55 protein-coding genes (1 of these 55 only partly in view) are annotated in these 57,135 nt (G+C 70.1%); 17 read left to right on the top strand and 38 right to left on the bottom strand.

The genetic code is table 11. The annotated features are described in order from the left end of the window. A partial coding sequence (locus tag ABZV34_RS27800; RefSeq protein ID WP_356282195.1) for an ISAs1 family transposase occupies nucleotides 1-811 on the top strand: 811 nt, incomplete at its 5' end. A 17-nt stretch (nucleotides 812-828) separates the two neighbouring features. Here ABZV34_RS27800 and ABZV34_RS27805 read toward each other — a convergent pair. From ABZV34_RS27805 to ABZV34_RS27915, 23 genes are all read right to left on the bottom strand, one after another. After that, nucleotides 829-2,262: a DUF2637 domain-containing protein gene (locus ABZV34_RS27805; protein WP_356282198.1), complete on the bottom strand. Its 1,434-nt coding sequence runs from the start codon at nucleotides 2,260-2,262 to the stop codon at nucleotides 829-831. Between the two features lie 111 nt (nucleotides 2,263-2,373). Beyond that, on the bottom strand, nucleotides 2,374-5,880 hold the full coding sequence (locus ABZV34_RS27810; protein WP_356282201.1) for a hypothetical protein: 3,507 nt from the start codon (nucleotides 5,878-5,880) through the stop codon (nucleotides 2,374-2,376). Further along, entirely contained in the window at nucleotides 5,880-6,335 is a 456-nt protein-coding gene (locus ABZV34_RS27815; RefSeq protein WP_356282204.1) for a pilus assembly protein TadG-related protein, read from the bottom strand. Before ABZV34_RS27815 ends, ABZV34_RS27810 begins: the two co-directional genes overlap by 1 nt. Beyond that, nucleotides 6,335-6,787: a TadE family protein gene (locus ABZV34_RS27820; protein ID WP_356282207.1), complete on the bottom strand. Its 453-nt coding sequence runs from the start codon at nucleotides 6,785-6,787 to the stop codon at nucleotides 6,335-6,337. The genes ABZV34_RS27815 and ABZV34_RS27820 overlap by 1 nt, the downstream gene beginning before the upstream one ends. Before the next feature lie 5 nt (nucleotides 6,788-6,792). Beyond that, nucleotides 6,793-7,221: a TadE family protein gene (locus ABZV34_RS27825; protein WP_356282210.1), complete on the bottom strand. Its 429-nt coding sequence runs from the start codon at nucleotides 7,219-7,221 to the stop codon at nucleotides 6,793-6,795. Further along, nucleotides 7,221-7,436 carry a hypothetical protein gene (locus ABZV34_RS27830; protein WP_356282213.1) on the bottom strand — a complete coding sequence of 72 codons (216 nt, stop codon included), beginning with the start codon at nucleotides 7,434-7,436 and terminating at the stop codon, nucleotides 7,221-7,223. Before ABZV34_RS27830 ends, ABZV34_RS27825 begins: the two co-directional genes overlap by 1 nt. A 41-nt stretch (nucleotides 7,437-7,477) precedes the next feature. Then, nucleotides 7,478-8,362, bottom strand: coding sequence for a type II secretion system F family protein (locus ABZV34_RS27835; RefSeq protein WP_356282215.1), 885 nt, complete (start codon nucleotides 8,360-8,362; stop codon nucleotides 7,478-7,480). Next, a complete protein-coding gene (locus tag ABZV34_RS27840; RefSeq protein ID WP_356282218.1) occupies nucleotides 8,359-9,309 on the bottom strand; it encodes a type II secretion system F family protein in 951 nt (316 codons plus the stop codon). Before ABZV34_RS27840 ends, ABZV34_RS27835 begins: the two co-directional genes overlap by 4 nt. Then, nucleotides 9,306-10,805, bottom strand: a complete 1,500-nt coding sequence (locus ABZV34_RS27845) for a CpaF/VirB11 family protein (protein ID WP_356282221.1) — start codon at nucleotides 10,803-10,805, stop codon at nucleotides 9,306-9,308. The genes ABZV34_RS27840 and ABZV34_RS27845 overlap by 4 nt, the downstream gene beginning before the upstream one ends. Further along, a complete protein-coding gene (locus ABZV34_RS27850) occupies nucleotides 10,795-11,622 on the bottom strand; it encodes a hypothetical protein (RefSeq protein ID WP_356282224.1) in 828 nt (275 codons plus the stop codon). The genes ABZV34_RS27845 and ABZV34_RS27850 overlap by 11 nt, the downstream gene beginning before the upstream one ends. Then, nucleotides 11,622-12,266 carry an SAF domain-containing protein gene (locus tag ABZV34_RS27855; RefSeq protein ID WP_356282357.1) on the bottom strand — a complete coding sequence of 215 codons (645 nt, stop codon included), beginning with the start codon at nucleotides 12,264-12,266 and terminating at the stop codon, nucleotides 11,622-11,624. Before ABZV34_RS27855 ends, ABZV34_RS27850 begins: the two co-directional genes overlap by 1 nt. Before the next feature lie 84 nt (nucleotides 12,267-12,350). Then, complete coding sequence (locus ABZV34_RS27860) at nucleotides 12,351-13,031, bottom strand: ATP/GTP-binding protein (protein ID WP_356282227.1); 681 nt, start codon at nucleotides 13,029-13,031, stop codon at nucleotides 12,351-12,353. Between the two features lie 245 nt (nucleotides 13,032-13,276). Further along, nucleotides 13,277-13,789, bottom strand: a complete 513-nt coding sequence (locus ABZV34_RS27865; RefSeq protein WP_356282230.1) for a hypothetical protein — start codon at nucleotides 13,787-13,789, stop codon at nucleotides 13,277-13,279. 481 nt (nucleotides 13,790-14,270) lie between these two features. Continuing rightward, nucleotides 14,271-15,185, bottom strand: a complete 915-nt coding sequence (locus ABZV34_RS27870; protein WP_356282233.1) for a replication-relaxation family protein — start codon at nucleotides 15,183-15,185, stop codon at nucleotides 14,271-14,273. Beyond that, nucleotides 15,182-17,806 carry an ATP/GTP-binding protein gene (locus tag ABZV34_RS27875; protein ID WP_356282236.1) on the bottom strand — a complete coding sequence of 875 codons (2,625 nt, stop codon included), beginning with the start codon at nucleotides 17,804-17,806 and terminating at the stop codon, nucleotides 15,182-15,184. Before ABZV34_RS27875 ends, ABZV34_RS27870 begins: the two co-directional genes overlap by 4 nt. Continuing rightward, on the bottom strand, nucleotides 17,782-18,429 hold the full coding sequence (locus ABZV34_RS27880) for a hypothetical protein (protein WP_356282239.1): 648 nt from the start codon (nucleotides 18,427-18,429) through the stop codon (nucleotides 17,782-17,784). Before ABZV34_RS27880 ends, ABZV34_RS27875 begins: the two co-directional genes overlap by 25 nt. Beyond that, the gene (locus ABZV34_RS27885; RefSeq protein WP_356282242.1) at nucleotides 18,426-19,538 is read right to left on the bottom strand and encodes an NlpC/P60 family protein; all 1,113 of its coding nucleotides are present in this window, start codon (nucleotides 19,536-19,538) and stop codon (nucleotides 18,426-18,428) included. The genes ABZV34_RS27880 and ABZV34_RS27885 overlap by 4 nt, the downstream gene beginning before the upstream one ends. A gap of 35 nt (nucleotides 19,539-19,573) precedes the next feature. After that, nucleotides 19,574-22,318 (bottom strand): hypothetical protein, encoded by a 2,745-nt coding sequence (locus tag ABZV34_RS27890; protein WP_356282245.1) that lies wholly within the window; start codon nucleotides 22,316-22,318, stop codon nucleotides 19,574-19,576. Between the two features lies 1 nt (nucleotide 22,319). Beyond that, nucleotides 22,320-22,670, bottom strand: coding sequence for a hypothetical protein (locus ABZV34_RS27895; protein ID WP_356282248.1), 351 nt, complete (start codon nucleotides 22,668-22,670; stop codon nucleotides 22,320-22,322). Continuing rightward, a complete protein-coding gene (locus tag ABZV34_RS27900; protein WP_356282251.1) occupies nucleotides 22,670-25,357 on the bottom strand; it encodes an ATP-binding protein in 2,688 nt (895 codons plus the stop codon). The genes ABZV34_RS27895 and ABZV34_RS27900 overlap by 1 nt, the downstream gene beginning before the upstream one ends. Beyond that, the gene (locus tag ABZV34_RS27905; RefSeq protein ID WP_356282254.1) at nucleotides 25,354-25,917 is read right to left on the bottom strand and encodes a hypothetical protein; all 564 of its coding nucleotides are present in this window, start codon (nucleotides 25,915-25,917) and stop codon (nucleotides 25,354-25,356) included. Before ABZV34_RS27905 ends, ABZV34_RS27900 begins: the two co-directional genes overlap by 4 nt. Continuing rightward, nucleotides 25,914-26,255, bottom strand: coding sequence for a hypothetical protein (locus tag ABZV34_RS27910; RefSeq protein ID WP_356282257.1), 342 nt, complete (start codon nucleotides 26,253-26,255; stop codon nucleotides 25,914-25,916). Before ABZV34_RS27910 ends, ABZV34_RS27905 begins: the two co-directional genes overlap by 4 nt. Further along, nucleotides 26,252-27,187: a conjugal transfer protein gene (locus ABZV34_RS27915; protein WP_356282259.1), complete on the bottom strand. Its 936-nt coding sequence runs from the start codon at nucleotides 27,185-27,187 to the stop codon at nucleotides 26,252-26,254. The genes ABZV34_RS27910 and ABZV34_RS27915 overlap by 4 nt, the downstream gene beginning before the upstream one ends. A 718-nt stretch (nucleotides 27,188-27,905) precedes the next feature. Here ABZV34_RS27915 and ABZV34_RS27920 point away from each other — a divergent pair. From ABZV34_RS27920 to ABZV34_RS27935, 4 genes are all read left to right on the top strand, one after another. After that, on the top strand, nucleotides 27,906-29,336 hold the full coding sequence (locus tag ABZV34_RS27920) for a hypothetical protein (RefSeq protein ID WP_356282262.1): 1,431 nt from the start codon (nucleotides 27,906-27,908) through the stop codon (nucleotides 29,334-29,336). A gap of 428 nt (nucleotides 29,337-29,764) precedes the next feature. Next, the gene (locus ABZV34_RS27925; protein WP_356282265.1) at nucleotides 29,765-30,805 is read left to right on the top strand and encodes a hypothetical protein; all 1,041 of its coding nucleotides are present in this window, start codon (nucleotides 29,765-29,767) and stop codon (nucleotides 30,803-30,805) included. 231 nt (nucleotides 30,806-31,036) lie between these two features. After that, the gene (locus ABZV34_RS27930; RefSeq protein WP_356282267.1) at nucleotides 31,037-31,393 is read left to right on the top strand and encodes a hypothetical protein; all 357 of its coding nucleotides are present in this window, start codon (nucleotides 31,037-31,039) and stop codon (nucleotides 31,391-31,393) included. Nucleotides 31,394-31,653: 260 nt separating this feature from the next. Beyond that, nucleotides 31,654-32,283, top strand: a complete 630-nt coding sequence (locus ABZV34_RS27935) for a hypothetical protein (protein ID WP_356282270.1) — start codon at nucleotides 31,654-31,656, stop codon at nucleotides 32,281-32,283. Here ABZV34_RS27935 and ABZV34_RS27940 read toward each other — a convergent pair whose 3' ends face one another. Together ABZV34_RS27940 and ABZV34_RS27945 are read right to left on the bottom strand one after the other, a co-directional pair. Further along, the gene (locus ABZV34_RS27940; RefSeq protein ID WP_356282273.1) at nucleotides 32,284-33,510 is read right to left on the bottom strand and encodes a hypothetical protein; all 1,227 of its coding nucleotides are present in this window, start codon (nucleotides 33,508-33,510) and stop codon (nucleotides 32,284-32,286) included. Next, nucleotides 33,507-34,616 (bottom strand): ImmA/IrrE family metallo-endopeptidase, encoded by a 1,110-nt coding sequence (locus ABZV34_RS27945; RefSeq protein ID WP_356282276.1) that lies wholly within the window; start codon nucleotides 34,614-34,616, stop codon nucleotides 33,507-33,509. The genes ABZV34_RS27940 and ABZV34_RS27945 overlap by 4 nt, the downstream gene beginning before the upstream one ends. Before the next feature lie 217 nt (nucleotides 34,617-34,833). Between ABZV34_RS27945 and ABZV34_RS27950 the strand changes: the two genes are divergently transcribed. Then, entirely contained in the window at nucleotides 34,834-36,897 is a 2,064-nt protein-coding gene (locus ABZV34_RS27950) for an AAA family ATPase (RefSeq protein ID WP_356282279.1), read from the top strand. Then, nucleotides 36,894-38,711 (top strand): UvrD-helicase domain-containing protein, encoded by a 1,818-nt coding sequence (locus tag ABZV34_RS27955; RefSeq protein WP_356282282.1) that lies wholly within the window; start codon nucleotides 36,894-36,896, stop codon nucleotides 38,709-38,711. The genes ABZV34_RS27950 and ABZV34_RS27955 overlap by 4 nt, the downstream gene beginning before the upstream one ends. Before the next feature lie 382 nt (nucleotides 38,712-39,093). Here the strand turns inward: ABZV34_RS27955 and ABZV34_RS27960 are convergent, their stop codons facing one another. The 5 genes from ABZV34_RS27960 to ABZV34_RS27980 form a co-directional block, all read right to left on the bottom strand. Further along, entirely contained in the window at nucleotides 39,094-39,999 is a 906-nt protein-coding gene (locus ABZV34_RS27960) for a hypothetical protein (RefSeq protein WP_356282285.1), read from the bottom strand. A gap of 109 nt (nucleotides 40,000-40,108) precedes the next feature. Next, nucleotides 40,109-40,462, bottom strand: a complete 354-nt coding sequence (locus ABZV34_RS27965; RefSeq protein WP_356282288.1) for a hypothetical protein — start codon at nucleotides 40,460-40,462, stop codon at nucleotides 40,109-40,111. A 78-nt stretch (nucleotides 40,463-40,540) separates the two neighbouring features. Further along, complete coding sequence (locus ABZV34_RS27970; protein ID WP_356282291.1) at nucleotides 40,541-40,726, bottom strand: hypothetical protein; 186 nt, start codon at nucleotides 40,724-40,726, stop codon at nucleotides 40,541-40,543. Between the two features lie 384 nt (nucleotides 40,727-41,110). Then, a complete protein-coding gene (locus ABZV34_RS27975) occupies nucleotides 41,111-41,341 on the bottom strand; it encodes a DUF397 domain-containing protein (protein WP_168500662.1) in 231 nt (76 codons plus the stop codon). Next, nucleotides 41,342-42,214 (bottom strand): helix-turn-helix transcriptional regulator, encoded by an 873-nt coding sequence (locus ABZV34_RS27980; RefSeq protein WP_356282294.1) that lies wholly within the window; start codon nucleotides 42,212-42,214, stop codon nucleotides 41,342-41,344. It abuts the gene before it with no gap. A gap of 266 nt (nucleotides 42,215-42,480) precedes the next feature. On the opposite strand from ABZV34_RS27980, the gene ABZV34_RS27985 reads away from it, so the two are divergent. From ABZV34_RS27985 to ABZV34_RS28025, 9 genes are all read left to right on the top strand, one after another. Beyond that, nucleotides 42,481-42,966: an ATP-binding protein gene (locus ABZV34_RS27985; protein ID WP_355315551.1), complete on the top strand. Its 486-nt coding sequence runs from the start codon at nucleotides 42,481-42,483 to the stop codon at nucleotides 42,964-42,966. 252 nt (nucleotides 42,967-43,218) lie between these two features. After that, nucleotides 43,219-44,532, top strand: a complete 1,314-nt coding sequence (locus ABZV34_RS27990; RefSeq protein WP_356282297.1) for a UDP-N-acetylglucosamine 1-carboxyvinyltransferase — start codon at nucleotides 43,219-43,221, stop codon at nucleotides 44,530-44,532. Continuing rightward, nucleotides 44,529-45,755, top strand: a complete 1,227-nt coding sequence (locus tag ABZV34_RS27995; RefSeq protein WP_356282300.1) for a metallophosphoesterase — start codon at nucleotides 44,529-44,531, stop codon at nucleotides 45,753-45,755. Before ABZV34_RS27990 ends, ABZV34_RS27995 begins: the two co-directional genes overlap by 4 nt. Further along, on the top strand, nucleotides 45,752-46,291 hold the full coding sequence (gene dcd / locus ABZV34_RS28000) for a dCTP deaminase (protein WP_356282303.1): 540 nt from the start codon (nucleotides 45,752-45,754) through the stop codon (nucleotides 46,289-46,291). The genes ABZV34_RS27995 and dcd overlap by 4 nt, the downstream gene beginning before the upstream one ends. After that, nucleotides 46,288-46,824 carry a deoxycytidine triphosphate deaminase gene (locus ABZV34_RS28005; protein WP_356282306.1) on the top strand — a complete coding sequence of 179 codons (537 nt, stop codon included), beginning with the start codon at nucleotides 46,288-46,290 and terminating at the stop codon, nucleotides 46,822-46,824. Before dcd ends, ABZV34_RS28005 begins: the two co-directional genes overlap by 4 nt. Further along, nucleotides 46,821-47,942 carry a glycosyltransferase family 4 protein gene (locus ABZV34_RS28010; RefSeq protein ID WP_356282309.1) on the top strand — a complete coding sequence of 374 codons (1,122 nt, stop codon included), beginning with the start codon at nucleotides 46,821-46,823 and terminating at the stop codon, nucleotides 47,940-47,942. Before ABZV34_RS28005 ends, ABZV34_RS28010 begins: the two co-directional genes overlap by 4 nt. A gap of 209 nt (nucleotides 47,943-48,151) precedes the next feature. Then, complete coding sequence (locus tag ABZV34_RS28015; protein WP_356282312.1) at nucleotides 48,152-49,195, top strand: serine hydrolase domain-containing protein; 1,044 nt, start codon at nucleotides 48,152-48,154, stop codon at nucleotides 49,193-49,195. 377 nt (nucleotides 49,196-49,572) lie between these two features. Further along, on the top strand, nucleotides 49,573-49,731 hold the full coding sequence (locus ABZV34_RS28020; protein ID WP_356282315.1) for a hypothetical protein: 159 nt from the start codon (nucleotides 49,573-49,575) through the stop codon (nucleotides 49,729-49,731). Nucleotides 49,732-49,970: 239 nt separating this feature from the next. Beyond that, a complete protein-coding gene (locus ABZV34_RS28025) occupies nucleotides 49,971-50,201 on the top strand; it encodes a DUF6221 family protein (RefSeq protein ID WP_356282360.1) in 231 nt (76 codons plus the stop codon). 181 nt (nucleotides 50,202-50,382) lie between these two features. On the opposite strand, the gene ABZV34_RS28030 is transcribed toward ABZV34_RS28025, so the two are convergent. Next, entirely contained in the window at nucleotides 50,383-52,149 is a 1,767-nt protein-coding gene (locus ABZV34_RS28030) for a zinc-ribbon domain-containing protein (protein WP_356282318.1), read from the bottom strand. 254 nt (nucleotides 52,150-52,403) lie between these two features. Here ABZV34_RS28030 and ABZV34_RS28035 point away from each other — a divergent pair, with 254 nt between their 5' ends. Then, the gene (locus ABZV34_RS28035) at nucleotides 52,404-53,111 is read left to right on the top strand and encodes an endonuclease domain-containing protein (protein WP_356282363.1); all 708 of its coding nucleotides are present in this window, start codon (nucleotides 52,404-52,406) and stop codon (nucleotides 53,109-53,111) included. Between the two features lie 2 nt (nucleotides 53,112-53,113). On the opposite strand, the gene ABZV34_RS28040 is transcribed toward ABZV34_RS28035, so the two are convergent. The 7 genes from ABZV34_RS28040 to ABZV34_RS28070 all read right to left on the bottom strand — a co-directional run. Next, complete coding sequence (locus tag ABZV34_RS28040) at nucleotides 53,114-53,998, bottom strand: hypothetical protein (RefSeq protein WP_356282321.1); 885 nt, start codon at nucleotides 53,996-53,998, stop codon at nucleotides 53,114-53,116. 50 nt (nucleotides 53,999-54,048) lie between these two features. Then, a complete protein-coding gene (locus ABZV34_RS28045) occupies nucleotides 54,049-54,228 on the bottom strand; it encodes a hypothetical protein (protein WP_356282324.1) in 180 nt (59 codons plus the stop codon). Continuing rightward, on the bottom strand, nucleotides 54,225-54,518 hold the full coding sequence (locus ABZV34_RS28050) for a hypothetical protein (RefSeq protein ID WP_356282327.1): 294 nt from the start codon (nucleotides 54,516-54,518) through the stop codon (nucleotides 54,225-54,227). The genes ABZV34_RS28045 and ABZV34_RS28050 overlap by 4 nt, the downstream gene beginning before the upstream one ends. A gap of 637 nt (nucleotides 54,519-55,155) precedes the next feature. Next, nucleotides 55,156-55,599 carry a hypothetical protein gene (locus ABZV34_RS28055; protein ID WP_356282330.1) on the bottom strand — a complete coding sequence of 148 codons (444 nt, stop codon included), beginning with the start codon at nucleotides 55,597-55,599 and terminating at the stop codon, nucleotides 55,156-55,158. An 82-nt stretch (nucleotides 55,600-55,681) separates the two neighbouring features. Then, nucleotides 55,682-56,167: a hypothetical protein gene (locus tag ABZV34_RS28060; RefSeq protein WP_356282333.1), complete on the bottom strand. Its 486-nt coding sequence runs from the start codon at nucleotides 56,165-56,167 to the stop codon at nucleotides 55,682-55,684. Nucleotides 56,168-56,250: 83 nt separating this feature from the next. Beyond that, a complete protein-coding gene (locus ABZV34_RS28065) occupies nucleotides 56,251-56,712 on the bottom strand; it encodes a hypothetical protein (RefSeq protein WP_356282336.1) in 462 nt (153 codons plus the stop codon). After that, a protein-coding gene (locus ABZV34_RS28070) for a hypothetical protein (RefSeq protein ID WP_356282339.1) crosses the window boundary here: on the bottom strand, nucleotides 56,705-57,135 show its 3' portion. It continues 262 nt past the right edge of the window; only the last 431 of its 693 coding nucleotides appear in the window; the start codon falls outside the window, past its right edge; its stop codon occupies nucleotides 56,705-56,707. Before ABZV34_RS28070 ends, ABZV34_RS28065 begins: the two co-directional genes overlap by 8 nt.

The raw sequence follows: 57,135 nt of genomic DNA on the forward strand, positions 1-57,135 counted from the left end.
GACCGGCGCCGATCCCGGCGGCGCGAAGTCGGTGGCCGTGGACGGCAAGGCCGCCCGCGGTTCCCGGCACGGCCAGAGACCCGCCGCCCACCTCCTGGCCGCGATGACCGGCGACGGCCGGACGGTTACCCAGCTGCGGGTTCCCGACAAGACCAACGAAATCACGTGCTTCGCCGCGCTGCTGGAGCCCTACGACCTGACCGGGGTCACCGTCACCGCCGACGCCCTGCACACCCAACGTGGCCACGTGCGTTTCCTGGTGGAGGAGAAGAAGGCGCACTACCTGCTGGTGGTCAAGGCGAACCAGCCGGGTCTGCACCGCAGGCTCCGGTCGCTGCCGTGGAAGGGCGTCACCGCACGGCGCTACGACCGCGAGATCGGTCACGGCCGCAAGGAGACCCGCGTGACCAGGGCTCTCACCGTCACCGACCTCGGCCTGGACTTCCCCCACGCCGTCCAGGCGGTCCGACTCCTGCGTCACCGCACCGATCTGAAGAGCGGCAGGTGCAGTCGCCAGACCGTCTACGCGATCACGGACCTGACCTCGCATCAAGCCTCGCCTCAGCACCTCGGCCACCTCGCCAGATCACAGTGGACCATCGAGAACCGGCTCCACTTCGTCCGCGACACCACCTTCGGCGAGGACGCCTCGAAGATCCGCACCGGCCACGGACCCGAGAACATGGCCACCCTGCGCAACCTGGCGATCAATACGCTCCGCCAGCTCGGACACCGCAACATCGCCGCCGGCCTCCGCCACGTCTCCTACGACCCCTTCAACCGGCCGCTGGACCTACTGAACATCCCCTGACGAAGCCGTCTACGTGATCACCAAGACTTTGAAACGCCCCTGGCAGGGGCGGGTGCTGGAAGTGCCTGTGCGCCGACTTCATGGTTCGTCTCTTCGCTCTGCGGTTCACCGTCGTTGAACTCGCGCTCCTGGAAGGCCGCGACGAAGCCCTGCAGGTCCTCGCCGGTGAGGGGCTGGCCGCCGGCTCTGGTGATGCCGTCGCGCTGGAACACGTATGCCGCGAGGGTGGCCGCGTCGGGGTACTGGCCGTACTGACGCGCGTATGTGAGCCAGGCACTGTAGAAGAACGCGTCCCACGACTCGTCTGCTGGGGCCGGTTGCGTGTCGCCCGGAGCAGGTTGAGCTTCGGCCGGTGGGGTGTAGTGCTGCTGGAAGGCCTTGAGTAGGGGCTGTAATTGGTCATCGGAGAGCGGTCCACCGGCCGCGGTAGAGATGCCGAACTCGTCTCGGAGGAAGTACGCGAACTGGGCGGCTGTGGGCTCAGTCTGGAACTGAGTGCGCCACGACTGGTAGGCCTCGGCGAAGCGTCCGTCGGGGTCGTCGACGGACGCCTGCTCGCGGGGCTGGCCGCCGCTCACCGGCTGGGCCTGCAGGACATGCTGTGCCTCCGCGCTCACCCGCTCCGGCTGCTGTCTCTGGCCGGGTGTTCGGGCTTCGAGTGCCAGGGAGTCCGCCTGCACTGCGGCGGGACCCTGCTCGACAGCGAGCGGGGGCAGGGGGGCCGGTTCGATGCCGGCGGCGGCCAGGCCTGAGGGGGCGGTGTCGGCGAGCGGGACGCCGTAGCGGGCGAGCCGCAGCGGCATCAGGGATTCCACCGGTGCTTTGCGGCGCCAGGCGCGGCCGTAGCGGGAGTGGAGCCGGGCCTGGTAGACCAGCCGTTCCTGTTCCAGCTTGATGACCTGTTCGTAGGAGCGCAGTTCCCACAGCTTCATCCGGCGCCACAGGAGGAAGGTGGGGAGCGGGGAGAGCATCCAGCGGGTGAGGCGGACGCCTTCCATGTGCTTGTCGGCGGTGATGTCCGCGATGCGGCCGATCGCGTGCCGGGCCGCCTCGACCAAGGCCACGAACAGGACCGGGATCACGGCGTGCATGCCGACGCCCAGCGGGTTGGGCCAGGCCGCGGCGCCGTTGAACGCGATCGTGGCGACCGTCAGCAGCCACGCCGTCTGGCGCAGCAGCGGGAAGGGGATCCTGATCCAGGTGAGGAGGAGGTCCAGGGCGAGCAGGACGCAGATGCCCGCGTCGATGCCGATCGGGAAGACGTACGCGAAGTTCCCGAAGCCCTTCTTGAGGGCGAGTTCGCGTACGGCCGCGTACGAACCCGCGAAGCCGATTCCCGCGATGACGAGCGCACCGGCGACGACCACACCGATCAAGATGCGGTGTGCCCGGCCAAGCTCTGCGGCTGGTGCCGTGCTTCCTGCCCTTCCGCGCTGCTGGCCCTTCTTCATCAAAGACCTCGTATCTGAATCGTCGTCATACATGCGCGCTGAACCTGCCGTGGAGCGGGTCGAACACCCGGCCCCGGGACGGTCCGCAGTGACTGATCTGCTGGAGGTGGATCACTGGCCCAGGGCCTGTCTGCCGGTGGTGCGCAGGAGGTCGTTGATGAGCTGCTCGGTCTCCGTCTCCAGTGAGCAGTCCAGTGCCTGGTTGACTTGTTGGACGCGGGTGATGGCTGTGTGTAGTCCCTGCCGGTTCCCGGCGGCATGCTCGAGCCGGCACCAGTCCCGGTACAAGAGCTCTGCCGTGTTGTCGACGTCGAGGCCGGTCGCCACTGCTTGGCGGGCCGCGCTGAGGTCGTGGTGCGGGCCTGCGGGGGTGCGGTAGGTGGCCACGGTGTGTGCCACGTCGGTGATCCGCGTGATCATCTCCTGCTGGTGGGGCTCGGCCCAGGGCAGCGGTTTGCCTCCGAACGGCTTGCCGCGGACCAGGGTGAGTGCCTGTTCCAGGTCGGTGAGGCCGGCCGGGCCCAGCGGCAGTGCACGTTCGACGAGGTGAAGGAAGCGGTTCCAGTCGCAGCGCACTTTGGGGGAGAGGCGGTAGGGGTCTTCGCCGGACTTGCGGCGTGGCACGTAGGGGTGGCCGGCCAGGTCGCTGCCCAGGGAACGGCGTAGGCCCTGCAGCCGGGCGTTGAGGGTACTCAGCCCCCACGGACTGAGGGGATCCATGTCGAAGCACACGGCGTCCGCGCTCCGCCCGGGCCGGAAATACAACAACGCGGCGAGCTGTGCCATTCGCGGGCCGTGGCCGGTGCTGTCCACTCCCGTGACCTCGACCGGGCCCAGAACCCGGATCTCCGGCGCGTTCAGGTCATGAGCCGCGCCCTCCTCCGCCCCCGCCGCCTCTGCGTCCGCCTCTGCCGCCGCCTCCGGCGCCGTGGCCTCCTCAGCGGCTTGCTCGGCGTCACTTCCCTCGCGTTCCTCATCCTCTGCGGTCTGGGCCACCGGAGTCTCGGTGCCCGGGTGTGGGTCTTTGTCGGCCTGAGGTGACGGTGTGGTGGTGGGCAGGAGACGAAGTCCGGTCGGGTCGGTGGTGGCGGCGAGCAGGGCCGGGAATACCTCGCCGCTCACGTCTGCTGCCGGCGACAAGGGGCTCGTGCCCGCATCGGCTGCGGGGGCGGCCGGCTCCTGGGACTCGGTCTGCTCGGGCTGGTCCACGCTGCCGGGCTCTTCCGGCACCTCCTGCCACGGGCCCTCGGCCGGGTGGGCCGGCTGCGCGGACACCTTCAGCGCGGTGGTGATCTGGAGGTAGGAGGCGTGCTCCAGGCGCTGCACCGTGATCTCGGTGGCGGCGGAGTCGAGTGGCTGCGGTGTGCTGAGCGAGGCGTTGAGGATCTCCGCCTCGGGGAAGTGCTGGGCCGCGGTACTTGCCGGGGCGACCAGGGTGACGGGAACCGTGCCGGCCTTGTCGATGACGTCGGCGAATTCCCAGGCCGTGTCCGGGTCCAGAGGCGATGCGCACAGCAGCAGGTAGGGCTGGTGTCTGGTCTCGGGCATCTGGTGGGCCTCAAGGAGGCGTTCGCTCAGGTCGCGCAGCGCGTGCGTGGCGTGGCGCATGTGGGCGATCCGCGTGGTGGGCAGCAGTTGCGGCAGGTCCGCGCCGAGCCCGATCGTCACGATTTCGATTTCGCTTGCCCACGGGCTCATCCCGAGTTCCAGGGCGAGCGAGGTGCACACCTCGGTGATGTGCACCGGATTGCCGTCGAGCAGTACGGCGGGTACCCGGGCGAGGTTGAGCAGCAGGAGGTCACCCGCTTCGGTGCTGCCGATCGTGACCAGCCCCGGATATGGCGCGGGCACCTCGCGAGCGGCCTCCTCGTCCAGGAGGACTGCGTCGGCAGGCAGGATCCACCAGCCGCCGTTCCCGGAGACGAAGGGTGCCTGCGGCTCCTGGACAAGGTCTTCAGGCAGCACCTCCACCGTGCGGGTGCCGACCCGTGCGGCCCGCAGCGGTGGCAGGACCGTCCCGTCATCGTGCTGGGCCACCTGGTGGGCCAGGGTCCGAAGGGCCGTGTCCAGGCGAGCGGCGCCGCCCGGTTCGGCGGCCGCCGCCAGCTTCGCCTCTGCCGGGGAAGTCTCCGATGCGATGGCGATCTTCTCGCCGGGTTTGCGGCGGCGGCGCTGCAGCGTACGGCGCAGGGCGAGAGCGCCGGTGATGGCGGCGGCCAGCAGCGCACCGGCGCCTAGAGCAGTGCGCAGCACCAGCGGACCGTCAGCCGGAGCAGGCGCCGGCGTCCCGGACTCCGTGGCGGCGGGGGAGGAGCCGGCGGCACCGGACTGCTCAGCCGGCGCCGACGGCGAGGCGGCAGAGGAGGAGGCGCTGGTGGTGGGCTGCGGCGTCGCGGGAGCCGTTGCGGAAGGAGAGTGCTCCTGGCCGGGCTGTTCGGCAAGACGGCTGCTCGGTGCGCTGGGAGCCGGCGACTCCGGTGCGGGGGCCTTGGTCTGGCCTGGCGCGGGCGCGTGCTCATCGCCCGCGTGATCGCCCGGCCTCTGCTCGCTGTTCGGCGCGCGAGTAGCCGGGGGAGTGCTCTCGTGATTGCCAGCCTCATTGCTGTCGCCGCTGTCCCGGGGCGGCGCCTGCTGGTCAGGCTGAGTGCCGGGCACGGTGACCTGCTGCCCTGCGTAGATCACATCCGGATCGGTGATCTCGGGCAGGCCGTGCGGCTGCGGCTTGCCCTCGCTGGCCTCGAACAGCTCGGGCCACTTGTCGCCGTCGCCGAGCTCCTCCTCCGCGATCTTCGACAGGTAGTCGCCCGAGCGGACCGTGACGGCGTGCTCGCTCTTCCCGGCAGAAGTCGCAGGACTGTCCCCCAGCTGCGTATGGACACCTCGCGTCAGCTGCGTACGGACGTCTCCCGCTGTAGCCGCGTCATAGGGCATCTCCAGCTGCCAGCCGGGCTGCAGAAAGCTGTTCGCGCGGAAGACCTGCCCATCGGACATGACACGGCCCTCGTTCAGGCTCGCGATCTCCCGCCACCGCTCGCCGTCGCCCAGCTCCCGCTCGGCGATGCCCCACAGGCTTTCCGCCGGCCGTGTCTCGCGCACTGTGTACGACGGACCGGACGCCTGTGTGCTCGCTGAGGGCCTGGAGGCCTGTTCGGTCTCGGCGGCTTGCGAGGCCTGGGTCTGGCCCGGGACGTGGGCCGCCGTGGTGGCCGGGGCGGCCTGGGCGTCGGAGGCCAGAGCCGAACTCGTGGGCAGCAGCACCAGAATGCTGCCGATCAGAAGGGCCGCTGCGCGCTGCGATGCACCCATCCCTCGCGGGGCGTGCCAGCTCCGGCCCCGCGCCTGTGCGATCACCTCCCGTACGGAACAGAACGTGAACTGCGCCCACCCGATCCAGCCCACCGCGACGAGCAGCAGCAAGAACGCCGCGCCCGTGTCCTGCCGGTCCAGCAGGTGCGTGAGGTCGTCGTGGGTGGAAGCCCAGATGACCGGAGTGACCCAGGCCAGCAGCAACGGCAGCCCCGCGACCGCGCCGGCCAGGACGAGCAGGCTCAGTACGGCCTTGAGCGCACTGGCCAGGGTGCGGCCGGCTGCTGCGGCGGGGGAGTGGGTGGTGCGCATCAGTTTCCTTCGTCGGGTGCGGTGACGCCGTGCAGGAGGGTGGCCTTGCCCTGGCCGGACACCGACAACGAGCCGATCCCGACCGCCGACAGGAACTTCGTGTCGTACGTGCCGGTGACGGTGACGTGGAGGGTCTTGCCGTCGCCGGACACGCTGACCGTGCCGGTGGCGCCTGCGGAACGCAGGTAGGCCTGGGCGGCGGCCTGTGCGTCCTGCGGGTCCACGACGATCGCCTTGCCGGTGATGGCCTCGGCGGGGTCGATGGCCTGTCCGCCGGCCCGGGCGGCCTCGCCGGCGATGTAGTCGGCGCGTTCGGTGGCGCGCATCTTGCTGCCGCCGTCGACGGCGATGCCGATGATGCCGATCAGCGCGATGACGCAGACGGCGACGAACACGGTGACGCCGCCACGGTCATCCCACCGTGCATGGCTCTGCCTTATCTGCCGGAGGATCATCAGTCACCCCGCTGCCGGTACTGGTCCACCACCGAGGTCGCCGTCGACGTGAGCGTCCGGGCTCCTGGCGCGCCCGGCAGCAGCAGGTCCGACAGGTTGACTGTGCAGGTCACGGTCACGGTGACCGTGCCGACCTGGCCCACCGGCACGCTCAGGCCACCGGTGTTGATGCTGACGCTGGTCGATGCGCACGTGATGCCCTGGTCGTTCAGGGATTCGGCGGCCGCCGTCTGCGCGGCGCTCTGGGCGGTGGCCGCGGTGCGGTGGATGGAGGCTTCCCTGGCCGCGTCCTCGGCGGCAGAGTCGATCTTCGCTCCGGAGGTGACGAGGCGTCCGCCGGCGATCGCCAGACACAAGAACATGATCAGTGACGGGAGGATGATGGCGGCCTCGATCGCGGCACTGCCCTCGTCGCTGCGAAGCCTGCGAGCCCATCGGGCCGTGTTTCGCACGTGGTTCACCCTCCCGGCACCTGGACCCAGCGTTCTACCGGGCCGGACGCGGACTGGGTGACCTGCAGGCCGGAAACGCCCGGGATCATCGACATGGCCGTTCCGGAGACCTGGACCCGCACACGCTGTCCGTTGCTGCTGGCCAAGACGCTGTAGCCGCGCAGGCTGTCGCCTGCGGTGTGCTCCAGCACGTTCCGTGCCCGGGCTGCTCCGTCGGCAGGGCTCGACTGGTAGGAGCGGGCTGCGGTGGCTCCTTCGCGGGCAGCGGTCAGGGCGATCTGCCGTGCGTAGTACCACATGGAGGCCTGGATGACGGCGACCGTGGCGAGCAGCACGAACGGGAAGATGATCGCCATCTGGATGCTGGTGTCACCGCGGTCGTCGCGCCATCGTCGCCCCTGCCACCAAGCCGTCAGCCGCTCCGGAGGGGACATCACAGCCCGGAGAGCTTGCCGTTGTACTTCGCGATCACGACGGCGATGGTCCCAGCGATCAGCACGGCGCCGGTCACAGCGGCCACCCAGATGATGACAGTGGTCGTGCTGATGTCTCCGCGGTCCGGCCGCCGGGCGGCCTCCTCCAGGCTCTCCTGCAGGCGCGCGGTCAGCCAGCGCACAGCACGGTGGGTGCGGGCTGCGGTGTACTTCATGGTGGTGCTCCTCCAGAGAATTTGAGCGAGTCAGGATGGTCCTAGACGGTGAGCATGCGGATCACCGCGGGGAAAGCCATCAGCAACATCACCAAGACCGCGAGCAAGGCTCCCGGCGCGGTCATCTTTTCGCTGGCGGCGTTCGCCTCCGCGGCCTGATCGGCCAGCAACTCGGCATTGAGGGCGGCGGTGCGGGCCCGCAGCGCCTTGTAGACGGCGGCGCCGTCGGTGGCGCTGCCGCGCATGATGTCCGCGACGTCGGTAAGGACGGGCAGTTCGTATTCGGCGGCGAGTTCCGTCAGTGCCTGGTAGGGCGGGATCTTCTCCAGCCGGGCCCGGCGCAGCGCGCCCTGCAGATACAGGAAGGGCCAGCCGCGGCCGACCTCGGCGGCCTTCTCCAGCGCCTCGGCGGGGCCGGCGTCGGCGGCCCGCTTGAGCGCGACCAGGTCCAGGTAGGCGGACAGGGCGTGCGCGAACTCCTCCCGCGCCCGCTTGGCCTGGTCCCGCACTGCGAGATCCGGTGTGATGAACAGCAGCCCAGTGATGAGGAGTCCGACGCCCGCGGGTACGTAGAACGGCAGGGAGACACCCGCGATGATCCACGGGATCGTCGCGATCACCGGGCAGAGCAGGCCGAGAGTGGCGAGCGCCACCTTCTTGAGCATGAACTGGCCCGGCCCCTGGCCCAGGAGCGCCAAGTTGATGGTGGGGATCCGGACGCCGGGCAGGCGCTCGAGGCGGGCCAGCAGCCACCGGCCCCAGACTTCCTCGCGGTCCAGTTCCGGTTCGGGCATGGTCAAGGTGGCCGGGGCACTGCGCGCGAGGGCGGGCCTCAACGCCGGCTGGGGGAGCAGGAGTTCCCGCACCAGCAAGGCCAGGCCGGCGCCAACCGTGCCGCCGGTCAGAACGACGGGGAACAGGTTCACGAGATGACTCCTTCCGGCTCACGTCCGGCGACCGGGACGTCCGGCTCCGTCGCGGGCGCAGGCAGCCGGACCGTGGTTGACGGATCGGTGATCAAGAAGCGCGGGATGCGGCGGAAGGAACCCAGCTGCCGCATCAGGGCGAGTACCCCGATGAAGGCGGCCGTCAGGAAGGCGAGCACCAGCTGTCCCAGCAGCGTGGAGTACGGCTTTGTATAGGACGGCACAAAGAAGCCGGCCACCACGACGCCCACGGTGATGATGGTCATCGACCGCACCGTGGTCCGCGGCTTCGCCCGGTCCGCCTCGATGGAGCGCTTACGAGCGACCTCGTCGCGCACCGTTCCCGCCAGGTCCTCGAGCGCCTGCGCCAGGCCCGGACCACGGTCGTTGACCGACAGAATGAGCGCGGCGACCACCTTGTCCGCGGTGACATCGTCCAGTTCATCGGCGAACGCGCGCAGCGCTCCCTCCGGCCGCCACCCAAGGCGCAGCCGGTCTGACAGATTGATGATCTGCGGGGCAAGCTCGTCAGGCGCGCCCCTACGGCTGGTCATCATCGCCTGTTCCAGCCCCATGCCCAGCCGCAGCAGGCCGGCCAGCCGCTGAGTCCACTCGCTCAAGGCCTCCAGTTGGCCGATGCGCTCCTGCGCCATCTGCGCCGGGGTGATCAGCCAGGGCACGCCGGCGATGGCCGCGCCGAGCAGCGCGCCGCCCACGAAGTTCCCCGAGACCAGCCATACCGTCACGAACACCACGACCGCCGCGGCGGCGAGAGTCCGCCGGCGCAGCCGGACGTCCTCACTCTGGTTCTTGCCGGCGCCCAGAGACCGCCACCGCTGCCACGACGGAGCCCTGCGCGGCGCCGTCGTCCCCACGAACCCGGCCACGACACCGATCAGACCGCCGATGACGGCCATACCGCTCAGCAGCCCCCACAGCAGGATCATCGGCGCACCCCCACCTTCAGCGGCAGCGGCGCCTGCCAGGCCCCATAGGCCTGCTGCAGCAGCGCCGAGTCGAAACCGACACGGCGCAGGTCGTCCACGCAGCCCGGATCCATCCGCGGTACCGCCCGCAACTCGCCGAACTCCGCTCCGGGGGAGAAGACGGTATTCGTGGCGGGGCGGCCATTCTCGCCGATTCCGGTGAGCTCCAGGACGTGGGAGACATAGCGGTGGCGGTGCCCGCCGATCTGCGTCTCATCCGTCATGTCGACGTACACGATGAAGTCGAGGCCGTTGGCGGTCTGCCGGTAGGCGAGCTGCTCGGACAGGTTGTCCTGGGCAAGCGCGTACAGCTCGGCGATCCGGTCGAAGATGATGTCCGGGCGGCGGGCGTGGATGGTGCAGAGGTTGCCGCCCGAGCCGTTCGTCAACGCCTGCATCATGGCGACGACTTCCGGGCCGCGGACCTCGCCGACCACGATCCGCTCCAGCGACATCCGCAGCGCCGGATGCATGAGGTCCAGGAGCGTGACCTCGCCGGCGCTGCGGCCGGTGACGTCCTTCTCCCCGTTGGACTCGCGCCCGACCAGGGAGACGACCTGGCGGTGGTATCCGTTGGCGTGGGCGAACAGCTCGTCCTCGGTCTGGATGGTGGCAAACCGTGTCTCGGGGTCGAACTCCTTGAGCATCGCCCGCAGCAGGGTCGTCTTCCCGGCCTTCTGCTTCCCCGCGATCATGATGTTCTTCTCCGCCCGTACGCACGCGCCGAGGAACTCCCGCAGTATCGGGTCGATCGTGCCCAGCCGTACGAGGTCGTCGAGGTCGGCGTGGGAGACCCGGTGCCGGCGGATGACCGCGTAGGTCATCGGTCCGAGTCCGGTGATGGCCTGAAGGCGGGAGCCGTCCTGCAGGGACAGGGCGAGGGTGGGGTTCGCGGTGGAGATGGTGCGCTCGTTGTGCCCGGAGCCTCGGGCTAACTCCCGCAGCAGCTCCAGCAGTTCCTCTTCCGAGTCCGCGATCGGCCCGACCATGCGCCGTTTGCCGTCGCCGTAGTCGAGCCACACCTCGTTCGGGCCTTGGATGATGATGTCCTCGACACGCTCGTCGTCCAGATACGGCTGGAGCCGGCCAGCCCGGAAGAGCAGGTCGTAGACGGCACGACGCAGTGCCTCGTCTTCCTGCGGCGCCATCGCCTGGGCGTCCGACCACAGGGCAACCGCCTCGTTGATCCACTCCAGGCAGCGCTGCTCTTCGCTCGCCCGGTCCATACCAGGCGTCGTCTTCAGCAGCTCCTCGCGCTGCTTGGCGACCTGGGCCGCGATGTGCCGGGCGACCTTGTAGTCGACGATGACCTGAGGTGCCGTGGCGCCGAGCACATGCGTACTCGAGGCAGCACCGGCAGGAGCAGGCGCCCCGTTCGCCTGGTGCACCCGCGTCTGCTGGAGGCGGCCAGGTGGCGAAACCACCGTGGGATCGGTGTGCAGCGGCTTACCGCGCACGGGTCACCTCCCCGCCTGCGGCACGCACGCTGCCCGGATCGAGGCGGGCCCGCCGCACCGCGGCCTGCTGTACCAGCAACGCGCTGGCCGTCCGGGCAGCCTTCATCACCGGCGACTTGATGAAGTGACGCGGCTGCTCGACGCCGTCGGACAGCACCTTGGCGTCCTTCGGCACGTGCGGCAGGGTCGCGACCACCGGCACCTGCAGAACACGCTGCACCTCGCCCGCGGGATACGGACCCTCGTTGATCACCAGCACGCTGACGCCACCGACCCGCTCCTCGAGCGCGCGCACCCGGCCCTCGGCCGCTTGCAGACAGCGCAGGGTGTTGCGCACCACCACGACCACAGCGTCGGCCTGCTCGGCCAGGACCCCGGACGGACCGAACGCCCCGCGGCGGCCGAGGTCGATCAGGACGTCGTGGCCGTGCTCGGCCTCGATGCCGCGGAAGATGACCCCCAGGGCCTTCCACACCGAGCCTAGGCTCGCTGCCTGCGCGGCGTCGGTGATACCCGGCAGCAGCAACCGGTCGCGCGGCGACTCGTTCTTGCCGTCCTCGCTGCTCAGGTCGATCAGCTGCCGCCAGAAGGCGTCGCCGAGGTCGCCCTGGCGGGCGGCGACCGAGAGGTTGCGCAGCCCGTAGCGGTCCCCGAGGGTGCCCTGCAGCAGCCCGTGCAGAACAGCCCCGCCGTCCGGGTCGCACTCGGCCAGGACCATCTTCCGGCCCGGCTCCAGCGGCCACGTCAGCAGCAGGGCCAGAGCGGTCGTGGTCACACCGGGCGCACCACTGCACCCGGCCAGCGCGATCACAGCCATCAGCTGCCGTCCGGAGCGGCGAGGACCAGGCGGAGCGTGCCGGCCGACACCCAGGCGGCGGCCGTGGGGCCGTCAGCGGCGGAGGTGGCGACATCGACGACCACGACGCCGGTGCCGGGGGCGGCGCTGGAGGCCTTCACGATCCGCCCCTCGATGGTCTGCGGCGCGGTGGCGGACGCCTTGCCCGTGTCCGTCGCGCCCTGTGCGGGGACGTGGACCAGCTCCACCTTCTGGCCCGGTACCAGCGCAGTGGCCGGGACCTGTTCGGGCTTGAGCCCGATCGGCACCAGCTGTTCCCCGGCCTTCACCAGGGGGTCCTTTGTCACTTGTGACGGAGCGAGCAGGGAACCGGGCTTGAGCTCCACTGCGGCCCTCTTGCCCACTACCGAGTGCAGGTTGTCGGCGTGTACGGCTCTGACAGCCGGGTCCAGGGAGATGGACGCCTTGCCCAGGTCGTCATCGGTGAGGACTTGTCCGACCTGGACGTCGCGGACGACGGTCACGACCTCGGTGCGGTGGCCGACCTGCAGCAGCAGGACGGCAACACCCGCGCCGCCGGCGGCGATAAGTGCCAGCGACAGGGCGATCACGCCGGGACGGCGCCTGCGTGCAGAGACCCGCGGTGGGGTCACGGGGCCGGACACCTGGGTCTGCGGAAGCGCACCGCTCGCGGCGGTGGCCGTGCGTTCTGTGGTCTTGCTGCTCAACGTCCTGTCCTTCCGGCGGCGTTACCTGACGACCTGCAGTTCGCCGATCGCCACCTGTTCCTGGGACTCTCTGATTGCCGTGAGCTGGCCCGCCTCGCCGCCGCCGTTCACCTGCCAGTCCACCGTCCACGTCGACGTCGCGGTCACGGTGTATTTGCCGCCAGCCTCGGAGGCCGACGTGCTGGTATAGGTGTGGCCGCAGGTCGGGGACTCTTGCTTGCCGTAGGAAGTCCTGTACGTCGTGCCTGGCCCGTTGCAGGTGGCCGCCGAGCCGTCGCCCATCTTCCAGACGATCTTCGAGACCGTGGCGGTAGCGGTCACGGTCACGCCCCCCGCCGAGGCACTGGCGGTGTTCGGGCCGTACGTGGTCTGGCTTTTGTTCACCCACATCCACATGGGCAAGCCCACGATGTACTTGCCGGCAGCGGCCGGGCTGGCTATGTCCGGCCCCAGGAGCGTCATCTTGTCCAGCGCCTGTTGTGCCAGCCGGGCCGGGTCGACCGCAGCGACGGCGGGGTCGGTTGCCGAGTACGCCATGCCGCCCGCCACCGGGTTGCCGGGACACGTCACGTTGTAGAACGCGCCTTTGTCGCCCGGCTTCCAGTCACCGGGCACGCCTGCCGCGAGCCGCGCGGTGGCTGCGTCGGGTTGCGGGTCTATGAGCAGCCAGTAGCAGCCGTCGGCCGAGTTGAAGTTGCCCATGCCGGGCTGCGAACACGGGACCGTCTGGCCGCGGACCTCGCAGACGCGCTTCCCGCCGCTCGTCGTGCCGGAACCGGACGGTTTGCTGCCTGTGGGTGAACCGGGGTCCTGCGCAGTGATGTCACATTTCAGCTGGTCCGGGGGGCAGTCCACGCCGCCCCCCGGTCCCCCCGCTGCCGCGACGCCGGCCGAAGCGCTCAGCAAGACAAGGGCCAGCGCCCCTGCGGAGGTTGTACGCCGTGCTCTCAGCATGTGCGTCCCCGGTCGATCTCGGTCGTCCAGATGATCCACTTGCCGTTCGAGTTGATCGCGGTCGCGTTGTACACCACCCGGACGGGCGCCGTCCCGACTGAGACCTTCTTGCCTGTCTTCACGTTCACTTCGTCGTAGTGACTGGTGTCCACGCAGTCAGCGATGGTCGCCTTCATCGGCTTCGCCGCGGTGTCGATACCGGTGATCTCAGGCGAGTTAACGGGCTCCCCCTTCAACACGGTGCCATGGTCCTGGTAATAGATCAGCGTCACCTTGATGTTGGACAGCGCCTTGTTGCCTGCGTAGTCCTCGAGCTTCGAGTCGAGCTTCGCCGTGGCGTACGTCCGGTTCCGGGCCTTCCACATGCTCCGGTAGACCTCGAGAACCACCGTCTTCTCCGCCGCATCGGGGTCGGTCGACTTCGTCGGCGTCGGGGCCGTCTCCTTGCCCGCGCGGCCGTCGCCGCCGGGAGAGGAACATCCGGCGCTGAGTGCGACCAGCGCCACGACAAGAGCGGCGCCCCGGTGGCGATTCCGGATGCGAACAGAAGCGGGCCCTGACGGGCGTTCTTGTGCACGTGTCACGATGTCTCCCCGTACGACGCGGTGTGACATGACCGCCGCCCCGGCGGCCGGAGTACGGCAGCCCAGATCCGCGGCCTGGTCAAGCTGCGGTGGTGCGTTTGCGTAGCCAGAAGATTACGCATATGCCAGTCAACTTCCCAGCTTGATAATCGAGTTCACTCGCACAACTCGGGACGTACCCGGTCACTTTCGGAACTGGATGTCGATTTGTAGTTCTGTGTATTCGCTGGTTCCGACTGCAACGGGTTCGGGTCGGGCTGTGTGACGTCGATTTGGGCAGCCCCTGTTCGCGAGAACCAGATGTCGACCCGCCGGTTCTTCAGCCTCGGTGGCGTTGGACACGACCGGGTGCTTGGGAGGAGTGGCAAGGCTGCGACATCCGGCAGGCACCAGGGCCGAAGAGTCACAGCTCGGTCCACGGTCGGGGCCCGCCGCCGGCCAGAGGTACCCAGACATCGCCGGTGGGCCCCTGAAGTTCGAGGTCGTCCAGAACTGCCGCGCCGAGCGGCACTTGCCGGGCCAGCGTGCCGACGAGCGGGTGCTGCGTGACCATGGCTTGCAGGTCGCTGATGCGGTTGTTCAGGACGTACCGGGAGGCTCCGGTGAGCACGAACAGGACTCGGGGAAACAGGGGATACCAGCGCAGCCAGATGGCACCGGGAACGGCCGGCTGCCGCGAGCGTTGCCGGCCGACAGGCTGTGGCTCGTACGACCACAGGCGCGCGTACTCGATCAGCTTCGACGCGAGCCGCTCGCTGCTCATGGTCGTCCGGTCGACCTCGACGAACGCCCTGAGCTTCGTCCTCTGATCCTCGCCGATGAGCGTGTAGTGCATCAGCGCATCCGTGATGATCTTCTCGCCGTCGCTGAGCGGATGGGAGACCTCAGGCGTCCAGTCCAGGTGCCCGTGTTCGTCGCCACGCCTGCGGGCATCGGCCACGAACGTCAGGTGACTGCGGACCACGGTCAGGGTGTGCGGTGTCTTCAGCGAGGCAGCGGTGGCGGAGGTGATCGGATACGGCGGCCGGCCCCGCAGTGCGGGGAAGTCCCGGACCAGCCGGGCCCCTTCCCCTGTCAGATACCAGGCGCGGGACCGGTTGGACTGCGGCAGCACCGTGTAGTCCACCAAGCCATCACGGCGCAGCTTGTTCAGCGGCGTGGAGACGGTCTGCCGCGCCGCGTGGGGCCGCAGCAAGTCGTGAAGCTGATTCGTGGTCGCCATCCGGTGTTGACCCAGCACGGCCAGGAGCTGATGGGGCAGGGGCTCGACCGGACTTGGAGTGCGACCGGACGACACGGTCTCGAAGGTGGTGGTCACTGGTATCCCTTCTTCTGCAGTCGTATGGCCGGCTGGGTGGTGGGGGCGAGTTGGGCGAGAAACCGGTTCACACGGCCCAGCTGGTCGGTGGCGCGAGTTGTGAGCTGGTCCAGGGGTTCGGCGCCGGCCATGGCGAGGGCGGCGCGCTCGAGCGCCGCCGCCTGGCGGGGGCGTGCGTAGTCGGCGAAGACCTCGTCGAGGTGTGGGCCGCTGATCCGGGCGGGGCCGACGCGACGGCCCCTGACCGTCAGCGACATGTAGTGCTCAAAGCGGTCCAGGGTGGCGACGATGTCGGGTCCGGGACGGTCGCCCCATTCCGCGGTGATCGGAGCGATGGCGGACTGTGATCCGGCAGTGGACGCGAGGGTGGAGGCGTTCTGGATCAGGGAGAGCCGTACCTGGATAGGCAGGCGGGCCAGCAGCTGGGTCATGCCGTGGACGTGGACCTTGTACTTGCGGAAGTCCTCGAACATGGAGGCGATCGTCTCTGCGGCCGCGCCGGTCAGGGTGATCAGCTCGTCGAAGTACGGGCGGAACGGCACCCGCTGGGCTTCGGGGGTGTCGCGGCGGGAGCGCACGGCGCGCAGCAGGTCACGCGCGAGCAGTGCGGTGATCAGTCGGTCGGTGGGTCCGTTGCCGCCCGGGCACACCCACACGATCATCTTCGAGTCCATCGCGGCGCGGATGTTGTAGCGGCCGGCGGGCTGGCCGAGGAACGCGCGGGTGACGGGGTTGGCGGCGAGGCGGGCGATCGGGTTGAGGACCACGGCGAAGGAGTCCGGTGGCAGGGTGGGGAACACCGTCTGCCACCAGGAGCGCGTCTCGTCGTCCAGGCGCCCCTGAACGCCGGCGAGCGCCGCGGCGCGGAAGACCGGGTCGGTGAGCAGCGCCCGCACGTGGAAGACCGTGGCCTGGTCTTCGGGGCGGCCGGCCTGGCAGGCGGCTTCGTTGACGGCCACCAGCACCGCCAGGGAGGCGGTGAGGATGGTCAGCGCGCGGGGTGCGCTGGCGTCCTCCCAGCCCAGTGCGGCCGCGTAGGCGTCCGCTGTGGCCTCGACGACCTCGTGCGCCACCTGGCCCTGGTGCATGCCGAGCGGGTTCCATGAACTGATTTGCGGAGCAGGCCCATTGGCGTTGAGGTCGATAAGCGCGATCCGGTCCATGAGGGCGTCGTGGGCCAGGAACGGCAGAGCGCGGGGCCAGGAGTCGCGGTGCGGGTCGAGGAACATGAGCCCGCCTCCGGCATGAGCCCAGCCGATCGCCTGCGCGAGGGCGCGTTCGGTCTTGCCGCCGCCCGCCTTGCCCACGCCGACCTCGAACAGCGTCTCCTTCGCGTAGCTGGCGACCAACCGCCGACGGCCGTCGGGCCCGCGGTAGATGCCCTGCAGCAGCAACGTGGGGTTGTCGAACTCGAAGGTCGGCAGGTCCCCGGCGAGCAGGGGCAGCCGGCAGTGCACTGTGGGCGGCTTGAGCAGGCCGGTCAGCTCCTCCAGGCGCACCCAGTTCGGACGAGGCGGCTGGCAGTGACCCAACGTCCAGCGCCGCTCGAAGCCGCGTCGGCTGGGCCAGCGGTCCGCCCCGAACCGCCACGGGCCGATCCGCCATCCGCGCATCGCCCACCGTGAGCCGCCGCCGAACACGTCGAAGGCGGCCTGGAGCTGGGCGAGCCGGGCTTGGGAGCGGCCTTCCGTGTTCGAGGCGCACATCACCAGCAGCTGCACGCGCACCAGGTGGTCGTCATCGGCCAGCTTGCCCAGCGCCTCTGCGGGGTCCACCCGGCGGGGGACGGGCGGCATGACCAGACGGCGCCCGCCCCCGCCCTGCTTGTCGCTGACCAACTGCTGGAGCTGCCAGGCCACTGAGTCCTCGACGCCGGTGGCGTCCTGCCGCACCCACCGGGCCGCCCGCTGGGCCTCACGCCGTTCCCTGCGGCGGGCGTCCGACATCAGCTGCAGACGGCGGGCCCGCAGCGCCCACTTGGGGGCCCGCTGGATGTCGAGCCGGATCTCGGCCAGGTCACCCAGTTCCGCCCGCAGATCGGAGACGGCGTCGATCAGTGGCTGCAGCGGATCCGGGTCCAGCGGAACGTCCCGCAGCGGGGCCGTGGGCTTGCCGCGCAGGACGAACTCTGCCCGCACCACAAGCTCACGCGGCTTGTCGACGAGGGGACGGGCCCGCTTCACGGTGACGGCCGGGCCGAAGGGCGTGATCGACAACAGGCGTTCGCCGCCTGCGGGACCTTCGATCCGGTACCGCAACGGGCTCGACCCGTCGGCGCGAAGCCGGATCTGCACCGCCTTCGACCTTCGCGGCGCCCACCACGGCATGCTCGTCGAGGCCCGGGCGAGCTGGACCCCACGGCGGAAGATCTCCTCCAGGCCGGGGTCGAAGTGCTGCGACGGCACGAGTTCCAGCGCCATCCGCTCGGCCGAGGCCTTCCTCGCCAGACGGCGCACCACTATCTCGCTCACGGCCCAGACGACGAGGACGGCTGCCATGGGCACGTACCAGTAGGTGATCACCCAGCCGGCAGCGTTGGCCAGGTGGGCCAGTAGACCGAGGACCTGACCGGCCGCCGTGTCATCCGCCTGGTCGGTCAGGTACGGGGCTGAGGCGTCCACGTGGACGCTCCTTTCGTCGAAGTGGCGGTGAAGTACCAGTCGGTGATGCGCCGGTCGGTGTAGGTGCCGCCGCGGTCGGTGCCCGCCCACACCAGGTGCACCACCGCCTTGTCCGGGCTGCCGTCACTGCGGGCGATGGCGGCCTGGATGCGGAAGCGGGCGGTGGCGAATGCCGGTGCGATTGCCTGGTCCGGGTCGCCGGAGATCGCGGGCCACTTGGCGCGGCCGACCCCTGTAGCGTCCGCCCGCAGCAGGCCACGGCCAGCCGCGAGGAGCTTGTGCTCGTCGTCGGCGGCAAGGTCGGCGGGCCAGGCGTCCTGCAACGACTTCTGGATGGCGGCATCGCCGGCCACGCCCTCTCCGTGCGGCGGCAGCGCGGACGCGCCGGCCGACTGCGTCGACGCGGTGGAGGCCGTGGCCTGCGCGGGCGCGCTGGCCTGCGCAGTGCGGCTGCTTGGAGCGGTTGCTGTGGGGGGCGCCGTGGGAGCGGTCGCGCGCCGTGGTGCCGAGGTTGCGGGTGCGCTCGGCGTCTGCGGCACCGTCAGCATGATCACCCCGGCCACGACCAGGACCACGGTGGCGATCAGCAGCAGGCGCGGCGAACGCGCCGGGGAGGTGGTCATATCAGCCGGGCCCCTCCCGCGTATCCCGACATCGCGTTGACCGCGTCCAGGCGGACAACGGTGCCCGGCCGAGCGGCGTTGACCATCTGTCCACTGCCCAGGTAAATCCCGACGTGATAGATCGTCGCGTCCCGGCCCGGGGCGTCGGCATAGAAGACGAGGTCGCCGGCCTTGAGCGCGCCGGTGCCGAGACCGGCGGGTATCCGCTGGCCGACACCTGCCTGCGCGGCTGCGGTACGCGGCAGGCTGATGCCGGCCTTGGCATAGGAGTACACGGTCAGCCCCGAGCAGTCGAAGCCCTTGATGGTTGTGCCGCTCTTGCCGCTGGGCGAGCAGCAGATGCCGTACGACGTGCCGTTGGCGTTGCCGCCGCCCCACGAGTAGGGCACACCGCGCTGGGAGAGCGCCGCCTCGATCACCTTGCGGACCTTCCCGGACACGCTCTTCAGGTCCGGGTCCTTCGCGGCCGCCGCGTACTGGTCGATCCAGCCCAGCACGTTCGACACGTACTCACCCGAGTGGTTGTACTGGAGGATCGCGGCCTTGAGCTGAGCCCGCTTGGTCAAGTCCCGTCCGTTGCCGCACAGATAGACGGCGGCGCCGAGCGCGGCGTCGTCGGCGTTGTGCGGGTCGGCCGTCTTGTCCCCGTTCGCGTCCTCGCCGATGCCCTCCCAGGTGGACGGCAGGAACTGGAAAGGACCGACCGCGCGCTCCCCGCTCGCGGTGCCGTCCCACTTGCCGCCGTCGGTGTCCGGGAAGACGGTGGTGTTCCCGCCGGCCCCGGAGCCGTTGAGGAGCACCCCGTAGATCTTTGGACGGATGTCGCCGTTGTCGGCGACGTTGCGGCCGATGGCGTGGTTCGACTCGACCTTGGCGATCCCGGCCAGGATCGGCCAGCGCATGCCCTGGCACTTGGGCCTGTACTTCCCGACCTGCGCGGCGGCCTTCTTGTAGGCGGTCAGCATCCGGGCGGGGATGTCTGCCGCGGTGCCGCCGTCGGCGATCCCGCCGTCGTCCTGGAGCCCGGTCTGCATCGCGACGTACGCGCTGATCGCGTTGGAGACAGGAGCCGCGCAGCACACGCCGGCGAACAGCAGCAGTACGACCACGCATCCCCACCGCCCCAGGCGGCGCCGGGGCGCCCTCACTCGTCCTCACCGTCCTCGGCCTGCCACTGCGCCCGCATCTCGCGCAGCCGATCGGCCTGGCGTTGAGGTTCTTCCTCGGGCCCGTTCTGCTGCATCAGGTCCCGCATCCGGGCACGCGCCTCGTCGCGCGGTGTGTTGCGTGCGCTCCCTCCGCCGGGGAGGGCTGGGCCTGTCCTGTTCGGCGCAGGGCTCGCCGGACGCGGGGCGCTGCCGCCCGCGAGCCGGTTCGGGGACGTCGGCGTGCCCGTCGGCGTTGTGTTGCCTCCGGCCGGAGACGTCGGCCGAGCGGGGGCTGGCCCCGGACGGCCGGCGGGGCTGCCGGTACGTGCCGTCGCTGGCTGGACCGGGTTCGGCCGCGGGGAGGGCACTGCTGGCGGGGCTGCCGGGAGGCGGCGGCTGCGGAAGGGGCCGGAACGGGCGGCCTGCCTGCCTGCGTCGGCCCAGGCCCGGCCGTCCTCGCGGACCGTGTTGCCCCACACCCGCACCTGCTGGCGGGCGTCCTGGGAGTAGCGCGAGCCTCCCGCGCGGGCCCGGCGGACATTGGCCGGCAGACCGACCGTCGCCCCATATGCGGCGCGGCCGCCCCGGTTGAGGATGCGGTACCCGCGCAAGCGCACCAGACGGTTGTGGGCACGTGTCGACAGCAGCGTGCGGTCGGTGTTCTGGTCGTGCAGTACCTGACCCGAGCGGCGGTCGACGACCTGGCCGTCCTCGTCGCGGTAGCGGTCGGGCGGACCGCCAGGACGGCGCGGCCCTCCGCCTCCCGAACCACCGTCCCCGCCGCCGGACGGCCCGCCCGTGTCCGGATCGCCGTCCGCCGTGGGCTTACGCCACTTGGCCAACTGCTCCTTGTCCGGCCGCCGGCCGATCAGCAGCCAGTGGGAGCCCTTCGCACCGAGCCGCGCTCCGACCCCACCCACGGCGGCCGCCGCAGTGAGCGGGGCGAGCCCACGCCCTGCTTCGGCGGTGGCATCGGCGAGCACACGACCGGTGTCCACCGGCATACCCGCCCCGTCGAACAGCGACGTCAGTGCGCCCATCAGGCGCTGCCGGGTGCCGAGCAGCCCGAACCGGCCGCCCCCGCCGCCGGTGAAGGCGCGCAAGCCCCCGCCGTATCCGCCGAGCGCGGCGGGTGAGTTCATGGCGAGCGCGGCGCCGAGCTCGGAGGTGTCGCCGGGCATGTGGGTGCCGCCGACCTTGGCGTAGCGCATCCGCATGGCCATGCGCCGGCCGAAGGAAGTGATCCCGGTCAGCAGGCGGCGGTGCCCGGCCGCGCCCGCGATGGCGAGGACGTCGATGAGCAGGATCCGCTCGACCATCAGGTCGGGGCCGTCTGTGATGGTGGCGTCCACGGCGATGCCGAAGAACGGCACGAACGCGCAGATCCCGACCACGGTCAGGACCGAGATTCCCCAGATCGACAGCCACTTCCACACCGACTGGCGCGCAGGCCCGGGCAGCATGCCCGCGACGAAGGTGACACCGCCGACGGCCGCCGCGGCCGCGCACACACCCTGGGTGCCGAGCAGCACGATCGCGCTGGAAAGGAGCATGCCGCAGATGAACAGTGCGGCGATCAGCAGCAGGGCGGCGCCGCCGACCCGCCACCAGGTGGGCTTCTCGGCGTAGTCCGCGCACGACTTGCCGACCGGGCCGGCCTTCTTCATGTCGGCGAGGAACGCGGCGAACGCCTGGTCCTCGTCGGTGACGATCGCATTGGAGGCGTCGAGGAGCTCGCCCCCGGGCGTGAGCGTCGGGAGATCGTCGCTGCTGGGCGGCTTGTCGTCGACGCCGCGTTCGCAGTACTTCCTGCCCGGCCCGTGGATCAGGCTGCAGGCATCCTTCGCCTTGTCCGACGTGGTCGAGCCGGGCATGTACCCGCCGGTGATCCACTTCAGGTGGACGGCGTAGGCCTTGCGGTCGGAATCCTTGGCGGGGTCGAGGATGCGCCCGTACTGAAGGAGCATGTACGGCTTGACGATAAGAGCGTTGGTGATCGAGTCCTGGATGGGCCGGGCCACCTCTGTTGAGGAGACCGCTCCTTCGCCTTCCTGCTCCTCGCACTTGATCTCGGCGTTGCCGGCCATGCCCGCGCAGGGGTCATAGCTGGCGATCTTGCCGCCCCAGTCGTAGGAGTTGACGCTCTGCTGGGCGACCTCAGCAGCCACCTGCTGGGACTGCCCCAGCGGCCCGTCCTGGGAGAGCAGGGTGTCGGGACGGATGAGAGCCGAGGCAGCGATCGCCCCGATGAGTAGGGTGAGGAAGATTTCGCCCAGACCGCGGCCGACCCGGCCACGCACGATCATGAACCCCGCGAACACGAACGCCCAAGCCAGCAACAGCCCCTTCAGCCCGAGCGTGTCGACGACCACCGTGTCGTAGGTGTCGGCGACCTTCTGTGCCGGGCGGGTGAGGAGCTTCAGCAGCGGGAACCGGAAGGCCACCTCGATGGCCCACCCGGCCAGCCCGACCAGCAGCCGGATCAGTGTGAACACCCCGGACAGAGCGAAGGCCAGGGCCTGCGTCTTGAAGGCGACGATGGATCCGCCGTCGGCGCTCAGCTCGTACCCGTCGATCGGCACACCCTCGGACGAGTAGATGTTCAGCGGGGCGAGCAGGTCTCCGGTCTCGCTGTTGCTGCCGGTCGCGTACACGACCTGGGTGTTCACCATGAGGAACACGCCGGTGAGCAGCACGACGAAACCGGCCGAACGCAGGGTCGCGCGGTCTGGACGGAACACGTCAGCGCCGCCTTTTCCCAGCGGCGCTGCGCAGCCGCCACACCACGAGAGCACCCACACCTGCACCGGCAGGCACCAGCCTCCACGCCCCGTCGGCCACGTCCTGCTGGCCGGCGGAGGCAGTGGTCGCGGCGCCGCGCTCGCAGTACGCCTTGGCCGGGCCCACGATCAGGGCGCAGGGATCCCGGTGCGCGGCGTCGGCGGCGAACGCCTGCCCGGTGTGCGGCCACCACGCCTGAGGCACGCCCACGCCGAGGGCGAGCACGATCGCGGCAACAACGACGGCGATCACGGTGAGGACACTCACGGCGGCGGCAACACGCCGCGAGCGGTCCCAGGACAAAGGGGTCATCAGACGGTTTCCTTCGGACTGGGCTGTACGGCCTTGCCAGCGAGAGGCTCCGGCACGGAGGGGGAGACAGCGCTCGTACGGCGTCCTGGCGTGGTGGTGATGGAGGTGGTGATGCGCGGGATGCGGGGGATGGAGACCTTGATGCGGCCGGTGTTCTGCCGCGGGCAGGTCAGCAGGAACTCGCCCTCCCGGCCCCTGTGGCCGACGGGGGACAGGCCGGTGGTCACCAACCGCAGCAGCTCGCCGTCGTTCGGGTCGAGCCCGACGAACTCCAGGCCGCGACGGGCGCGTTCACGGTCGGCGGTGCGGGCGAGGGCCCGGTAGGCCATCAGGCCTCGGCCGGGGCCGAGTTCCTCGGCGTCGTGCGAGCCCGCCAGGAGCCCGGCGCCGTGCTTGCGGCCGTCGTGGAGGATCTCGTGGACCAAGGCCGTGCCCTCGGCGGACGAGGTGAGCCAGTACAACTCGTCCAGCACCACCGCGGTGAACCGCTCGGGGTCCTCGAAAGCCGTCTGCCGGGCGATCGCCGCGATCAGGTAGAGCACCGCCCGGCCGATCAGCGCCTCCAGCGGCTGCTGGTGCAGGATCTCGGGGTTGGCGAACGCGGCCTTCGGCGGCAGCTTCAGACCGGTCGTGGTGATCACGATCATGTCGGAGGCGCTGGAGGCGTCCAGCCGCACCGGCGGCAGCGTCGGGTCGAACACCATCCGGGCCAGGGAGTTGGTGGCGACGACCCGGATGAGGCCGGCGAGGGTCGCGGCCGCGTCCTGCCGTTTGCCCGCCTCGCGCGCGGCCATCTCCTCAAGGACCTCAAGGACACGGTGCATGGACGGGGCGTCGCTGAGGGCGGCCTGTTCGACGGCATGGTGGAGGACTTCGCCGTTGGCGCTCATCGGGCCGATGCCGAGCTGCAGGGTGAGGTAGGACAGGGCGTAGTGGCGGCCCTCGGGCCCGTCGAACATCCGCAGCGGGTCGATGGACACCTCGGCCTGAGCGGCGTCGATGATCTGGACGCGGCCCTTGGCTGCGGTGCGCGCGAAGGTCGCCCACTCGCGTACGGGGGTGCGGTCGATGCAGATCGCGCAGCCGCCGCGCGCCCACACCGACTCCGCGATCAGCTTCTGCAGGACGCTCTTGCCCGCGCCGAGGTCCCCGACGATGCCCATGGAGGCGGACGCATCGACCTTCGGCGCATCCGCCACGTTGATCATCACGGGGCGGCTGGTGCCGCAGTCCAGGTCGATCCCGAGGAACATGCCGTTGGGGTCGCCGACCTCCGCAGCGGTGAAGGCACCGCAAAGCGCCCAGTCTTCGGAGATCTGGTGCTGGGTGAACTCCCGAACGACACTCGGCCGTACGGTGCCGGGCAGTCCGAGGGTGAACAGGGCCTCCTGCAGGCCGGCCGGGCGCACGGCCCGGTAGTCGGCACCGCCGAGGAGCGCGGCCAGGGCGCGGGCCCGGGCGTCGCAGACGGCGGCGGTCGGCCCCCACACCGTCAGCACGGTCACCGACTGCACCTCGACCTCCACGCTGGTGCGGGAGAGGCGGGCGTCGAGCTCGCCCAGGTCGCGGGCGGCCTCGGTCAGGGACGCGGGCATACCGGTCGGGCGGGCGTCGTACTGGTCGGCTTGGTCGATGAGTTCGTTCTTCTTGCGCCGCACCTGGTCACGGGCCTTATCGGCCGGCACCAAGGTCAGGTCGACGGTGTAGTCGACGGGGAAGTCCAGGGTCTCCAGCTGCGCGAACAGGTCAGCGGCGTCCTGGCTCACGGCAGGCGGGCACTCGGCCAGTGCCAGCTGCGCTTGATAGCCCACCCCGGTGTCGGACTCCACCTGCAGCCACCGCCGCCGCAGCGGCGACGACGTCTTCAGCCGCCACCACGCCGTGCGCCCCGACCGGCCGATCCGGTCCGCGCCCGCCAGGTCCTCGGCGTCGTCGACCGTGGGATCGACGCCTCCCTCCTGCAGGCGGACCTGGCCGAGGTCGGCGTAACTGGGGGAGTGCAGCGTCCCCGCCCTCAGCTGCCCTCCGTACAGGTCGCTGGTCTCGGCTTCGGTGAGCAGCGGCTCGCCCATGCCGCGGTGCAGGGCGTGCTGGATCATCCACACGATCTCCGCCGGGCGGGCCGGGCGGAAGGCGACGCCGCCGGCGAGCGCGGCCTCCACCCGGAAGGCCTGCTCGCGGTAGGAGGTCACCTCGCGGCGTGCCACGGGGGCGGCCCGCATGCCCAGCATCGGCGCGACGTCCGCCCACATCGCGCCGAGCGACGCGGTCACCTGCCCGCCGGCGGCGTCGTTTTGCAGCGGCACCGCCAGCCAGAGCGTGCGGCGGTGCATCTCCTGCTCGCCCAGCAGGTCCAGTGTGGCCTCGACGTTCTCCACCCACGGATGCGCGTCGGCGGGGGGCTGGTCGCCGGGCTCGATGCCCTCGATCATGCGCAGGGCGATCTCGCCCGGGTCGACCTGTGCGCACAGCCCGAACAGGCGCGGCGCCCCGGTCAGGGAACGGATCAAATGCGTGATCTTCGCGAGCTGCTCGTCGCGGACCGCGGCCGGGACGTAGGTGCCCTGGACGGTCTCCTCGCGGCGCCCGCGCGCGTCCGGTCCGGGGTGCAGCCGGTAGAGCGCCCACACGCTGCCGTGCGTCGACCAGACCAGGTGCCCGGCGATGTGACGGATCGGCACCCTCATCGCACACCCCCTTGCTGGGCGAGCGCGAGCAGCTGCTGCACACCCGACACCGGCCGCAAAGGCGCCGCGGGAGGAGTTAGCGTCGTGCGGCGCCGCGTGGACGATCGCGGCGTGGCCGGTGTCCGGCCAGCCGGCCGCCGCCGCGCACGGAGCGGTGCGGCCGCTGCGACAGAGGCGAACGCGTCCTCGACGATGAAGCCGCCGAGCAGCGGGCGGGGAGCGCAGTCGCGGGCGGCGCGGCCGCCGATCCGTCCGCCGCGCGGCTGCCAGCCAAGCAGTACCAAGCCCAGGGCCGCCTGCATCGGTGCACGGCCTCGGATCTTCGGGCGGCGTACCGCCCAGATCGCCAGCACCCAGGCCGCGATCGGCACCGGGCCCATCCACGACCACCAGCTGATGGTCTTGACCAGAAGAAAGCCGCCGCCGACGGCGACCGCGATCTGCGCAGGCGTGTAGGGGCCGAGGGGGATGCGCCAGTCCGCCACCTTGCCCAGCACCCAGGGATGGCGGCGGGCGGAGGTGTAAAAGCGCCCCATCCGCACCTGGGCGGCGGCGCTCAAAGCCAGCCTCCCGCGCCGGCGGAGTGGTCACGCACCAGGGGATCGGTACTGCGGACCATGCCAGGGATGGCGGGCGCGCTCTTGGCCGGGTTCTTCACCTCGTCGGTGAACATGTTCGCCAGATCGTTGCGCGCGTTGTACAGACCCAGCGCGATCACCATCAAGAGCAGGGCGCCGATCCCGGCCTTGAGGCTGAACTTCTGGATCATGATGACGACCACGAGGCAGACCAGACCGGCCTGCAGACCCTTGGTCGCCCACTCCTTGAACATGTTGATCCACGAGTTGCCGAGGTCGTTGAGCTGCCCGGCGAGCATCAGGCTGTGCACCGTGTTCACCGGGCACCCCCGTCCTGGGCGGTCCCAGACTCCAGCGCCGCGACTTCCCACCGGCCCGAGCGGGCCTTGAGCGTGAGCTCGTACCCCAGCGGCCAGCGACCGCCGGAGTCCCGGGCTTCCACCTGGACGAGGACACGCACCGCCGTGCCGTCGGCCGGCACCTTCCCGGCGGCCGCGGCCTCCTCGACGGCGGACACCCGCTGCACCGCGACCGCCGTGTACGGGGCGGGGGAGATGGGCGACAGCTTCACCTCGGGTGCGAGGTAGCGGTCCACCTCCCCGGCCCCCGTCAGGTAGGCGCCGAAGAACTCGCCGACTGCCAAGGACAGATCGCCGTCGGACGGCACGCTCACGCCGTACGGCGGCTTGCCCACTGCGGCGCGGGCCGGGCCGGCCACCGCGCCGGGGGCGCCGGTCACCGTGAACGAGGCGCCGTTCGCGTCGGCGGTCACGGGGACGACGAAGTAGCGCAGCCGCCCGTCGGCGTACTGCGCAGCCACGGTCACCGCCCACTCGCCGTCCTCGCGCTGCGCACTGCGCACGGCGGTCACCGTTGCCGGCTTCGGCTGCGCACCGGCGACCGGGTCCGGCAGATCGACATCCGGCGCGAGGGACTGCGCAAGCCGCGCCTGCGCACCGTTCGCGTCGTCGGCGCCGCTGCGCAACCACGCGTCGACGAACACCTGCGCATAGCCCGCAGGGTCGGCCGCGGCGGCCGCGCTGCGCACGGCGGCCGGCTTGTCCGAGGGAGCGGCCGCGACGGTGGTCGGGCCGGACATCACCGCGACGCCCAGGGCGACGGGGCCGGCCGCGATCGCGGTGAACAGGGCCAGGCGCGACAGCCGGACGCGCCGCCTCATCTTCTCCAGCCGGGCGCCTGCGGCCATCGGGTGAGACGCGTCGCTCTCCGAGGCCTGCTTGCCAGGGGACATGGTCAAACTCCCAGGTCAGAACGTGTACTTGCTGACCTTGAGACAACCCGTCGACCCCGACCCGACCACCGACCATGAGCCCCCGACCACGGTCACGATGGGGACACAAAGCCCGTGGTCGGTGTCATGGTGGGCCCGACCACAGCCCCGACCATGGCCCCAGACGGCGACCGGGCACGCCTGAACCGGGCATCGCCGTGAAGACGGTGGAGACGGGCAACTGACCCAGCGAGCCCAGGGGACACCGGGGGAGAAGCCGCCGAAGGACCGGGCCCGCGCCGACTCCAGGAAGGCGGCCGCGGAAGGCCCGGTTGCGCACGCCTTGGCCGAGTGCGCAGACCAACGTCGACGGCGCCTGTCCGCTGTGCGCAGTCGGCTGCACATGCCGAATGCGCAGGACCCGGAACCGTTGCGCAGCCGACTGCGCAATGAGCGCCCCTGCCGCTGCGCAACCGCGACTGCGCATCCTTCGGCTGCCACCGGGAAAGGGCCGTGGTCGGCCCGACCATGAGCCCGACCACGCCAGCCCAGTGCGCATGTTGCCGCATCGTGACCGGTGGTCGGGGACTGTGGCCGTCAGCCTGGTCGGGGGCGCCGGGTGAGCTGACGGAATGGATCTCGCTCACGTCACCTCACACAGCGGCCCCGGCCACCTCGCTCCCGCACGTCCGCTCCAGAGCATCGGCGGCCGCGCGCACACGGCGCGCGAGGACGCACGATGAGCCGCTTCGGGGCGGGGATCCGCCGTGGGGTGATGGCGGCGGACCAGTTCACCCAGATCGCCAACGCCCTGTTCCGCAACCCCAAGATCTCCTTCAAGGCGAAGGGAACCTTCGGCTACATCAGCACCCACCGCGCCGGCTGGCACGTGACGGTCGCCGACCTCGTGCGCGCCGGACCCGACGGACGCGACGCCGTGCGCGGCGGCCTGAGCGAACTGCAGCGGCACGGCTACCTCATCCGCGAACAGCTGAGGCACGACGACGGGACGCTCGGCGAGATCGTGTACTCGATCACGGACCGTCCCGCTCCCCTCGACGCCGACCTTGCCGCGGCGGCTGGTTCGGCGTTCGCCTCCGCGCCGGCGGGTGAGGCGCCGCCCGGCTTCGGGGCGGGGATCCGCCGTGGGGTGATGGCGGCGGACCAGTTCACCCAGATCGCCAACGGCCTGTTCCGCGACTCCAGGCTCTCCTTCAAGGCGAAGGGAATCTTCGGGCTCATCAGCACGCACCGGGACGGCTGGCGGATGAGCGTCACGGACCTGGCACGCCGCGGCCGCGAGGGCGAGGCGGCCGTCAAGAGCGGCCTCAAGGAACTGGAGAAGCACGGCTTCCTGCTCCGGGAACGCGAGCGCCACCCCGACGGCACCCTCCGCGCGGCCGCGTACTTCATCACCGATCTGCCCAGCCTGCAAAACAGCAGGTCGCAACCGATGTCGGGTTTTCCACCGGTGGATAACCCGACGTCGGTTAATCGCCCCACTAAGAACACCAACAGAAAGAAGACCAACAAGCAGAAGACCAGCACCGTCCCTCCGTGCGACCGCAGCGACATCGCGCGCACACCCCAAGGGACGGACCAGCCCGACGCACCAGCGTCCCCGCCGGCTGCGCTCCCGGCAGACGAGATGCATCCGGGGATCCAGCTGCTGCTCGAGATCGGAGCGAGCCGTCCGGACCTCCTGCTGACCGGCAAGGTGCTGACCGATCAGGGCCGCGTGGCCACTGTGATGCTGGAGTCCGGCTGGAGCAGCGAGCAGCTGCGCCACGTCATCACCGACCGGCCACTGCCGCATCCGGTGCGCACCTCGGTCGGCGCGATCATCGCCGCCCGGCTCCGGGCCGCCCAGGCCTACCCGCCGCCCGCCACCGCAGCGGACCACCACGATGCGCCCCCGTGGGACAAGCCGTACGCGTCGGCGACAGCCGAGCGGTCATCGGCAGGGGCCGCTGCCCGCACTGTGACCGAGGCCCTGACCTACCGGGCCCTCGTCGAATGCGCCGGCTGCGGGGTGCCCGCAACCGCCCCCGGTGAAGACCTCTGTCCGGCCTGCCTCGGCTGGCCGCTGTGCCGCACCTGCCCCGGACCGACACCCCGGCGCGCCCACCCCGACGGCGACGGCCGCTGCAGGACGTGCGCCTCCGCCTGACCGACCCACTGGAAGGAAGAAGCCCGTGACAGACACGCTCCGCACACCACCGCCGACCGCGGCCGCACAGCACCGGCGGCCTTTCACCCTTGACCCGGGCCGGTGGGAGGCGGAACGCTCACGGGCCCTGCGGACCGGCCACGTCCGCGACCACACGTGCACGGCCGAGTGCGAACCTGTGCTCGTCTACGAACGAACTCGGTGGGGCTGGCTCACCTGGACCGTCCCAGGTGACGGCACCCGGCCCGAGCAACCTCATCAGATTGGCGTTCTCACGCCGTACGCGACGCGTACACAGCGCCTGGCCATGCGCTGGCTGACCAGGCGCCCCGCCCAGCGCCTCGGCCTGGAGCCCCACCGTCCCTGGATCCCTGTGGCTCTCCACCGTCGCCGTCGCTGTCATCAGCCTGATCGCCGGCCTGTTCGCCATGGCCCATGGCGCGCCCGTCGACGTCGCGCTGCCGGGAATGGTGCTCGCTCCGCTGCTCGCCGAACACCTTCCGGGACGGCTGGACGCCCGGGCCCGCGAATACGTCCGCAGTGTCGAAGGCGACGGTGCCTGCCGCTACTTGCAGCGCCTCGCATCCCTGCATACCTACCTCGTCCAGGCCACGGCCGGCAGCGACCGCTACGAGCTGCGCCGCGCGGCCGAGATCGGCCAGCACACGCTGTGGGACGCCGCCGGCCTGCTCCAGACCCAGGACACCCGATCGGCCGCGGCCGACCTCATCGCCCGCGAACGGCTGATGGTCCAACTCGCCGACCAGGTCACACAGATCCTCAAGCGCACACCCGGACCGGCCAACGCGGACCAGGCCCGCAAGCCCGAGCGGCCGTTGGGCCCATACCCACCTGGCCCCCGGCCGACGACACGGCCAGCACCTCACCACACGACCGGCACGTCATCGCTGAAAGGGACCTTCCTCATGCCCCAGCCCGGCCCCGACGTTCGCACCGCGGACGTCTACCTGCTCTTCGCACACGAGCCGTACTACCCCGGCCCCGGAACCCAAGAAGTCAACACCACCGTGGTGACTGCCGACACCCTGCTCCACCCGCAGGTCCAGCAGCCCGACGGTGCCCGGATCCACGACCTCCTCACCCGGGGACGGCAGCCGGGCGAGATCATCCCGCTGGCCACCCTCACCCACGAACTGAACGGCGGCGCCGACTGGCCGATGGTCGGCGACTTTGAACGCGTCACCACCGACCTGGTCCAGCTCGTGCAGACGCAGATGTGCGATGCCCTCAGCCTCGGACTTCCCGAAATCGCCCGGGCCCTGATCTGCACCGGCCTGGACAGCGAGGTCCGTGCCTTCAACGCCGCGGCGGGGGAGTTCATCGTCTACGGACCGGACGACCGCTCCCAAGTCCTCGCTGAGGTCGGCATGTTCCTCACTGGCATCGCGACCGAGCAGCCCTTCTGGCCGGGCGACGGGCTCCTGCCGCCGCTGTGCCAGAGCGCCTGACGACGTAGCCGACCGCCAGGACGGTCGAGCAACCGACGAAACGAGGCTCGTGAAGTGACGGAACGGGGCACCTGCCTGGGGCCCTCGCGGCGGCTGCCCTGTTGCATCGACCTTGTGTGCGTCTCGCCGAACTTTGGTCGCCGCTCCGTAGGTCCTACACGGTCGACCGAGCAGTGGTCTTCCTTAGGAAAACCTAGACAACTCCTAATAGTTTCTTATAGTCTTCGTCTCGTGAACTCTTACGATGAGGATCTCGCCCGCGTCGAGCATGAACTCCGCGAAGCTGAACTTGAGCGTGACCGACTCGGCGCTCATATTGAGGGGCTCAAGGCCAAACGGGACGCCTTCAAGAAGTTGAGTGCAACAGCATCCGAGCCGGAATCGACGATCCAAGACCTCACCAAGGCGGATGCCATCGTCAAGATCCTCAGGGTGTCGCCCCAGTCCATGTCTCTCGGTGATATTGCGGATGCATTGACCGCCGCGGGCAAGCATGCCAACCGCAACGGCGTCTCCGTCTACATCGACGGACTGCTGAAGGCCGGTCGCGTCGTCCGTGTCGCACGGAACCAGTACCGCGACGCCTGACAGGACTCAAAGTTCCCTGAGAAGTGCTCAATCGGTGGGACGGACAGCGGCAGGCTTGAGCCGGAACCTCGTCTTTTCTTGACATGCAGAGCCGCCCGCAGGCCCGGGTGTCCGGGGAACGGCGGTTCTACCGCGCGGTGGGTGACATAGCACTGCGGCAAGGATTGGGCGGGTTTTTGGAACGTTTGGACGAGGCGGCCGTGCCCCATCGGGTGGGATAGTCGGGGCCGCCGGGTGCGGCCGAAGTCGGATGAGGCAGGGTGAACGGCATGGTGACCTTGGCCAGCCCGTCGGTGGGCACGTCGGTACGTGCAGCCTCCGCGGCCCTGCTGGATCCTGCCGCGCTGTCTGTCTCGCTCCAGCTGATGGGCAGCCAGGCGCTGCTGTTCTACCGGCTTGACGAGGAAGAATGCGCACGCCGGGCCGGCGTCTCAGCGGCCCGTCTGGACAGTCTTGATGCGCTGCAGACTCTTCTGGAGCTGCCCGTCGACGAGCCCGTCGCACTCGCGTCGCTGCCCGCACGTCTGTGTTCGGCGGTGCGGCGGCTTCCGGCCGGCGCCGCCGAGGCCGACCGCCGTGAGGTCACCCGGCGCGCGGTGCGGCCGCTCACCATTGATCTCGCTGTGGTGCGGGCGAGCGCCGCGGGCTGGCGGGGAGGACTGGAGCAAGCCGGCCGTTTCGCCCCCTTCTGTCGGCGCGCACTGCTGCTGGACAGCGCTCCATCGACGGCTGAGGAGATGCTGATGGAAGCCGCCTTCTACGGCATCGGCGTCCTGGTGGCCGACGGCGAGAGCGTGGACCTGCTGCTGGAGCCCCGGCCTTACACCCCGCGCCGTCATACCCCCGCAGCGTGGTGCTTCACCGAGGAGTTCCACCACCGCATCGGCTAATCACGGCTCACTGCGCTCCGCGCGCGCCACAGGACGTGCTGCGGACGAAGCCTCCGGCGCGACGGGGGCCTGCGCCCACTGCAGCAACTGCTGGGGCACCTTGAAGGCGCTGAACCCGGGATGGTCGAGTTCAGCGTTGAGCACCGGGTAGCGGTCCACTGCGCGATGACAGCGCTTCTGCCACCAGACGGGCCGCCCGGCCGGCTCGACGGCGTCCATGGTGCGCAGCCACTCCATCAGCACCGCCGCGTTGTGGGCGGCGGCCGGAACCTGCCAGTGATTGCTGACGAAGGTGTCCAGCAAGAGCCCGTCACAGGCCGCGCACCGGCACACCGGCGCCAGGCCCGCGGCGAACCTCTTCGCCAGCGTCTCGCCGAGGAAGAAGTCCATCAGCTCCGGCAGCAGCACGGAGGGCGACTTCGGTCCGCCCGGGGACCGCTTGGCCGCCTGGCCGGGCGGCACGATGTGCCGCACGCTGCTGGTGGCGCCGAAGGCGGTGAATGCCGCCCCGTGGGCAAGGGCCCCGAACGCCGCGAGGTCGGCACGCAGCAGCGCTGTGCCGGGCACCTCCGCCAGTAGCCGCTTGAGGTTGCCCACTGCCTGGGAGAAGCCGGCCAGCGGGTCCATCTGTCCGCCGAGCATGATTGCTTTGGGGTTCGGCACGAGATTGAGCCAGGCGATCAGCTGTCCGACCGCGTCGTCGCGCAGCCAACCCACGTCCACGGGAACACTGAAGAAGACGTGGGGGTCCTCCAGCTTGAGGACCTGGTGGACGGCGGCCTTGAGCGCGTCGGAGTCTTCCGCGTGCAGATATCCGGTGGGCGTCATGGCCGCCGTCGCGCCCGCGCGGTGGCCCACCTGCTCCTCGATCGACAGCCTCAGCGGGTCGCCGAAGGCCAGCTGGCCTTCCGAGATGTCGGGGAAAGGATCATCCTCACTGGCCGCCGCCACGGTGTAGACGGCGGGATCCGCGAGCAGCGGTCCCGCGAACCCCTCCTCGCGCAGCTTGCGGACCTTCGCTGCCGCCCCGGGACCGCTGACGACGAGCCCGCTGCGCACCGGATCGAGCTGCGCGCTGATGTAACCGACCCGGCTCACTCCGGCCTGCAGCAGCATCCGGCCCTGCAACTGCCCGGGTACAGCGGGCGGTTGGATGAGAGGAGGGTCGGGAGGCTCCGCGGGATCGGAACCGGCGCCAGAGCGCGGAGAGGGGAACGACTCAGTCATGGCCTCACCTTCGAAGCAAGATTCACCGCCGCGCCGTCGCGCGGGGTATACAGCAGCTGGAAGTCCTCGGGCAGCAGCCGGGCACAGCGGGCCAGCTCCTCCTCGTTCATCCCCGCGGCCAGAGCCGAGTGGATCAGCCCTGGGACGTACCGGGGCCGCTCCCGGTCTATCTCGACCGGTTCGGCCGTGCGGTAGCCCAGCGCGGACATCTCCACCATCACGCTGCGGTACTGCCAATCCGTGACGATGTTCAGGCTCTGTGCCCGGCGCAGTAGCGCGGCCATCGATACCTTCCACTCCTGCTTCAGCCGGGCCAGCAGTTCCAGGTCGACGCGGGGTGCGAAGGCGAAGCGGATGTCACGCGCGGGCATGAGGAACTCGGAAGCGAATTCGTCGGCCTGCCGCTCCTGCGTGGTGCTGTCGCCGGGGGACTGGTGCAGGACCAGGTGCCCCAGCTCGTGCGCCAGGCTGAAGCGGTAGCGGTCTGCGGGCGCGTGCTGGTTGGCCAGGATGAGGGGCGGCTGCGTTCCGTCCCACTGGCTGACCGCATCGAGCCGGCCGCTGCCTAGATCACGCGCGACCACCAGAGCCCCGGCCGCTTCCAGCGATGCGGTGATGTCCAGCGCCGGGCCCGACGGCATGCCCCAGGTCTTGCGAACCTGTCGGGCTGCGTCCTTGGCCGTGGTCAGGGCGTCGAGTGCGACAGTGGGAATGGCCGCAGCCCGCACGGTGAGACCGGGGCGGCACGCGGCGATGCCCTGCAACTGAACGCGTGTCAGGGCGAGGTGGGCATGCTGGCGCCGCAGGGCGGAGACGGTCAATGACGCCCGCTTGCGGTGGTGGACGAGCCCCACGCCGATCCCATGCACCTGTGGATTCAGACACAGCAGATCCTGCGGATACCCCAGCGCTGCCGCATACAGCTCCAGCCGCTCGCCCGAGACCGCCAGGCGCCCGCTCTCGGCGCGGCTCACATACCCCTGCGACACCACCGCATCACCGCCGGAGGCTTTCACCATCGCCTCAGCCACGTCGGCTTGCGTCATGCCGCGGAACTCCCGGGCCACCACCAGCATCCCCGGCTGCGCCGGACGTACGTCACTCACGTCGTACCACCTCAGATCAGACCTCAAAAGATTAGCTTCAAATATTCCTCCGGGTATCGAAGTTGACAATATTGGCAGAACGTCAAGGAGAGTGGGGGTCGGGTGATGGCTGGCGACGTGACGCTGTTGGTTCACGCGGTGACGCTGCAGTATTTGCCCTGCCAAACCCCAACAGGCCCGATAGTCTCCCCTTTCTTGGGGAGATAAGGGGTGGAAGTTGTATCTGGGGCGGGTCAGAGCCAAGGGTTTCAAGTCGCTGCTGGACATGGATGTTCCGTTGCGGCAGGGCGTGACGGTGGTGGTGGGGGAGAACAACGCGGGTAAGTCGAACTTCATCGATGCGCTACGGCTGTTGACCGACCCATTGGACGGGCGGCGCAGTAGGTGGTGGGAGACGGATGATGTCCATCCCTGGGCTGAGAGCAGTGCTGAACTGACTGCGGTGTATGGCGGATTGGAGCCAGCAGAAGCAGGCACGCATCTGCAGGCACTGGTGGGTGCGGCCGAAGAGCCCGGCCTGCCGGATGGTCACCGTGCCCGTTACACCGTGCAGTTCGCCCGGCCGGCCGCCGACGCGAGGCCGCAGCGCCCGGTGTGGTCGGCGGGCCGACTGCTGGATGACCCGGAACCGGAGGCGCGCCGCACGATTCGGCACGTCTACCTGCCGCCGATGCGCAACGCCCAGCAGGAGCTGGCCTCCAGCTCCGGCAACCGGCTGCGGCTGATCCTCGCCGCCGAACTGGGCGGGGAGGAAGCCATCAAGGCCTTCGAGACGGAACAGGCCCAGCACTTCCGCGGCCTGGAGCGACACGACAAGATCAAAGCAGCCCGCAAGCGCATCAACGACCCGCTCGCGCTGCTCACCGCCGGCGCGCACCCTCAGCAGATGGGGCTGTCGTTCGCGGATCCAACGCTGGTGTCGATCGCACGGGCACTGCGCACGCGGATGAGCGATGAAGGCCTGGACGTCGAAGACATCGCCCGCTCCGGCCTGGGATACGCCAACCTGCTGTACATCGCCACCGTGCTGGCCGAACTGGAAGCCGCCCGTGGCGCGGACCTGACGCTGTTCCTGGTGGAGGAACCCGAAGCCCATCTCCACCCGCAGCTGCAGAATCTGCTGCTGGACCATCTTAAGACCCAGGCACGGCACTCGCAGCAGTCCAGACCGGAAGCCGAGGGGACCCCGCTGGGGCGCATCCAGGTCGTCATCACCACGCATTCCCCAGTGCTGGCCGCCGCCACCACGGTGGAAGACCTAGTGGTACTCAAACGGCGTCGCACACCCGCCCCTCAGCCCGCGACCCCCGCGGCCGTGTCGGCGGAAACCGGCACACCCGCATCCGCCGACACGGCCGCCGGGGCGGATGCGCAGGAGAAGCCCGAGACGCCGCCGGCGGGCTTCGCGTTCACCACCGCCGCCGTGCCGGTGGCGGTGCTCCCCTTCACCAAGCACGAGCCGGCCAAACTGGACCGCTACCTCGACATCACCAAGAGCGCCATGCTCTTCGGCACCCGGGTGATCCTCGTCGAAGGCCTTGCCGAGGCGCTGCTGATACCCGCCTTCGCCGAGCTGGTCCTGGGCACCCTCCCGGATGAGACTGCGCGCAAACGGGCCAAAGCAGTCTTCCGCGGCAGCTGCATCGTCGCGGTCGACGGCGTGGACTTCAAGCCCTACATGCGCGCCCTGCTGGCCGACGTGGGCGGCGTACGCATCGCAGACCGTGTCGTCCTGATCACCGACCAGGACCCCAGTAAGAAGAAGACCGAACCGGACAACGACGAGCAGACCGAAGCCGCGGGCGAGGGCCCGACCGGTGACCTCGTCGCGGCTGCGGCCGCACCTGCAACAGACGACGGTAACGGTGACAGTGAGGACGACCCGCAGCCGGAGGTCGGCTTCAACCGCGCCTCCTACCTCAGACGTCACCTGCTGCAGTGGCAGGTGCCGGAGAGCGCCTTCCATATCGCCGAAAGCAAGCCCACTCTGGAACCGGAGCTGATGCGCGCCGAAAACCGCTCCCTGCTCGGAGAGGTCTTCTTCGACCTCCGCCCACGCTCCGACCATCACTGGGAGCCGGTGGAGAAAGCAGCCACCGACGAGGCGCGGGCCGCCGCGTTCGGAAGCCTGTTCACCTCCACCACCGTCAAGCTGCCCAAGGGCGACTACGCCTACCGCCTGGCCGAGCGCCTCACCCTCAATCCAGACGGCTTTGTGGTACCCGAGCATCTGGCCGCCGCCATCCGCTGGATCGCAGGAGTGGATGGCCAGAACGCATGAGCGACCTCGACACACGGCGCAGCCAGGCCCAGTTGCAGCAACAGCAGGCCATCCACGCCGCCGCCCCCGTCTTCGTTCGTGCCTGCCCCGGCGCCGGCAAGACCCGTGTTCTGGTGGACCGCCACTGCCTTACCCCGCCCGGCCCCCGGCGCAGCGGACGGGCCCTGCTGTCGTTTACCAACGTGGCTGCCGATGAACTGCGCGAGCGCTGCTCCGGCAACCGCCCCGACTTGACGGCCTACCCCCACTACATCGCGACCTTCGACAGTTTCCTGTGGCGCTACCTCGTGCGGCCCTTCCTACCCGCCACGCTGCCCTGGCAGCACGTCCTGTCCTGGGACCATGTACCGGCCGCCGTCGTGGGCCCACGCAAAGTACCTCTGTCGCTGTTCAGGTTCAGCTACGACCCGACCACCCGCCACACCCGCGTGCAGAGGCCCAAACCCGGCAAGCACCTGATCAACTCGGAGTTGTCACAGGAGGAATATGTCATCCGCGCCGAGCGCCGACGCGATCTACTGTGGCAAACCCGCGGCTATATGACCGGCCACGAGGTCCGCATCGCCGCCCTCGACCACGTCAGAGACCCCGCCGTCACCGACCTGCTGCGCCATCGCTTCTTCGAGATCGTCGTCGACGAGGCACAAGACTGCTCCGAACTCGACCTCGCCATCCTCGAACACCTGCACCGCGCGGGCCTGCCCCTGGCCATCGTCGCCGACACCGACCAGGGCATCTACGAATGGAATGACGCCCGCCCGCAAGACCTCCACACCTTCACCCAGCACCTCCCCAACCACCTGGAACTGAACGGCAACTGGCGCAGCAGCCCACCCATCTGCCAGCTGGCAGCAACCCTGCGCCCCGTCCTGCGCAGCACCCCGGACCTGTCCGTGGGAGACCACTACGCCATCGACACCCCTGTGCTCCTGCTGCCCTACGGCCGCCACCGCACAAAGATCTCCGGCCTGCTCGATGCCACCGCTGCCGGCGAGACCTTCGTGGCCTTCGCCGCTCAGATCGGCATCGACGCCGCAGAATGCCTGGCCCTGGCCCACCGCAATACCGCCATCCCCAAGGCCCGCTCGAAACCGGCACCCCACCTGCCCAAAGAGCCGGACGCCAAAGCCCTGGCCTGGGCCGCCGCGGTATTCGCAGCGGACGAGGCTCCGCCGACCGTCCGCGGCCATGCCCTGGGGCTCGCCAGCACCTTCCTCAACGACTACTGGCACCCCGAGGACACCGGTCCCCTCGCCGAGACCCTTGCCGCACACGACATCACACCAGCCTTCATGCGCCGCCGCGCAGCAGCTTTCCTCGCTCAACTGCCCGCCGTGGACGCATCACCCGCCCGCGACTGGCGCAGCAAGGCCCGCACCGTACTGAGGGCGCAGCTCCCTCATCCGGACGCGCAACTGACCGCCCCAAAGATCCTTTCCTTGGCCAAGCCCGACCTGGACAAGCCCATCCGCTCACTGATCGGACTGCCCGAGAAAGCCGACGAAGAAGAGCAGCCTGCCACCATGCGCAGCTCCAACGTCCACCAGGCCAAGGGCAGCGAAGCCGACGCGATCCTCATCCATCTACCGAAACCCCAAGACATCACCGAACTCCTCGAGGCCTGGGCAGACCCGCTGGCCCACACGGAAACAAGCGAACTGCTGCGGGTCTACTACGTCGCCATCACCCGCGCACGCCGCCTCGTGACCCTGACGTACCCCTACTCCAAGCACGCCGACGTCACCGCGCACCTCGACGCGTTGAAAGTCGAGTACAGAGTGGAGGTAACCGGGCCGCACCCGGAGGCCTCCTGAACACCATGGCACCGGACAACACCCTGCGGCTTCGTCGCCCGCCTCTCCTACCCGCGGACGAAGATCGAAGGCGGAGGCCAGGTTGTAGCCCGACCTCAACATCCTTGACCGACTGCGGCGGCAGACGGAGCCGACACCGACCAGCGGGTAGCTGGTGAGGTTCACGCACGGAAGCGAGATTTGCTCGGGTCGGCGTCCGAGAGACCGTTCAGGAAACGGCGATGGCCGGTGCCGCGAAGCCGTGCGGCTTCGCGGCGGAGAGGTGGCTGGCCTCTCCATACCGGCCATCGTGCGGCGTCTGGCCCGCCGGGAGTTCGTCGATCCCTTAAACCAGAGGCCGCGGTTTTACGGTATCCCGCTCGCGACGCGGTTCAGTGCCCTGTCAGGGCGTTGAGGACCGGCGGGCGGCCAGCTCCTCGAGGCGGGAGCGTCTCCAGCGCTGCTGGCGCGGTCGGCCGGCGCTGCCGCGGCGGTACTCGAACCCGTCGGGCTGCTCGAGATCGGGCAGGAGTCCGTGCCCGAGCGCGCTGATGAAGCTGTCGGCGTTGCTGTAGCCGAGGATCCGGGCTGCGTCGGCGGCGCCGACCAGGTCCTCGTTCTCGTCTTGGCCGACAGGCGGCAGCACACCGCGCTGGCGGGCGGCGGCGACGACGGTGGCGCGGCGCCACTTCTTGCGAGCCCGGCCGCGGCTGCCTTCTTCCTTCTCCAGGGCGTCCGGCTCGGGCAGCTCGGGGATGCGCCCCTGGTAGAGGGCACTGGAGAAGGAGGCGGTGCTGCCGTAGCCGAGCAGGCTCGCGACTTCGGCTGTACCGAACAGCTCGTCAGGATCCCCATCGACCGGCACCGGGGGCAGTGCAGTAGTCGGGCTGGAGCTGCGCCGGCCCTTGCCGGGCCGGCTGGCGGCCCAGGCGACGATCGTGCCCCGGCGCCACATCGGGCCGTCGACGTCCTCGTCGGGCTCGGGGAAGTACCCGGGCCGGTCGCGGAAGTAGGCGTCGATGGTGGAGGTGCGGGTGTAGCCGAGGAGCTTGGCCACTTCCCGCTTGGTCAGCAGCTCGTCCTGGTCGGCCTCGAGTGCCGCGGCCGGCAGCGTGCGCTTCTTCGGGGCGCGCTTGGCGAAGAACGCCGCGACCTCGCCGTGGTGCCAGAACCGCTTGCGGCCCTCGGTGTGCGCGACCGCGGGGAAACCGCTATCCGGGTCGTTGCTCCACTCGCTGATCCGGGGCTTGCTCGTGCCGAACTCGGACACGATCTGCGCGGTGTCCACGAGCCGCTCGGCGGGAGACATCTGAGCTCCTTTGGAAGGATCAGCAAGGTGGTGCCGGCGCCCGGACGAGCGTGACAGGTTCGATAATGCCAAAGCGGCTGGGTTCGTGTCCAGCCCAGCGCCAGACCGGCTACAGAAGCTCCTCGCCAAGAAGGCAGACACCGAAGAGCGCGGTGCGCTCTTCCAGCTCCGTGTAGGCCATGGCGGCCGGCGCGGCCTCCCAGATCGCGAACGCGAGCGCGGAGACCGCCTGGCTGCGCGTCATCCCCGCTTCCCACGGCGCGCCCCCAGCAGCGCACCGCTCGGCGAGCTGGACGTCGGACAGGCCCGCGGCCTCCCGGCCGATGCCGGACCGGACGTCGGCGACGCCCTCGCACCAGGCGCGGTGGCCCGTGGCAAGAAGGGCCTGCAGTGCGTCCCGGTCGCTCAGATCCTGGGCGCGGGCGGCGAGATCGAAAAGCAGGGCGGTGGGGTTGGTGTCCATGGTCATCTCCTTCAATCCACTGTAAAGGGACGTGTGCCGGGCCGGGGCCGGACAGAACCGGCCCGGTATACGCGGGTGTCAGCTGCAGACGGTGCAGCCGTCGCACAGCGCGCAGCCGCCGCGGCAGGCCAGCTCAGGCTCCTTGCGAGGATCCTTCCTCAGCGCCTGGCGGACCTGCTCCTGCAGGGCGGTGAACTCCGGGCCGTCGTCCGTGCACACGACGCCGGGGTCGGGCGCCCCGCAGGTCGAGGCGTGCCGGATCAAGTCGGTGATAAGCCAGTCTGCGCGGAAGCTGTCCCCCGTACCTGCTTGACCTCGGCGTGCAGGTCGGCCAGCCGCGGCACCGGTTGACGGAGAGCAGCAGGTCGGGGCGGGACGCGAATTCGCAGAGGAGCAACCGAGATTGCGGATGATCTCTTCCTGGGCCAGCAGTTGTGGGGCCGCGGCGCCGAGCCCGTGAATGGCATGGAGGAGAGGCCTTCGGGCTCGTGGCAGGACCGGCTGGCGGCGGGAACCAGCCTGAGATGTGGGTTTCACGTGCTCCGTTGCCCGGGTCTGCGAGGATGGCGAAGGCGGCCGACCCCACTAACGCTGGGGTCGGCCGCCGCTTTTCGTCTACGGCTGTCTCAGGTCACGGCCGGTGAGTGCTCAGGCCAGGTGGTCGAAGGCGCCCGCTTTCGCTCCGGCCAGCAGGGCCCCGATCTCGCTTCGGGTGTACACGAGCGGGGTCTGCTCGGGCCGCTTGGAGTCGCGCACGGCGACCAGGTCGCCGATCACACCGAATTCCACGCAGTTGTCGTTGCCCCCGCTGAACGGGCTCTTCTCCCAGGTGACGGTGGAGAAGTCCAGCTCGGCGGGGTCGGGCTTGGTGTTGCTCACTTACAGCTCCTTGAGCATGCTCTTGATACGGCTGCGGGTCTCGGGCGGGCCGAGGGCCGTGGCCCGCAGGTGGTCAAAGACCTCGGTGTAGCGCCCCACATCGTCTGATCCCTCGAAGTACACCGAGTTGGTCAGATTCTCCACCCAGACCACGTCCGGGTTGGGCTCGGGGAAACCCATGAGCATGAACGATCCGTACAAGCCGGGATGGAACCCGGCGGCGAACGGTAGAAGCTGCAGGGTGATGTTGGTGCGGGGCTCGGCGTCCAGCAGGTGTTCGAGCTGTTCCTTGAGGACGGTCGGCCGGGATTCGATGCGGCGGAAGGCGGCCTCGTCGATGACCGCCCACAGCTTCGGCGCATCGTCGTGGACCAGCAGCGTCTGGCGGTTCATCCGCACGTCCACCAGGGCCTCGACCTGTTTGGCGTCCAGGTCGACGCGCATTGCGGTGATCACCTGGCGGGCGTACTCGGGGGTCTGCAGCAGTCCGGGGACCAGTTGGGGCTCATAGGACCGCAGGGTCGTCGCGCTCTGCTCCAGCTCCAGGTAGCCGCCGTACTGGGTGGTGTTGATGACCGCGGAGTACTTGCGCCACCACTTCTGACGCTGTGCCTGATCTGCGCGGACCAGGTCCAAGATGTCGTCCCGGACAGCCGGGTCGGTGACGCCGTAGCAGTCGAGCAGTGCCTTCACCAGGACAGGGGAGGTGCCGCGGTCCCCGTTCATGATGCGGCTGAGCGAACCCTGGTTGACCTCGATGATCTGGCCGACCTCGGCCAGCGTCTTCCCGGACTGGTCGTGCAATTCCTTGAGCCGGGCCGCGAGTTGACGTCGGTAGATGGACTTGGGGGCAGGATTCCTCTTCCAGGCCATGGCGACAGTGTGGCCCTTGCCCGAGGGATGGACAACCAATCTGGGAAATTTCGATTGGGCATGTTGCCCAATCGAGATGCCTCAGGGCATGCTGGCTAACGGTTGCGAGGCGTGATGACTTCATCGCGCTTCGTGTCATATGCCGTTGCCTTACGCCGACTTCCTGGGGCGAATCACCGCTCTCGGGGGCCGACGTGCCGACCCACAGCGCGAGCCCGGTCCGACTCCTCGGCCGGCTGCCCGCTCTGTCGACTGGGGAGCACGCCATGCACGAAGCCCAGGCCCACACCGGACCTACCGACGTCCTGCCGCAGGCATCCTGCGGCTTCTACCTGGTGCACCATGACGCCGGATTCGTCCTCCACATGAGCGCCAGCCCGGAGCATCTGCGGGAGATGCGGCAGGCGGTGTTCAAGACGGTCACCGGGTCGGGAATAGGCGAGGAGATCGCGGACGCGGCACAACTGGTGGCCAGCGAACTCGTCGGCAACGCGGTGCGGCTCTGCGGCCCCTGGGCCCCGGTCATCGTCCAGGTCCAGCCCCAAGACGATCTGGTGCTGGTGAAGGTGCACGACCCTGAGGCCGCCGCCGTTCCCAAGCGCCGCGACCAGGCACCGGACAACGCCGAAGCCGAGGCCGGGCGGGGGCTGTGGATTCTCGACGCGCTCGCCCCGGGCTGGACGGTGAAGCCGACTGAAGTCGGCAAGCAGATCACCTGCGCCCTGTCCGCCCCGGCCCTCGTGGACGTCTGACACATCTTCCGGCCCGCACGACGGCTGCCCCCCTTCCTCGGGCCGCCCGCAGGGCCGGGGCCGGCCGTACCGCGCGACCGGCGCCCCGGCGCGTGTGCGGCGGGCACCGCTCCTTCCTCCTCCTTGAGAGCGGTGCCGTTCGCGGTCCGGCCGCTGCCACACCCCCGTTGCCGGCGGCCGGACCGCCCCTTCGAAGCACTGCATGACCGGCACCACCTGCAGCCCCAACCGCTCGTGCCCTGGAGGTTCTTGATGGAGCTTGTTCCCGCCCGCATGACCGGCGTCGACGCCGTCACCGTCCGGCCCGGCCGCCCGCTGGCCGGCACGGTCAGGGCGGACGGATCGAAGAACGCGGCCCTGCCGCTTCTGGCCGCCGCCGCGTCTCTCCGTCGCGGGGTGCACCTGTCCGGCGTCCCCGCCAGTGCCGACGTCCAGAGGATGCTCGGCCTGCTTGAGCAGTGCGGCTACCGCGTCGCCCACCCGGTCGCCGAGCCGGGGGCCGTGATCGTGATGCCCAAGGGCGGCCCGATCGGGGTACCCGAGCTGGCGGACGCGGCCCGGATCAGGGCCTCCTACTACCTGGTGGCGCCGCTGCTGGCGGCCTGCGGGCAGGCGGTGCTGCCCTGGCCGGGCGGCTGCCGGATCGGCGACCGCGGGATGGACCTGCACTTCAAGGTGTACGAGGCGTTCGGTGACACTGTCCTGCTCGACGACACCGGATACCGCGTACGCGCCGGACAGACTCGCGACAAGGTCGTCCTCACGCTGCCGTTCCGCTCACGCGGAGCGAGCATTGCCGCCGTGTGCCGGGCGGTCGCCTCCGGCAGTCGCCTGGAACTGGGCAATCCGAACCTGTCGCCGGAGACCACCGGGGTGCTCGCCGCCTTACGCACCGCCGGGTGGCAGGCCCATGCCAGCGAGGACCAGATCACGCTGGACCCCCCGCCGGGCGCTACGGCCGGCACCGTCGCCTGGACGGTCCCCGGCGACAAGACCGAGGCGGGCACGCTGGCCTGTGCGATCGCGGCCACCGGCGGCGAGGGCCGCATCGAGGGCATCAACGGCCCCGACCTCAAGGCCCTTGCGGGCCTGCTGGACTGGGTCGGCGTTCCCATCACGCTTGCCCCCGACGCCATCACCGTCCACCAGGCCCGCACGGTCGGCGGACGGCCGCTGCGGGCGATCGCCTCACTGGCTCCGGACGGCCTGGACGCTGACTTCGAACCCCCGCTGATGGCCCTGGCTCTCACTCTGCCTGGCATCCACCTGTTCTGCGACGACATCAACCCCGGCCGCCACAGCAACCTGATCCCGCAGCTCACCCGCCTCGGCGGCGTGATCGAAGAACTCTCTGCCACCCACTGCCGCCTGGTCGGCCCCCAGCGGCTGAGCGGGACCGGCGTGCAGGCCACCGACATCCGCACCGGCTCCGCGCTGATGATCGCCGCCTTGAACGCCCGCGGCGCCACCACCGTCAGCGGCCTCGACCAGCTTCGGCGTGGACACGCCGACCTGCCGGGCAAACTCCGCACGCTCGGCGCCGACATCACCGAGGTACTGCAATGACCAGGACCTTCACCCAGATCGTGGCCACCACTGACGTCCACTCCGCCCTCGACCGGGCCGACAGCCTGCTTCCGCACCTGTACGGTCTGCGGGCGACCTCGCTGATTGCCGACTGCGGCGACTTCTTCGAGGGCACCGGCTACTACCAGCTGGGCAAGGGGGCCAGTGAGCGAGAGATCCTCACGACGCTGTATGACGTCCTTGCCCCCGGCAACCACGGCTGGCCCCACTACTTCGAGCCGAGCCTGCGTGAGATGACCGTGTGCGCCAACGCCGTCGACGACAGTACTGGGCGGCCGCTGTTCGACCGCATACGCATTGTCGACGTGCAAGGCCGCCGTGTCGCAGTCACCGCGGTCATCGGCGTCAGGGCGTTCCACACCATCCCCGTCGACCAGCGGGCCGGGCACCGCGTCACCGATCCCGCCACCGTTTTGCGCGAACTGATGCTGGAACACCACCACCACGTGGACGCGTGGATGGTGCTGTCCCACTCCGGCTTCGAGACGGACCTCGAACTCGCCGTCGCCTGCCCGTTCGTGGACGTCATCTTCGCCGGGCACTGCCACAGCAGCACCTACGGGCCGCTGAACGTCGGCGACACCCTTGTGGTCAAGGGCGGCGAGCTCGGCGCCGGATACGCCGCCGCCGAACCCGTCGGGTCCGGATGGGCCGCCCGCACCGCACCCTTCCCCGACAACGGCACGGTCCCCGCCGAACTCGCCGCCCTGAAGGAGAAGATCGCCTTCGCCGGCCGGATGCTCGCTGCCCGCCTCGGCACCGTCAACGAGCCCTACCGGGACACCGAGCTGGACCGGCACCGCCTCCTGCAGGACATCGCGGACCGGCTGCACACCGGGCTCGGCGCCGACGCGGTCATCCTCAACGACACCACTCTGCGGCCCACTCGCCTTACCGATGTGCTCACGCTCGGGGACCTGCTGGCCATCGAACCGTTCGACAACCAGCTCGTCCACGCCTTCCTCCCCGACGCATACACGGCCGACATGGACGGCTTGCTCGCGTACTTGGCCGAGCGGGTCGGGCCGTTGGCCATCGCGCCCCGCACGCTGCCGCAGGAGATCCGGTCCGTGCTGACCACCGACTACCTCGCCGACACCTACTTCGGCGGACGCACACACGAGGCCGGACTCCGGCTCGGCCAGACCGTCCGCCGCATCGTTGCCACCCCACTGCCCGACCAGGAGGAAGGCGCCCGATGATCCTCACCGGCCCCGAGATCACAGCAGCCGCTCACGACGGCCGCTTAACGATCAGCCCCTTCGAACCGGACCAGGTCAATCCCAACAGCTACAACGTCCGCCTCGGCCCCACCTTGCTGACCTACACCGCCCCCGTCATCGACGCCCACCACCCCAACCCCACCACCGCCGTCGAGATCGGCCCCGGCGGCTACGTCCTCCAGCCCGGCGAGCTCTACCTCGGCCACACCCTCGAACAGGTCGGCTCCGACATCTTCGTTCCGCTGCTGTTCGGCCGCTCCTCCGTCGGCCGGCTCGGCCTGTTCGTCGAGATCACCGCCCCCATCGGCGACATCGGATTCCACGGCCAGTGGACCCTGATGCTCTCCCCGATCCGGCCCTTGCGGGTGTACGCGGGCATGAAGATCGGGCAGGTCATGTTCTTCGTCTCCACCGGCGACATCGACCTCTACCGCGGCAAGTACCAGGCCGCCGCCGGCCCCCAGCCCTCCCGCTACTGGCGCGATGCGGCCCGCATGAGGGCGGTGGCCTCGTGATCCTCACTGGCCCCGCCATCGCCGCTGCCGTCCACACCGGGGAGATCATCATCGATCCCTACGATCCCGTCCGCGTCTCCCCGAACGCCTACGACTGGCGGCTCGGCGACACCATCCGCGTCTGCGACGGCGACCTGGACGCCGCCGCTCCCACCGCGTTCACCGAACAGGACATCCCCCACTACGGCCTCATCCTCGTCCCCGGACTGCTCTACCTCGGCGTCACCCACGAGCGGACGGGCTCGGAGACGTTCGCGCAGATGCTCAACGGTGACCGCACCATCGGCTCTCTGGGCATCTGGGTCCACGTCTCCGCCCCGCTCGGCCACCAGGGACACGCGATCCGCTGGACCCTGGAGATCCGTGCAGCCAAGCCCGTGCGGGTCTACCCGGGCATGACCTTCGGCAAGCTCGTCTTCATCGCCGCGCACGGGCATCCGGACAGCTACCAGCACCAGGCGGCGAAGTACGCGGCCACGGACGGCATTGACATCTCCCGCCTCTACGAGGAGATCAACGGAGGCAGCCGATGAGCCGCCCTGCGAGCCCCCCGTCCGGTCCGCGGGCCGCCACCTTCCTGGATCTGCCCGTCGGCAGTCCCGGCGGCAGCGTCGAGCTCTTCCTCGACCTGTACACCGGCGAGAAGCCCCTCATCCCCGCGAGAGCGTTCATGCTCGCCCCCACCGGTGCCCGTCCCCGCCTCCCGGCCGGACTCGAGCTGCTGTCCATCACCGGAAAGTGCCTGGAGGGTCCGGCTTTCAGCCGGTACGTCGCGACCCTGCGCACGTCGCTGACAGCCGTGCTCGACGCCGCCCAGATCAGTGTTCTGCACCTGCAGCACCTCGCCTTCGGCGCCACCCCGGCCCTGATACGGGCCTTTCCCGTACATCCCAGGATCGCCCTGGTCCACGGCACCGACCTCCTGTTCGCCGAGGCCCACCTCGACCAACTCCAGATCCTGCGTGAGACTGCCCGGGCCGCCGACGCCATCGTCGTGCCCACCGGCGCGATGGCCGACCGCCTGATCAAGCTCGCCCCGCAGACCGACCGCCGGAAGATCACCCACATCCCCTGGGGCATCCCGGACCGGCTGCTGACCGCCCCACCGGCCCGCCCGCCCCGCGCGCCGATGAGCCATCTGCGGCTGCTGTACGCGGGACGGCTCACTGCCGAGAAGGGCGCCGAAGCCCTGGTCAAGAGCCTCGCTCCGGTCCAGGGCGTCGAGCTGAGCATCGCCGCCCCCACACCCCAGTTCCATGCACTGGCGCCCCTGCTGAAACGGGCCGGGGTCCGGGCCCGCTATCTGGGCTGGCTCCGCCGCCCCCAGCTGTGGAAGGCATTCACCGAGCACGACGTGCTCGTCATGCCGTCCACCACCCTGGAGGCCATGGGCCTGGTCGCCCTCGAAGCCCAGGCATGCGGGCTGCCCGTCCTCTACCAGCCGGTGCCGGGCCTGAGCGAGGCCCTTGCCGCCTCCGCCATGGCCACCGACTTCACCCACCCCGCGGCCCTCGCCCGCGACCTGGCCCGGCTGCGGACCGCGCCCGGGCTGCTGCCCGCCCTACGGCAGGCGGGCCATGCCAACGCCGCCCACTACCCCCTCTCAGCGACCGCCAAGGCCCTGGACGACCTGGGCCATCAGCTCACCTAAACCGGCCTCCCAGACCAGGAGGCGGCGGTCGCTAGGCCGCTAGATGCCTGGTCACAGCGTTGAACCCAGCGCCGAGAGCCGCTAGACCCAGCACCCCAAGCTAGCGGCAGCGCGGCGGCACAGCCGCAACGGACGACGCGCCACTGCCCGGCCTGCCCCGTCCACGTCACTACGCTGACCGGCGGGAGCCGACGGCGAACAGGGAGACCATGACGTACCGCACCGACCGCATCAAAGCCCTGCTGGACGAAGGCGTCCGCAACAAGGTCTACCCCGGCGCCGTGTGGGCCGCCGGCGACGCCGCCGGCATCCGGGCATCCGGCGTCACCGGGGTCCTGGACCCCGACGAACCGGGTGTGAAGATGCAGCCCAACACCGTCTTCGACGCCGCCAGCCTCACCAAGATCCTCGCCGTCTGGTCCTCCGTCGGTGCCCTGTGGGAAGACAGTGTCCTCGACCTCGACGCCCCGCTCGGCGCCCTCTGGCCCGAGGTCACCGACCGACCGCTCGGCATAGTGACCGCCCGCCAGCTGCTGACCCACACCGCAGGCGTCCCGCTGCGGGCCCAGCTGAAGAACCTCTACGGCACCGATCGGCAGGTCATCCGGGTCGGTGTGCTGCACGAGGCTCTGCACCGGCCGCCCGGCGAGGCAGTCGAGTACACCGACCGAGCCGCCCTCATCCTCGGCTACCTTGCCGAACACCTCTCCGGCCAGCCCCTGAACCAGTTGGCCGACGCCCGCACCTGGCAGCCGCTCGGCATGACCTCCACCCGCTTCGGCCCACTGCCCGCCGAGATCGCCGCCCGCTGTGCGCCGACCGAGCTCGACCAGGACACCGACACCCACCTCAAGGGCGTCGCCCACGACTTCTCCGCCCGCCTGCTGGGCGGGGTGTGCGGCATTGCTGGCGCCTTTACCGTCCTCGGCGACCTGATCCGCTTCCTGCGGTACATGCTGGACGCCTCGGCGGCCCCTGCTCAGGCCGGTTTCGGGGCTGAGTGGACGGCCACTTCCTTGACCGTGCAGACCGGCGGCCTGGAGCCTGCCCGCGGCCTCTTCTGGCACCCGGCCCCCGGCACCACCGACGAGCAGCACGTGTGGGTGCACTACGGGTTCACCGGCACCGGCATGTGGATCTCACCCGATCAGGACCGCTGGGCGGTGCTGCTGACCAACAAGCTGTACTACACGCGCGACCGTCAGCCCCTGACCGACGTACGCAATACCTTCCGTCAACTCGCTTTCTCCTGAACGCTTGTAGGGCCGGGCTTCGCGAGATCTCGCGGTATCCGTGGAACGCGCATGCCACGAGTTTGATACGCGGGCCAAAACACCGGAACGGGACGACCATGATCGCCCTGCAAGGCGCCGGTCGCCTGCGTCATCTTGGCGCCCAAGTGATCGACCGACTCACGCCAGCCCGCATACGACGCCGTGTTCGCGTACATCCGCAGACAGCCCCGCGACTTCCTGCCCACCACCGTCGTCAACAGGAACGCGATGATCCGGCGCGCCGTACACGCTGCTCTCAACGTGGTGGGCATCCCAGGGCCGCAGGAGACCGGCACCACCCCGAGACTCAGCGGGTCGCGCACAGCTGCGGCCAGGAACCGCACACCTGGGGCTGCGTGACCACCGCCCCGGCAGCGATCGAAGCGACCGGGCCGCACACCGGCCTCGTCGTAGAGCCATACCGCAACGACCGAAGGGAGAACGTCTGGGTGTTCCGCTGCTGGGGCACCGACACCCGCGACGGCTGGCTATCCCTCGACCACTACAGCGAGTAGTCCGCGACCTGGGCCCGCGACCGGCACGGCACTGAGGAACACCCGAACGAAGAGCAGCTCCTCACCGCAGCCGACCGCGTCCGCGCGCTACACCCGCGGAACGAGAACACCGGCGAGTGCGAGTACTGCTCGGCCCGCGGCTACCCGACCTACGCGGTGTCGTACCCGTGCGACCGATCCGCGCGCTCGACGGAGAAGAGCAGCCCGGTGCCTGACCTGCACGGCTGGATCCCTCAGCAATCGACAAAACCGAACACCAGGCATGCACTGCCGCCGAACTCCAAGCGCCACAGTGGACATGCCCCTCCACCGGCGTCGTTGACCTCGCCGACGACCCGATCTCCACCGGCGACCGAGACGTGGCCTATCACATCGTCCGCCACGACCCGGCCGCTGTACTGCGCCGCTGCACCGCCGACCGGGCATTACTCGCACGGCGGATGCTGCCACTCCTGTCCCGCCAAGGATGAAACCGGCTATCTCGACGGGTGGACCGAGTTCAACTACGGAGACACCTGCCCCGTTATTCCAGCTCCTCGCCGAGGGCTACGGCCTCACCCCGAAGATCCTGGCGACGCTCGACCAGCCGGAGACCTCTCCCCAGCCCGGGCGTCCCGACATCCCGCCGCCCGTCCACACGCATCCCGACCACTACCACAGCGTGTCTGCTCTGTCGTCTCGCAAGGTGCCCTCCACGTAGGCATGAAAGGCTTCTGCCGCGAGGAGGGTGGGGGCCGCCGCGTAAGCGACAGCCCCCGGAATGGGCTGGCCCGTGATCTCCATGATGCGGTTCAGAACCGCGACAACCGCCGCCTTCGCATCCCCGGCTCGAACACTCACATCGTGAGGATGGAGCACGCGCAGCGGGTCCTCGCGGACCCGGATGAGCGTGTATCCAGCAGCGCGAATGGCGTCAGACTTACGCCTGTCGCGAGCCTCAGAACCGGGACGGGCGTGCCAGAAGCAGCCATCGAACTCGACGACAATACGGTGCGCGGAATTGAGGATGTCGACCTCCCAGCGTCTGCCACCCGCAGTCAACTTGGCGCCGGTCGGCTGCGTACCCGGCAGTAAGGCCCGGAGTTCGAAACCAAGCCTGAGCTGCCGGCGGGACGTGCGAGTAAGGCGGCAGTGGGGGCAGCCGGAGCGCAAAGGACCAGTCCGGGCCGAACAGCAGGTGGTCCAGATGTGTAGAGGGTTTCGACGGCAGCGCCAAGTGATGCTGCGGCTGCTCGACGCGGTGACCTGCCACGGTGTTAGACCGTCGTTGAGGAGCGGGTCGAGTTCGGCGGCGACCTCGGGGGCGCGGGTCGCAAGCGCGTTCGTGACCGAGATCAGATGGCCAGCGCAGTAGGGGCACCCAGTCGAACTGCCGGGGTTGGTGCGGACAGAGGGTGCGGCTTGCCACCGATGGTCGGGGCCAGCGGAGCACGCCCACCAGGCTTTGGCGCTTGACCGGCCCGAGAGTGTACCGGGGGTCAGCGGAGCATTGCGACCCAGGTCGAACTGGGCCGCAGCGTCGGGATGCAACGACAGACGGTTGGTGACTGACGCCCGTCGGCCAGCGCAGAAGGGGCAGCCGTTACCTGTGGCCGTGCGATGCACCACAGGAGAAGCCCAGACATGATCGGGACCCTCCGGACAACGCCAGGTGACGACCCGGCGCGTCCCGGCGAGGACTTCCTCGGGCGTCAGTCCATCGTTGAGCGCCGGATCGAGTTCGGTTGCGAGCTCAGGGTGACGCGCGGCCAGACTGTTAGTGACCGACAACTGGTACCCGGAACAGCACGGGCAGCCGGTTGGATTCGAAGCGCTGGTCCGAGCACAGATGGCGGCCTGCCATCGGTGGTCCGTGCCAGCCGAGCAACGCCACCAGACCACACGCTTGGAGCCGTAAGACACCTGTCCGGGATCAATGCCGTGGTTGCGGTCGACGTCGAACTCCGCCGCCACCCTCGGGTGGATCACCGCCAGCGAACGCAACGCGGGGTCGAGCCGATTGCCAGAACACCACGGACAACCCGCAGGTCGCGGCTTCGTCTTCGTGCGAGTGTGTACCTCCGCCTGCCACACATGCCCGTGATCGACAGCGCAGCGCCACCAAATACGCGTGTGGCTGCCCGGCAGCAGATCCTCCGCTCGCAACCCATCGTTGAGTGTGGCGTCGAGCTCCGCCGCGACAGCCGGGTGCAGCACCGCAAGGTTCCGGCCAACGCTCGGCCGCTTGCCCGCGCAATACGGACAACCATGGCCCAACACGCCCCGGTTGTATGGAGACGCCTCCCACCGGTGATCCACACCCTTTGGGCAAACCCACGGCACTTTCCCCCGGCGCCGCAACGACACGAGATGCGCCGGGCCCGCCTCCTCAGCCAGCTGCGCAACAAGTTCAGGACGGTCCGCCACCGTCTCATCCACCCCGTACCTCCCACCACTTGTGAAGAAGGCAGCATGGCGTACCGCACTGACAACGACCGCCGCGCCGGGCTCAGGCCCTCGTAAACGTCCAAGATGGGTCCGTGACTACTCCCGCCCGGCCCGCCACCCTACCGCTGCAGGAAGTACTGCGACTGCTGGCCGCGGCATTCCCCGCAGCGGCACCGGATACCGCTGCCCCCTCACAACTCTCTGAAGAGCTGGACAACATTCTTCGCGCGATCCGCGGCGCCCAAATGCGGGGCCGGCCGATCGGGAGCCCGAACTGGTGCCGCCCGCCCATCCTGAAACCACTGCCGATCGCGTGGCCAGAAGACATCCGCCTCGACAGCGAAGGCCTCTACCACCCTGCCTACGACAGCGAGCGACGCTACTGCCGCATCTGCTACCCCAAATATGCTGAATGGGTCGGCGATCCAGTGAACCCGGCGGTAGTTCCACGAGCAGCGCGCTGCCCCGAAGGCAACCGGCTGTGGCCCAACACGGTGATCCGCCCCTGGCACGGCCCACTACCAGAGTTCTGGATACGCCCAGGCAAAGTGCCGCGCTGGTACGTCTGGTGGCGCCTGTGGGGAGTCCAGCACGGCCGATGTGCCACATGCCCGGGGCCGCCCCAGGTCATCGACCACGACCACACCACTGGCCTTGTTCGTGGCCTGTTGTGCTACGAGTGCAATTTCGAGGAAGCAGCGTGCGCCATCGGGCTCGCACTGCACCAGCACTCGGGGATCTGCTGGTACCGCCGCTACTGGTACAGCCCACCTGGGGCCCGGTTCGGTTGGTACTGGCCCGACCCGAAGCGGCAAGGCGGCATCCAATTGTTCCTGCCCAGTCCGCCAATGTGGCCGGCTGACACGGAGCCGTTGACCGTGAAGTGCCGCCAGTGGTGCACAACCTGGATCATGCGTACGCAGGCTGGAGACGGTCCATCTCTGGCACCCTGAACTCAGCCCGCTCGTCTGCCCGCAGGAAACCCCGGCACCTGAGAACGAGTCGGCCAACAGCGAGCGGGCAGCTCGCCACCCGGCGAGGGGTGTAGCGCGGCGCGCCGGGCGGCGTCCTCCTCGCCGTTCGCGCTCTCGGCGATCCCCTGGGCCCACTCTCGGTCGTCGTACGTCCGCACGCACGCGCCGGTGAACTCGTCGACCAGGTCCCACCCTTTGCCCCCGGCGGCAGGGGCGATCCGAAAACGGGTGTCGGGCTGCTCGGCCGGGGGCTCGGCGAAGAACACGTAGCCGCTGCCGTGCGGCTCCGTCGTCGCCAGTCCGGCCCGGCGCAGGACGTCGGCCATGAACGGTGCCACGGCGCGGGAGGGCCGGTCGAGCGTGTGCCACCAGGCGACGGCGCACCGGGCGGTCCACCCGAGCGGGCGGTGTACCGGCTGCTCGGAGATCGCCACCCCGCCACGGGGGCGGTCGAGGAATCCGGCAAGGGCGGCGTCGGCACGCTGGAGCGTGGCCACCTGGGGGGCGGTGCGCTCGCGCAGCTCGGCCAGGGCGGCGGTGTGCGCGGGCAGCAGCCGCTGACGGATGTGGTCGGCCGTGTGCCGTGCGGTGGCCTTGGCCTGGCTCTCGCTGGGGCGCGGGCGGGGCAGGGCCGTGACCGTGATCGCCTTGACCTCGATGCCGTGCGCGGTTGCCTGCTCGGGCAGAACCGCGGTGACGGTGATCCGGGTCCGGGGGCGGTTGGGGGTGAATTCAAGGGCGCGGCCGTCGGCGTAGACGATCCGCACCCGGCCGGTGTCGCCGTCCTGCTCGGTGCGGTCGGCGCAGAGCTGCTCGGCAACCGAGCGTGTGAGGGACTCAAAGCCGGCGGGGGTGGACAGTTCCACGGCGGGTCTCCTTTGGGAGGGGGCGGGGCGGGGGACTGGGGGTGGTGCGCCTACGGTGCAGGGGGCTTGGCGTCGCGTTGGGCGTCGTGGCGCTCGGCGTCGGCACGGGCGTCCTCGGCGGTGTATCCGGTGTCGCACCAGGCGTGGCAGAGCTGTCCGGGCGGGGCGTTGCAGGTCTCGCACCGTTCTTCGAAGTCCTCGGGCTGGAACGGCGGCGGTGGGCTGCTCATGCCGGGACGTCCTTGATGTGCTCCGCCGCCTGGCGGGCGGATAGGACCGGGGCCCTCGTCATCAGTGCCGCGCAGCTGGCCTGCCAGATCTGCCCCGGACTGGACGGGGAGATCTGGAAGTTGGTGGCCGGGCTGACCTGCCACATGCGGCCGTGCGGGTCGGTCACGGTGTAGGTGAGGAACTGCGGGTCGTCCTGGCGGCCGTTGTCGCTCCAGGCGAGGCCGGCGGCGGTGAGGGCGCGGCCGAGCTGGGCGCAGCGTTCCGGGGTGGCGTGGGCGAACGATGCCACGGGGCTTCTCTCCTCGTGATCAGGGGCCGGGGCGGCCTGGCGGTAGGCCACCCCGGGGAGCGGCCGTGTCGGCCTACGGGCGGGTGAGCTCGCGGTGGATGCGCTCGCTGGTCTCGCGCGCCTCCCGGCGGGCCTGCGCGGCTGCGGCTTCCGGGCTGGCCGCGTAGACGATTTCGACGCTCCCGAACCGTTGTCGGCGTCCTCGCGGTACTCGTCGCACAGATCGGCCCGTTCGCCCGGATCGGCGGGGGCCTCCTCCACGTGCCAGATGTCGACGTCGCCGCCGCCCTTCCACTGACCGACCACGAAGTACGGCGGTCCCGGTTCTCCGGCGCGGCGGCGGGCCGGGCCAACCCCTCGTACTCCGACTGGAAGAGCGTCAGACGGCGGCCCTCCTCATCGGCTGCGCCCCTGCTGATCGCGGCCCACTTCGGCAGGTACTCGGCGCGGTGGGCCAGGCTCTCGCGGCCCGGTGCCAGCAGCAGCGCGAGCACCGGGTGCGGGCGGGCGGTGAACCAGCGGGCCAGCGTCCACCAGGCGGCGAGACTGCGGGCGGCCCGGACCCGGTGGGCCTCGGCCTCCTCCGGGCAGCGGGCCTGCACCCGTTCGGCGTGGGAGATCATCGCGTCCAGCCACTTCAGCAGCTGCGGGGGGTCGTGGCGACGGGCCGCATGCTGGAGGCTGGGGAAGTCGCTGCGCGCGGCGTAGTCGCTGGCGCACGCGCGCAGGATGGCGGGCTGGCCTGCTCGGGTGCGGGGCGGTCGTCCGTGTCGACCAGGGGCATCGGGTCCTGCCACCCCCAGGGCACGTCGGCGGAGTAGGCGAGCACCCGGACGGTGCTGCCCTGGTAGGCGCGGCCGCGGATGCGCACGAGCGGCTCGGCGGGCAACTCCCGCGCGCTGGTGGATCCGAGGGTGGCCCGGACGGCGTCGAACCGGTCCCACCGGGCGGGGCTGCTGGTCGCGGTCACGTGGACGGTTCCACTGGCGGCACCGGTGAGCATGTAGCGCACGGCTCCGACGGCGTCGGCCTGGGACGGGACGGCGCGGACGGGACCGGACGGAGTGGCAAAGGTGATCACAGAGTGTCTCCTCACGGGGTGTACAGGAGCGGGGAGTTGGCAGGGAGGGCGGTCCGGCTCCCCGGGGGCCGGGCTGGTGGCTTCAGCCCGTGACGGGCGGGTCTCCCAGGAACGGGGCGGGGTAGACGCGGGCGACGGGTTCCGAGCCGCTCGCGCAGTGCCGTACGGCGGCGTACACGGTGACCGGGTTCATGGCGTGCAGCCATCCGCGCTCGATGCGCCACCCGCAGACAACCGGGTCCGGTTCCTGATCGGTTCGCACGACCAGGGTGGCTAGGACCGTGCAGCTGCCTTCCATCGAGGCCGTGACGGCGGCCTCGATGGCGGCGAACTCGTCCGGGTTCGCGTCCAGGTGCCATGCAGGGGCGGTCGTGACCGTGACGGTGGCGCTGGCCAGGCGGTACCGGCCGTCGACGTCCACCGCGGCGTAGTGCAGGCGGTGACGTCCTGCCCCCAGAGCGGTGAAGAGCTGGGCGACGGCGCGCGCGGCCGTGATCGCTTCGTCTCCGGGGTACGGCAGGCTGCGGCGGTCGGCGCGGGCGGCCTGGTCGGGCTGCGGGCTCGTCACGGTGACTCCAGCGTGGCGACGGGTGGGGGCCGGCTGCGCGCGGCGGGCGGGGGTGCCCGCACGCCGTGGCGTGCGGGCACTGGTCAGATGACGGGGCGGCGGCCCAACTCGTCCAGGCGACGGATGTCGGGCGCGGGCTCCCGGATGTGGCACCAGGTGCGCCCCATGAAGTCCTCGGCGGTGTAGAAGTGCACCGTCCGGGCCCGGTCGCTTCCGCCTGCCGTGGTGTACGCGGCGGCGTACCAGTAGCCGTTGATGTTGACCGGAACGGCGTCCTCGGGCCACTCGTGCGGGATCGGGGTCAGGTGGGACCGGCGGGCGTGGTGCAGGCGGCGGTCTGTGGCGAGGTCGACCGCCATGAAGTGATTCCGCTCCATCGGGTGCCGCTCGCCGAACTCGTCGTCCTGCTCCCAGCAGGCGTCGCAGTGGCCGAACCACATGCACGGCAGGAGGTACAGGGGGCGGTCGTGCATCTCGGTGATGGTGCCGTCGTAGGTGACGCGGCTCCCGATGAACAACCGGGGCGCGGGGGCTGTGTCAGGCATGGGTGGCCTGCCAGGCTTTCGTGTTCCACTGGCGGGTCAGGTCGTCGGCGTACGCGACCTCCCGCGCGGCCTCGCCGTCCAGGGCGGCCACGACCAGGACGCTGCCCAGGATCTCGTCGGCGCGACGCTGGGCGGCGGCGGCCTGCTCCTTGCGCTTGGCCTCGTCCTCCGGCACGCGCCGTACGAGGTGGATGTGCCGGTCACGGGTGAAGATCACGACGTAGCGGCGGAAGTCCTCGATCCGCGAGGGGCGGGCCGGGCCGGTCGTGGTGTCGGCCAGCGTCGCGCGGGCCCCAGCCAGCAGCTTCGCCACTTCCTCCGTCGCCTTCGCGCCCGTGTCCCGCTGGGGCTGGTTGCGGCCGTAGTAGACGCGGGCCTTGTCACGGACGGAGGCGAACTCCACCGGGGCGTAGATGCTGAGCA

Source organism: Streptomyces sp. NPDC005195, assembly GCF_040608315.1.
In the GTDB taxonomy this organism is placed as follows: Bacteria; Actinomycetota; Actinomycetes; order Streptomycetales; family Streptomycetaceae; genus Streptomyces; species Streptomyces kaempferi.

Bases quoted from the DNA above. Each gene is read 5' to 3' on its own strand.
- ABZV34_RS28010 (WP_356282309.1), top strand. From the start codon at position 46,821: ATGAGCCGCCCTGCGAGCCCCCCGTCCGGTCCGCGGGCCGCCACCTTC.
- ABZV34_RS27915 (WP_356282259.1), bottom strand. From the start codon at position 27,187: ATGTCCCCTGGCAAGCAGGCCTCGGAGAGCGACGCGTCTCACCCGATG.
- ABZV34_RS27895 (WP_356282248.1), bottom strand. From the start codon at position 22,670: ATGACCCCTTTGTCCTGGGACCGCTCGCGGCGTGTTGCCGCCGCCGTG.
- ABZV34_RS27925 (WP_356282265.1), top strand. From the start codon at position 29,765: ATGGCCCATGGCGCGCCCGTCGACGTCGCGCTGCCGGGAATGGTGCTC.
- ABZV34_RS28015 (WP_356282312.1), top strand. From the start codon at position 48,152: ATGACGTACCGCACCGACCGCATCAAAGCCCTGCTGGACGAAGGCGTC.
- ABZV34_RS27980 (WP_356282294.1), bottom strand. From the start codon at position 42,214: ATGGCCTGGAAGAGGAATCCTGCCCCCAAGTCCATCTACCGACGTCAA.
- ABZV34_RS27840 (WP_356282218.1), bottom strand. From the start codon at position 9,309: ATGATCCTGCTGTGGGGGCTGCTGAGCGGTATGGCCGTCATCGGCGGT.
- ABZV34_RS27955 (WP_356282282.1), top strand. From the start codon at position 36,894: ATGAGCGACCTCGACACACGGCGCAGCCAGGCCCAGTTGCAGCAACAG.
- ABZV34_RS27815 (WP_356282204.1), bottom strand. From the start codon at position 6,335: ATGATCCTCCGGCAGATAAGGCAGAGCCATGCACGGTGGGATGACCGT.
- ABZV34_RS27995 (WP_356282300.1), top strand. From the start codon at position 44,529: ATGACCAGGACCTTCACCCAGATCGTGGCCACCACTGACGTCCACTCC.
- ABZV34_RS27850 (WP_356282224.1), bottom strand. From the start codon at position 11,622: ATGGCTGTGATCGCGCTGGCCGGGTGCAGTGGTGCGCCCGGTGTGACC.
- ABZV34_RS27940 (WP_356282273.1), bottom strand. From the start codon at position 33,510: ATGACTGAGTCGTTCCCCTCTCCGCGCTCTGGCGCCGGTTCCGATCCC.
- ABZV34_RS28065 (WP_356282336.1), bottom strand. From the start codon at position 56,712: ATGCCTGACACAGCCCCCGCGCCCCGGTTGTTCATCGGGAGCCGCGTC.
- ABZV34_RS28035 (WP_356282363.1), top strand. From the start codon at position 52,404: ATGCGGGGCCGGCCGATCGGGAGCCCGAACTGGTGCCGCCCGCCCATC.
- ABZV34_RS27805 (WP_356282198.1), bottom strand. From the start codon at position 2,262: ATGAAGAAGGGCCAGCAGCGCGGAAGGGCAGGAAGCACGGCACCAGCC.
- ABZV34_RS27965 (WP_356282288.1), bottom strand. From the start codon at position 40,462: ATGGACACCAACCCCACCGCCCTGCTTTTCGATCTCGCCGCCCGCGCC.
- ABZV34_RS27825 (WP_356282210.1), bottom strand. From the start codon at position 7,221: ATGTCCCCTCCGGAGCGGCTGACGGCTTGGTGGCAGGGGCGACGATGG.
- ABZV34_RS27810 (WP_356282201.1), bottom strand. From the start codon at position 5,880: ATGCGCACCACCCACTCCCCCGCCGCAGCAGCCGGCCGCACCCTGGCC.
- ABZV34_RS27880 (WP_356282239.1), bottom strand. From the start codon at position 18,429: ATGACCACCTCCCCGGCGCGTTCGCCGCGCCTGCTGCTGATCGCCACC.
- dcd (WP_356282303.1), top strand. From the start codon at position 45,752: ATGATCCTCACCGGCCCCGAGATCACAGCAGCCGCTCACGACGGCCGC.
- ABZV34_RS27990 (WP_356282297.1), top strand. From the start codon at position 43,219: ATGGAGCTTGTTCCCGCCCGCATGACCGGCGTCGACGCCGTCACCGTC.
- ABZV34_RS27900 (WP_356282251.1), bottom strand. From the start codon at position 25,357: ATGAGGGTGCCGATCCGTCACATCGCCGGGCACCTGGTCTGGTCGACG.
- ABZV34_RS27860 (WP_356282227.1), bottom strand. From the start codon at position 13,031: ATGGGCAACTTCAACTCGGCCGACGGCTGCTACTGGCTGCTCATAGAC.
- ABZV34_RS27960 (WP_356282285.1), bottom strand. From the start codon at position 39,999: ATGTCTCCCGCCGAGCGGCTCGTGGACACCGCGCAGATCGTGTCCGAG.
- ABZV34_RS27985 (WP_355315551.1), top strand. From the start codon at position 42,481: ATGCACGAAGCCCAGGCCCACACCGGACCTACCGACGTCCTGCCGCAG.
- ABZV34_RS28045 (WP_356282324.1), bottom strand. From the start codon at position 54,228: ATGAGCAGCCCACCGCCGCCGTTCCAGCCCGAGGACTTCGAAGAACGG.
- ABZV34_RS27920 (WP_356282262.1), top strand. From the start codon at position 27,906: ATGAGCCGCTTCGGGGCGGGGATCCGCCGTGGGGTGATGGCGGCGGAC.
- ABZV34_RS27830 (WP_356282213.1), bottom strand. From the start codon at position 7,436: ATGAAGTACACCGCAGCCCGCACCCACCGTGCTGTGCGCTGGCTGACC.